Origin of the sequence: Acinetobacter sp. Res13-Abat-PEC15-P4-01 (genome assembly GCF_015676285.1) — a bacterium.
Taxonomy (GTDB): Bacteria; Pseudomonadota; Gammaproteobacteria; order Pseudomonadales; family Moraxellaceae; genus Acinetobacter; species Acinetobacter nematophilus.
The window spans coordinates 403,701-461,371 of sequence record NZ_JADAIN010000020.1 but is presented as its reverse complement, the minus strand read 5'-3'; the positions used below and the strand labels follow the sequence as shown (position 1 = coordinate 461,371).

Here is a 57,671-nt window from a genome sequence, read left to right as displayed (position 1 = left end):
CAGATTTTATTGATGTTTGGACAGGTCAACGCGTGATTGCAGCACCCAAAGCAGAACATCATGCCAAGAAGTGAGGCATTTCTAGTGCCTTAAATCACTTTTTCTCAACATCGCGATGTATTTAGGTATTGCCATTTTACCGTGTTATATTTAAGCTAAATTTACAAATAATAAAATGGAATAAGAATGGAGCAAATCGATTTAACGATTTTTAATTTGTCTCCCATTGCGATGTGGCTACAGGATTTCAGTGGCATCAAAAAAATTTTTGATGCATGGGCTGCTGAAGGTATATCTGATATCCAGCATTATTTAATCGAAGATCCTCAACGCTTAGTCCCCTGTCTGGCTGCAATTAAAACAATTGATGTCAATCAAAGTACACTGACCTTATATGAAGCACATAATTTAGAGGAAATTATAAAAAAATTCCCAGAAATGCATACTCAGGACACTGAGATGATGCATATCGAATTTTTTTCAGCGTTATGGAATAAGCAAATGAATTGTTCTGTTCCAGTCATCAACTATACATGTCAGGGCAAAAGAATCGATGTGCAGTTGAGAGCCAATATTCTGTCTGATGACAAAGAGAGTTGGGATCGAGTACTTTTAACCACAGAGGATATTTCGCAATCACAAAATGCCCGACGCTTTGCTGAATCATTATTTTTATATTCCCCTACTGCACTTTGTGTCAAAGACTATAGCAAAATCAAGACAATATTTGATCAGCTCAAAGCCAATCATCTGACAGATCTAAAAAACTATATCGAAAAGAATCCTGATTTTTTATTTTTTTGTTTTAAAAACATTCAAACTGTAGGTATTAATCAAGCTTTGCTCGATCTCTTCTGTACCTATAATAAACAACAGTTTTGTCTGCATCTACATCGTATTTTTAAACATCATCTTGAAAATTTTTCTCAACAATTATTATATTTATGGAATGGACAACATCAAATTAAACAAGAGTGTGAATATCAGTCGGTGCATGGAGATTTAATTCATGTCCAAGAACATCTCGTAATTTTCCCTGACTCTCAACATAATTGGGATACTGTGCAAATTGCATTTACAGATTTAACTGAACGAAAAAAATTAGAAGATTACTTACACTACTCCAATCAACATGATCAGCTTACCCAATTATATAACCGCACATTTTTTAGTGAAGAAATCCAGCGTTTACAATCTACACCATTTCATTCTCTTTCCTGTATTTATTTGGACATTAATGGATTAAAGAAAATCAACGATGTTCAGGGTCATCACATTGGAGACTTATTAATTCAACGTTTTGCAGAACTTTTAAGAGCATCCACCATAAAAACCAATTATTCAGTATCTCGCATAGGCGGGGATGAATTTGTGATTTTAATGCCTGAAGCGAAACAGCGAGATATTGATATTCTCTTAGCCATCATTCAACAAAAAATATTGGCTGATCAATTAGAGTTTCCACACGATCCAATCCATGTCGCATTCGGTTATGCCAGCATAAATCAGCAAGGTGATATCGCAGATTTATTAAAAAAAGCGGATCAAATGATGTATAAAGATAAACAATACTATTATCTGCATCATGGCAGCCTTCAGCATGATTTTAAATATTAAAGTATACTTTTACACTAATTGTCATTAAATAGACAAAGTGAGTCAGTTATCACTATTTTTTAGAGATAATAAATAATTTACATTTTATCTTTGCTTGTTATTTTACATCCGCAAATTTTAGGATATATTCCAGAGCAATTAAATGACTTTTATAGCAAACGAGAATCTTGTAATGGAATTTTCCGATTCTTCTATTTTTGATATATCCCCCACACCGATGTGGCTAGAAGATTATAGTGCGATAAAAGAACAATTCAACCAATGGAAAAGTCAAGGGATTACTGATCTTCAAAGCTTTTTAGAGGCGCATCCAGAACAGGTTACTCAATGCGCACATAAAATTAAAATTATTAAAGTAAATCAAAAAACTTTACAGCTTTTTCAAGCAAAGAATCAAAAACATCTCTGTCAAAATTTAGATGTTATTTTCCAAAAAGAAATGTTTGATTCACATATCAAAGAGTTGGTCGCACTTTGGGAGGGGCAAACAGAATTTTCCAGTACCACTGTAAATTATACGATTTCCGGAAAAAAGCTGGACATAAAACTACGTGGCGCGGTGATGCCAGGTTCAGAACATAATTTAAAGCAAGTTCTTATTACAACAGAAGATATTACAGATTATCAAAATGCCCGTCGTCTGGAAGAAAAAAATCGACAACTTGCAGAATCTCGCTTTATCTACTCCCCTGCTTCATTGTGGGTAGAAGATTTTAGTCGGGTCAAAACGCGGTTAGATCAGTTACGTCAAATTGGAATTGATGACTTTAGAACCTTTTTGGATGTGCATACAGACTTTGTGAATCAATGTATAGAAGACATAATTTTATTGGATGTAAATCAAGCCACGTTGGACTTGTTTAAAGCTCAAGATAAGGAAACCCTGTTTAAGAACTTAAACAAAGTATTTGCAAAAGAAATTTATCAAACATTCCGAGAGCAGTTGATTGAATTATGGAATGGTAAGATTCACCACCAACGTGAAGCGATCAATTATGCCCTAGATGGCTCAGTGCGGAATGTATTATTGCAATTTACTGTTTTTCCGGGTTATGAAGAGGACTGGAGTTTAGTTCAAGTTGCACTCACCGATATCACAGCACGTAAAAAAGCCGAAAGTTATTTGGAATACTTGGGTAAACACGATGTATTGACCAAATTGTTTAACCGTTCATTCTATACAGAAGAAATTAATCGTTTGGAACGCAATGTATTGCGTCCAACTTCAGCAATCTTCATCGATATGAATGGATTAAAAGCCATTAATGACCAATTTGGCCATGATATTGGAGATGGTTTGTTGCGTCGAATGGGCAATATTCTCAGTCGTACGATCGCCAATACCGGGTATACTGCATCGCGGATTGGTGGAGATGAGTTTGTACTGCTTATGCCTGCGGCAAATGAGCAGACCGTTGAATCAATCATTATGACCATAGAAGAATTACTGAATATTGACAATCAGTATTATTCTTCACAGCCGATCAGCATTGCAATTGGTTATGCCACAACCCAAGATGATGAAAGTATTGATAACATGTTAAAACGTGCAGATCTATTGATGTATCAAAAAAAGAAAAACTATTATGAATATGTCACTGAAATGCTCAATGAACAAAATTAAACAGATAAGAGTAATACTTTCCCTAAATCATCAAGACCCGCTTGATACATTAAAGATATGTTAAAAAAGAATGCATAAAAATAGGTGCTCAATGCACCTATTTTTTATATTCAAACTTTAACGTTTACCCATTGAACGGCGTGTACCACGTGGAGGCATCCATGTACGGTCTGCATATTGCTCGGGTTTTGGGCGCACTTGATTGTGGGCAACATCATCTATATTTTCAATAGCTGAGGGCATTGGAAAAGGTAAATTCACCAATGGCTTTTTTTTGGGAGTATTTTGGGTGCTCATGTGATTCACTCAATTTTAACTGGCTATATTGTACGTAAATTTTAGCCCTGATGCGAGTGATCTCGATTGCTGCTGTTTATTTGTATTCTCTTGATACATTAATTTTTTGTTTTTCGTGAATATTAGGTCAATTTGCATAAATATTAAACGACCAAGCCTTTAAATTTAAGCTATGATAATGTGCTTTTTATTTTTTAATCCCTATAAGAAGGAATAATGCCGTGGACGTACGTCTCTCTGATCGTGTAAATGCCATCAAACCGTCTCCAACGCTTGCTGTTACCAACAAAGCTGCTGAACTCAAGGCTGCTGGTAAAAATGTAATCGGATTGGGCGCAGGCGAACCAGATTTTGACACCCCACAACACATCAAAGATGCTGCTATTGCAGCAATTAACAACGGTTTTACCAAATATACCGCTGTTGATGGTACCCCTGGCCTTAAAAAAGCGATTATTGCTAAATTAAAACGTGATAATAATCTTGATTATGCAGCAAACCAAATTTTGGTTTCTTGTGGTGGTAAACAGTCTTTCTTTAACTTGGCACTGGCTTTGTTAAATAAAGGTGATGAAGTGATCATCCCTGCGCCATATTGGGTCAGCTATCCTGACATGGTGATTATTGCAGAAGGTGTTCCTGTTATCGTGAAATGTGGTGAAGAACAGCGTTTCAAAATCACAGCTGCTCAATTAGAAGCTGCGATTACGGACAAAACACGTTTGGTTGTTTTAAATAGCCCTTCTAACCCTACAGGCATGATCTACACTAAAGCTGAACTGGAAGCTTTGGCAGAAGTGTTACGTAAATATCCTGAAGTTTATGTTGCTTCTGATGATATGTATGAACCAATCCGTTGGGATGATGAGTTCTACAACATTGCAACTGTTGCTCCAGATCTTTACGATCGTGTGATCGTATTGAACGGTGTATCTAAAGCTTATGCAATGACTGGATGGCGTATTGGTTATGCGGCAGGACCTGCAAAATTGATCGGTGCAATGAAAAAGATCCAATCACAATCAACATCAAATCCGACATCTATTTCACAAGTGGCTGCTGAGGCTGCACTGAATGGTCCTCAAGATGTTCTTGAGCCAATGATTGAAGCATTTAAACGTCGCCATGACCTTGTTGTCAAAGGTCTTAATGATATTCATGGAATTACTTGCTTACCTGCAGATGGTGCGTTCTATGCTTATGCAAACATTCGCCCGTTGATTCGCGCCAAAGGTCTAAAATCCTGCACAGAGTTTTCTGAATGGTTACTTGAAGAAACAGGTGTTGCCGTTGTTCCTGGTGATGCTTTCGGTTTAGGTGGTTATATGCGTATTTCATATGCAACTGCTGATGAAGTTCTGGTTGATGCACTTGCACGTATTAAAAAAGCTGCTGAGTCAATTGAAGGGATAGACGCTGCAATTGCTTCTATTGAAGCCGAAAAAGCAGCACAATAAGCTGAGATTTTCAGGTAAACGATTTATTAAAATGGGTGTTGATTACACCCATTTTTTTGTCTATAGAAATATCCTGTTGATGCTTCGACTCAAATAAAAACTACTCTTTAAGCAGTAATCCTGTCGTATTGTCACCATCATTGCCTGTACCATAATGCTCGATGCGTCTTGGATCAGGTTGTGGTGCATAAGGATTAGCTGAAGCATATACTTTTTCATGGTCAATCAATAATAAACCTGAACTATTGTCGCCATCGTTACCTGTACCATAATGTTCAATACGTGGTTCTTTCATTGGTTTTTGCTTTGACGCAGGGATGAGTTTCATCGGCTGTTTCAATAAAAGACCTGAGCTATTATCACCATCATTACCTGTACCAAAGTGATCAATTTTTATGGTTTGATCATGATGTTGTGATGCAAAACTAGAACCTGCAACACCACATAGACCAATAAAAACAAATTTGATCAAAGCTTTCATGTACTTCTCCTGTGATAATCCAATTTTTATTGTAAAGACTGAAGTTATACAAAGCATGGTCATGAAAATTACATTTGAGACAGAAAGCACTGATTCTCGATGTTTTTTTGTATGAATAGACTTGTTTTTGAGTATAGCGTGTACTCTAAGGTGAATGTCTTCCCTGTACATAAAGACTTGGTGCTGCACCGAGCGAACGTTTAAAAGCTGCGGTAAATGCGCTGCTACTGCTGTATCCTAATTCTATAGCAACATGGGTGATAGATTGACCAAGCTCCATACGCATTAAGGCATTGAGTAAACATGCCTGTTGCCGCCAATGACTAAAACTCATGCCGGTTTGAAGTCTAAAGATTCTGGTAAAATTACGACGACTCATTCCCACTTGTTTTGCGATTTCATCCAAGTCCCTATCCAATGTGGGTGCTTTTAAAATCTCTAAGCACAGTGCAGCCAAACGAGGCTCCTGCGGAAGCGGTGCATTTAAAGGCAACTCAGGCATCATGGCAATTTCTTTAATCATCAGCCGCATCAAGTAATCATCTCTCCCCTCCAATTCATACTCCACGGGGATATCAACTGCAACAGATAAAAGCTCATGTAGTAATGGTGAGACATTAATCACCGTACAATAGTCCCATAATCCTGCCGCCTTCGCTGCTTCAGGAATGATATACGCACTGCGTGTTTTGGTCACTCCACGCATATGGACTTCATGGTGCACACCGTTGGGTATCCATAATGCACGACGAGGAGGAACAACCCAACTTCCAAGATCGGTATTCACAGTCAATACACCTGTAATCGCGTATAAACATTGTCCTCTTTTATGGCTATGGCTGGGCAATATTGAACCATCTGCATAATCATTGCCAGTCGCCATAACAAGTTGTGGAGCATCTTCATATTCATTGACTCGAATGTTACGCATTATCCCTCCATTTGAATTGGCCTGAATTCGATACTATATGTCCCAAATATGATTGTGGGCCGGCAGATGTTCAGTTTAGGATAAAAATATCCAGACACAAAGTCTTTACTCAATGATGCAGGCTGAAACAGCTTGTTGGAGAAATCATGCCGAGCAATAGCAATACTCTTGACGCCTCGCTTGTTCAAGAGAAATTTCCATCTGATGAACAACCCCAGAAATTTGTATTGCGTATTGTCGGTGCGATCGCAATTGCTCATTTGCTGAATGATTCTATCCAAGCAGTCGTCACCGCAAGTTATCCGATGTTGAAAGCCGAATTTTCTCTAAGCTTTGCTGAAATCGGTTGGATCGCTTTGGTTTATCAAATTACCGCCTCATTATTACAACCCTGGATTGGACTCTATACCGACAAATATCCAAAACCCTATTTATTACCTGCTGGCATGGGAGCAACATTACTTGGAATTGGATTAATGGCGATTGCCAGCAGTTTCCATGGCTTATTATTTGCTGCTGCGTTAATTGGTGTGGGTTCATCGACCTTTCATCCTGAAGCATCACGTATCGCAAGAACAGCTTCTGGCGGACGTTTTGGTACAGCACAGTCGATGTTTCAAGTTGGTGGCAATACTGGATCCGCGCTGGGACCATTAATGGCTGCCGCTGTAATTATTCCCAATGGTCAAGGGGCAATTGGGTTATTTGTTTTGGTTGCGGCTTTGGCCATCTTTGTCTTGTTAAGGGTCACCAAATGGCTCGTAGCACAAGCTCCTGTTCAGCTGAAAGCAGCTCAACATAAAATGACCACGCTGACACGCCAACAAGTTATTCAAGCTATGGCTGTGATTTGTATTTTAATGTTTGCAAAGTTTATTTACATTGCAGCGATCACCAATTATTTTACCTTCTATCTGATTGAACGATTTAATGTTTCCATTCAAACCTCTCAACTGTATTTATTTATCTTTTTGGGTGCTGTTGCGCTTGGAACATTTGTTGGTGGTCCTGTAGGTGATCGAATTGGACGTAAAGCTGTGGTTTGGGTGTCATTTCTTGGTGTTGCACCTTTCGCACTCATGCTCCCCTATGTTGGCTTAACAGGAACCGCTGTCCTCACAATTATTATTGGCTTGGTTATGTCATCTGCTTTTTCAGCTTTAGTCGTCTATGCACAAGAAGCCGTGCCAGGTCGCGTAGGCATGATTGCAGGCTTGATGTTCGGTTTGATGTTTGGTATTGGTGGAATCGGTGCTGCCGGGCTCGGACATTTGGCAGACATCCATGGGATTATTTGGGTATATAAATTATGTTCTTTTCTTCCATTGTTGGGATTTATGACGGTCTTTCTCCCAAATACTGTACAGAAATAGAATCAATTCAAAGATCAGCAAGGAATCCTTTTGCTGGTCTGTTTACCCTCGGATGTCAGTTTATTTATGCAGATGACATCGAAAAATGCTCAATTAAAAAGTCCATAAAAACTCGTGTCTTAGCCGGTAAAGAATGGGTATTTGAATAGAGCAATTGAATATTTTGCACAGGTAAATCAAATTCGGGCAATAAACGAATCAATCGTTTTTGCTGTAAATCATCTTCAACCAACCATGCCGGACAAATTGCTACGCCCATAGACGCCAAGACCATCTGATGAATCGCTTCAGCTGAATTGGACTCATATTGATTTCGAACTAAAGGCAGTGTGTATTTCTCACCACGGCGATTTTGCAAAGTGTATTGAGCATCCTGCCAATTCAATAAACTGTGTCCAATCCACGGCACATCAGCCAAATCTGAAATCTTATTGACTGTATGGCAGGCTAAAAATTCAGTTGTGGCAACTAAATAAATCGGGTATTCACCGATTTTCCGTGTTTTTAACGATGAATCTTTTAAGTTTCCAAGACGAATGACTAAATCCAATTTTTCAGTCACTAAATCATCCAGTGATGAGTTAAACGTATATTGCAGTTGCAGCTTGGGATAGTGTCGGCAAAATTTTCCCAATAACGGCAAAATATATTTTTGCCCAAACTCATTGGTTGAAGAAAATCGTAGAACACCTGTCACATTGGTTGCCAAGTTTTGGCTGCGTTCAAATGCCTCATTAATCTGTAACTGAATTTGCTTGAAATCATCGTAAAAATTTTTACCGATTTCAGTCAACGCAATATTGCGCGTATTTCGAATCAACAAACTAGCATCTAACGACTGCTCCAATTGTTTGATATCGATACTGACCATTGAACGGCTCAGCCCCAAAATTTCAGCAGCTTTGGTAAAAGATCCAGAATCAACCACCTGTAAAAAAGTGGCAATCTGTTTGAAATTTTTCTGCATGAAATCACTCATTGTTTGAGATTATTAAACAATGATTTTACTGCGCATGCATCGACAATAAAAGCACAGCAACGTACGCTCCATGACCTTGGAGGTTACAATGTCTTATCGTTATAAAATAGCAACCATGTTTTTACTTGGGTTCTTTATTGACTGCATCAATATATTTATGTCAGCGATCGCCCTACCGAATATAGCAATAATATTTTCAGTTTCTCCTTCCATGACTGCATGGGTGAGCAATGCCTATATTCTCGGTTTGGTCTTGATCATGCCGATCAGTTTATGGCTCTCAAGCCTAATGGGATACAGAAAGCTACTCTGTTTTTCAATGTTACTGTTTTCAATCAGTATCTGTTTTATTGGGTTGAGCACATCCATTTATAGTTTAATTTTTTGGCGCTTCGTTCAAGGTTTGGCAGGCGGATTATTAATTCCTGTTGGACAGGCGTTGGTATTTGGTCTATTTCCACATCATGAACGACAGCGGATCTCCACCTTGATTATGGCAATCGCCTTAATTGCTCCTGCATTTTCCCCAACATTGGGAGGAATCATAGTGGATACCCTTTCATGGCGCTGGGTTTTTTTTTCAAATCTTCCATTTTCGTTACTGACTGCATGCCTAGCGTGGTGTTGGGTCAGAGATGCGCCACGTCAGTCCGATCCACAACCTGATTTTAAAGGCATGATTCTCATCAATATCGGGCTGTTATGTCTATTGCTGTCATTTTCATTCTATACAGATCTGCATCATATTTTCTTTGCGATCACAAGCTTCTCAATTTCAGTCTTGATGCTTGTTGTTTATTTACGCCATTCAGCGCACTCTCATGCTCCCATTCTCAATCTGCAATTATTAAAGAATTCTAATTTACGGACGGCATTTATTGTTTATTATGCAGTACCTGGCATTTTTACAGGCGTGAATTTACTCAATATTTTTAATTTACAACTCAATCTTGGATTTAATGCCAAACAAACAGGGTTGTTTATGGTGCTCTATGCAGCAGGGGCATTGATCTGCATGACAAGTGGCGGGCTTCTCTACCACCGCTTTGGTAAAAAGGTATTGTTTGTGATCGGAATCACCCTGCATAGCTTAGGCATAGGGCTGTTATTTTGGGTAAGCCATGCAGATGATCTAATTCCATTATTTCTTGCATATTTGCTGATGGGCATGGGAGGCGGTCTAAGCGCCAATATCGCACAAATCAGTTCACTTGAAGGTTTTACTGGTCAAGATTTATTACAAGGAAGTGTGCTGTGGAACATCAATCGCCAAGTGGCTTTTAGCGTTGGTACGGTAGTTCTTCTTTCTATCTTTAGTGCCTTGCCCATCTCAAATCGCTTACTGCATTACCAATATACTTTTCTCATCGCAGCACTTTTGTGCGCAATCGCTTTAATTTTTGTTTGGAAGGAAAAGCCGCATGAACCACCCAATCAATGAAGCTTTAAAAAATATTGTAGACCTACATATTTGGATTGAAGATGTATTTACCAATCCCAATGCACAAGACAGCTTAAAAAAGCTTTTATCGAGTTTTGATCAAAATTTTAAAATGATCACAGTTCAGGGGCATTGTATTTCTTTGGCAGAAGTCAGCACTTTATTTCGTGAAAATATCGGCAAAAAATCTGCGTTAAACATTACTATTTCAAATGCTACTCCCTTATTTGAAGCTGAAAACCAGTATTGGATTCAATATCATGAGCATCAGCAGACTCCAGATCATACACAGTTAAGAATTTCAACTGCCTGTATCAGAGTTGAATCTGGAAAATGTTATTGGCAATATCTACATGAAACTTTGGTTCAATAAATGTGACACAATGCTTGAGCGCCATAGCGACTGGCTTTAAGTGGTGAAACAACAGACGCAATTACTGTCGTTTCACCGCAATACCAGGCAACTGCTTTGATCTAAGAATTGTTCTGACACCAGCAGAATCATGACAGCTCAAACAAATCCGTCATCACAGATGTGTGGAAACGATCAAATTAACCCGCAGCCACTTCTTCAGTGATCCATTGTTGTAATTTGCGCGGGAGGTTTTTGGTGTTTTCATCAAAACCAAAATATTCTACACCATCATAAGAACTCATTAATGCCATAATTTTACCTGTTTTGGTATTCACAGCGATTACTGCTTTACTTGCACCGGCACCTTTAGGGTCATAACCGCTTCCAACCAACCAGTCACCCTCACGTTGCATTGGACTAGATACCACGAGTGATTGTTTTACATGAGTGTATTGTTTACCGGTGATCTGTTGAAACTTTTTTTTCCAAGGTTCTGCTTGAATCACATCATAAGGCAATTTTCCATCTGGTTTTACCATACCCGCAGTAGCTACTGGACGTGTTCCACAGTGTTTTTTGATTTCAGCTTCATAACCGATATTGCCCACCTCTTGCACATTGACACTGCGACCAGCTTTATCGGCACATTGCTCCCATTGCTGCAAGGTTTTTGCCTGTGCAAGCACTGGAATACTCAACAGAGCAGCCAGTAAAAAAGTGATTTTTTTCATCCTTATTTATCCTTGTCTTCACTATGTAATTTAATAACCAGATTTCTTCACCAATCTGGGTGCTTCAGCTTTTTTAACAGAAATTAATTTTGCAGTATCAAAACCTTCACTCTCGCCCTTATACACTGCATAATCACCGACAGTCACAGTGGCATGACCTGTATAACCCTCATACCCCTCTTTAGGCTTTTTATTGATTTTAAAAGCCTTGATTGCTTGATTGGTCTGATTAAAACAGAACCAGCGTGAACGTTGATCATGGGCACTACGCGGAATTAATTGATCTGATGGCATATAAGGGTGAAAGCAGACGACATCACCTAAAACCTCATCCTCAAAATAATATGAATACTCCCCGCTGAGTGTGATTTGACCTGTATATTGATCAAATTCACCTTGACTGCTTTTTAACTTTAACCCTTCTGCATCTGCAAGCAATGGCAAGCTCAACAGTGCAGTGAGTAGAACAATTTTGATTTTCATTCTATTAATCCTTGAACTCGTTATATGTTGAAGAGAAACACTCGATCTTTAATACAGGATGACCGAATAATCTTTGATTGTGCACTGGATGCAATGCACTTGTAAGTCATTTAAGTCTGAACGCTGCACCTCACTTCAACTAACAATAGTTGATCTGTAAAGCAAAAACCTTCAGATACTCTGTAAAACACTTCAACATAAAACTTTAAAAATTAAATGCTTTTTATATAAAAAACACTCCTATACAGCCAACACAGCTTGCTTTTTATGCTGAAAGAGATATGTATATTTTATTCAAAGTTCAAACTTAGAACAAAACTTCTGCTTATTTTTCAGCAAGTCACTTTCTATTCATATCCTTTTTTTGTAAATCTTATTCAGACTTAGGTCAAAATACACAATATAGATTAACATCAATAGAATTTAATCATATGAAAAATCATTTCAAAAAATATAATGAATGATCAAAAACTTTATTTACTTATTTATTGAAATATTGTGCAATTACGTTCAGTATCAGTTCAATAATATGCACATGCTTCAATATTATTTTTGGCCAATCCTGCTGAAATAAAAACAACATTCTTATTCAATCAAAATATACGAGGTTGAAAAATTCATGCAATGGAATAAATTATCCATAAAACCAATTTTCGGCTTAGCAGTCTTGCCGTTGCTTCTATCAGCCTGCCAATCAAACAATGTAAATAAAGTGGTTAGAGATTTATCTTCACCAGAAGGTCGTTATCATGTTCAGGTACTTCAATGTCGTGAAAACGATGTGATGTTTGGTGGCGCAACTCAGGTCCAGGTGTCCGTACTTAAAAAAGGCGAAACTGAAAAATGCCGAGCTGCTTTAAATGCAATCAATCAATTTTCAGTCAATACCATCGACTTTGGCAATCAAAATAATGCCTTAGAATTGGAATGGTTGTCTGAGAATAAGCTAAGAGCATGGCATCGAAGCTTCGCAAAAAATCCAAATAAAAACTTTATTGGACCCTATTCATCGTTAAATCGTAATGATTCACCCGTACATGTTATTTTCTCACCTGTGTCTGATCAATAGCTTCGTCATTTTGAACGTCAACCTATTGCGCTATAGATAAAAACCAGCTACGACTTTTAAGCTACACAAAATGCAGGGATTGCTGCTCTAAATTTCAGATTTAAAACGCGATTTACTAAAAGTTTATCTTTGTACCCAGAGCAAAAACCCAAGCATTGTCTGTATTCTTTGTCGCACCAGGATGAACAATATATTGTAAGCTAGGACGTAACATCAGCCACTTTGCAGGATTGTAACTATAATTTAATTCAATATTGTATTCCGCATCAGCATTAAATTGTGCCTTACCTTCAGTAAAACGGTCATTGAGATGAATTCGGTTGAGACCAAAACCTAGATTATCTTCAGGGTGACTGATGAAAACTCCATAGTATTTGAGACCGATCTGCTGAGAATGATCAACCTTGTTGGTATTGCGGTTATGAAAAGTAAAATTTGCAAAGCTGTGCAAACCCTGTTTTCCAGAACCCATCGACGTGAGTTGCTGATCAAAGTTGAACCACGCGCCATACGTATGATTTTCACCCTGCCCCGTTCGAATGTTTTTTTGATTTTTAAGGTCATCCGCACTGTTGTACATTGCACCTATGCGATATGTTCCTGCCAATCCATTGATGAAAGATCTGGGTTGCCAGATCACTTCTATCGGAATCGTCACACCATCCGCTTGATCTGTATTGAGGTTCCAACCATGCCGCTCTAAAGCATTTTGTGAGTTGTATTCGTATACACCGATTTGGGCAGAAAGTTCTGGCTGAAGTTGGTATTTAATACGGCCACCCCATTGAGAAATCGGTGAATTGTACCAAATACCACTCTGCCACTTGCCCATCTGTGCGGCACAAAATGAATTATTTTGAAACTCACATGACATCACATTAAAATCAGTCCCTATTCCCAAACGTCCCAATTTGATGCTGAGTCCATAATCTTTGAAGTTCTTTTCTAGAGAAAACTCCGTCAGACGACTTTTACTGTTACCACGACCATAATTTGCTTGTACATTGGCAATTTGCGGTGCAGTTGGATCAGAAATATCTTCCGAGGACAAGCTTTGTCCTTGCCGAGCAGTGATTGTTGCTCGCAGACTTAACCCAGTCAAATTTGCCAATTTCTCCAGATCTAAAGTTGAACCGATCAAGAGTTGACTCGCATACTTTGGGGAATGCCCCGAATCGTACCCCCCATCAGCCAAATAAGCCGTATCAATCATCAGATTGGAATCAAATTTAATACCTTGATTTAAAAGCTCAGTCCGTTTCCCTTGCCAGTCACCCAATAAATATGGACTATTTTTATTAAGCATAAGCCCAGCAGCATGTAATTGTGTGATAAGCAAAGAAAACAAAGGGATAGAAGTTTTAAGTAAATTTGACATTGCTTTACCTTAAATTTTGTTATTTCGTTATAAAACAGATTGTTAATGATCACCTTGGTGATCTTTAAAATACTGTTCAATTTGTCGCTTGGATAAAAACCATAAAACCGCAATCATGCCAAGTATCAACAATGTGAGTTTGCTATCGATAAAACTCAGAAAAATGGATATCCCATATAGAATGGATGAGATCCATAATTTACGACCTGTACCCAATCATTGAGCTATCCTTGAATGTTGGTCTTATTGCTCAAACAATGTGGTTTCCAACACGCAATAAGCCACTGAATACATAAACAAAAACCGTAAGTGGAGGTCAATAAGCTGCATAATCGATATATGCAGACCAAGCTGTTGGCAGTGGAATCATGGTTGACCAGAAGATGCCAATACTGATTGTGTCCGAGCAAAACTTATCCATGACCTCCCTCCTTAGTTCGGTTGAACAAATCTCTGTTTCGCAGCAAGGTAAGACAAATACAGAACAGGTGCGACAAAGAAAGCGACACTCCAAAAATCTAAATACACGTATAAAAATGCCCCCAAAAATGCGCCGATGACAAAACCCATTACAATACTGAAACTATGTTGTAGCTTCTGCATATTGCTATCACTGCGATCTCTAAAATAGTTGGAAATATCGATACCCAACTGAGTGGTATTCCCAGTCATCATGGTGCTTGGACTGATATGTTTAATTAAGGTTTTACTCGAAGTATTTCGGATTGCCAAAGCAATCAACCCCAAGCCCCCCGTGATAGCCACAGTGACATTATTGGCATCTTTAAAGGGCTCAAAATATAGTCCCGCCAACATAAAACCTGTTAAGAAAATGGCTTCACCCAAAAACAAATAACTCAAGGTCGTATGTTTTTGTACACTCCGATCAATCCAATATTTCGTTATGGCAACAGTTAAAATAAATAAGGGAATTGCACCTAATTTAATCCAAATTCCCGGTCCACCTTTTACCCAAGCGGCTCCAGCCAATACCAAGTTGCCTGTCACATGAGCTGTAAAAAAACCAAAAAGTGCAATAAACCCAATGGTATCGACTGCACCACCGACAATCGTCAATAACAGAGGATCTCTACAGCTTTTCCAGAATCCTGGAGCTGCCGGGTTGTGTATATTTTCCATGTTCTACTCGTCATTGAATAAATAATAGGGTGAGTGTTGGCTCACAGTGCTAGGCTTTTTTATAATTTTCCCGGTTGAAATAAATGACTATCAACAACAATGGAGGAAAGACAAATAACCACAGCAATGCAAATTTATACAGGATTGCAGCCACTGCACATCCAAAAGCAAAGCTCAACATTGTTGGAAGAATCGGATCAATACGTTGCCGAATCTGATATTTTTCTTCCTCAGAGCGTTTGGAAAACAGTTCAGCAATATTTAACATTAATTGTGTGGTAGACCCCGTCATGACCGTGGTTGGAGATTCTTTAGCCCAATGGATACGATGCATAGCATTTTGAATTGCCATCGCCGCGACCAATAGCATACCAACCGTAAAGCTCATAGCCGTATCGTACTTTGGAAAAGGCAGATAAAAATAAGTGCATACTGCGACAATGCTAAAAAGTAACAACATCGTTTTAAGAAAAAAACGATAAGAACTGTTTTGGCGTGACACAAACCTTTGATCAATCACTTTGACCAGTAAAACGGTGATGCAGAACATCGGCAATGCAGCCAGTTTCGCCCATGCACCCGTTTGACTTTCGGAAACCAAAGCCGCCCCCAAAGTAACAAAGTTACCTGTAACATGTGCAGAAAACAGCCCATGCAAAGCAAGGAAGCTTGCTGTATCGACATAACCTGCATTGAAACTTAACAACTTACTGAGCTTAAATTGCATTGTTTATCATCGTCCATGGTTAGGATAATAAATTTTTAATCATCGGCATAAGCTGCTCACCAATGACCATTCCCAACAAACCACATAATGCAACGAATGGTGGCGCCGGCGATTTTACATTCAACAGGTAATACAATACGCCCACCAACAAGCCAACAGCTAAAGAGATGAAATAAATTTTCATAGCATTCTCCCCAATAAAACGCCATCTCATTTCAGTGAGATGGCGTTTTTTAGGTGGGTGTTAAAAAGCAAAACAGGAGCAGCCGAGTGCGCCCCAAAATGATTTTTTGTCTTGATCATTGATTGGAATATCAATCATCCATGCATGCGAGTGACCATGCATACCACAATTGTTGGTACATCCACACATTGCTGAATTGTTTTGCAGTGGTTGCAAAGAAGGCGCATTGCGGTTTTCAGACAGACGCCACTGCCCTCCAAAGCGTTTTACTGGCGACCATTCAGGTGATGCAGGTGGAATTGGAGGATCTTCCTGTTTAAACTCTGCTGCTGCATAAACCACCCGTCCATTCATCACCGTCATGACAGATTCAATAGATTGAATACACTCTCCCTCCACAGAGAAATAGTCATCAGACAGTACAACAAGATCTGCATGTTCACCTGTGACCAAAGCACCTTTCTGAGTCTGCTCTCCTGAAAACCAAGCCGAACCTTTGGTCCAGAGTTTCAAGGCGGTTTGACGGTCAATTAAATCTTTTTCATCATAAAGTGCAAAGCCGCCTACTGTTTTACCAGTAGTTAACCATGCCAGACATACCCATGGATTGTATGATGCCACACGCGTTGCATCTGTTCCTGCACCGACAGGAACGCCAAGTTCAAGCATTTTCTTTACCGGTGGTGTTGTTTTGGCAGCTTCGGCGCCATAACGTTTGACAAAAATTTCACCTTGATAAGCCATTCGATGTTGAATCGCAATTCCACCACCCAATGCGCCAATCCGCTCAATGTTTTGTTCTGACACCGTTTCTGCATGATCAATAATAAAACGCGTTGCAAAAGCTTGCTTGCCATTGACCCGTTCAAATACATTGAGCAAACGGCTGATACTTTCATCATAAGTGGCATGAATTCGGAATGGCCATTTTTTCTCAGATAGATGTTCAACGATTGCTTCGAGTTCAGCTTCCATTTTTTCGGGCAAATCTGGGCGCGGCTCATAGAAATCTTCAAAATCACCTGCTGACCAAGTCAGGTTTTCACCTGCACCATTCATTTGTAATAGTGCATCACCTTCGCCTGGAAAAGTCATTTCTGTCCAACGCTGATAATCTTGCAGTTCTTCACCTGCTTTCTGTGCAAAGAGGTTATAGGCAATTCTTACCGTCATCTGGTCTTTTTCATGCAACTGTTTAATCACGGCATAGTCATCAGGATAATTTTGCCCACCCCCCCCTGCATCGATCGCCGATGTCACCCCTAGACGATTTAACTCGCGCATAAAATGTCGGGTCGAATTGACTTGATCTTCAACAGGCAGTTTTGGCGCCTTACCCAATGTTGAATAGAGAATCGCGGCTGATGGTGTAGCCAGAAGCAAGCCAGTTGGTTCCCCTTTTTCATTGCGTTCTATGCGACCACCAGGTGGATCCGGCGTATCTTTATTAAATCCCAGTACATCTAAAGCTGCTCGATTGAGCATAGCACTGGCATATAGATGCAAAATAAATACCGGAGTATCTGGTGCAGCTTTATTGATTTCCGCCAAGGTAGGCAATCTTCTTTCTGCAAATTGGAATTCAGTCCAACCGCCGACGACACGTACCCACTGTGGTGCAGGTGTATTTTCAGCCTGTTCTTTCAACAGCCTCAGCGCATCAGCAATGGTGGGAACCCCTTCCCAACGCAATTCCATGTTATAATTCAGTCCACCACGAATAATGTGTAGATGGCTATCATTTAATCCAGGGATCACACGACGCCCATTTAAATCAATCACTTTGGTGGTGTCTTTTGCCAACTTCATGATCTGACTTTCATCACCTGTGGCAATCACTTTTCCATCGGCAATGGCAATCGCCGTTACTTCCGGTTGTCTAGCATCCAGCGTGGTAATTTTTCCATTCTTAAGGATCAGCGCTACATCTGTCATGATCATCTCCATATCAATGAATATGTATGTCCATAGGGCTTATCTTGCAGGTACCGCTGCAATCACTTCATGCTGAGTCGTGGTTCTCTCTGGAGCTTTATGGACCATGGTATATGCATAATCGACCCCCATACCATATGCACCTGAGTGTTCTCGAACAATATCCATCACCGCATCATAGGTTTCTCGATGTGCCCAATCCCGTTGCCATTCAAGCAAAACCTGTTGCCACGTTACTGGAACAACACCCGCTTGGATCATTCGTTGCATTGCATAGTCATGGGCTTCTTTTGATGTCCCTCCCGACGCATCTGCAACCATATAAATTTCATAGTCACCTTCCAGCATCGCACCAAATGAGAAAGTGATATTACAAACTTCAGTCCATAAACCAGATACGATGATTTTTTTTCGGTGATTTGCAGCCAATGCATCACGCACTTTTTGATCATCCCATGAATTCATTGAGGTTCTTTCAAGTAAAGGAGCATCAGGAAAAACATCTAATAATTCTGGAAAAGTGTGTCCTGAGAAACTTTCAGTTTCTACTGTTGTTATGGTGGTTGGAATATTAAAAACTTTTGCTGCTTTTGCCAGCCCTACAACATTATTCTTTAACGTTTGGCGATCTATGGACTGAACACCAAATGCCATTTGTGGTTGTTGATCGATGAAGATGATTTGACAATTTTGTGGGCTAAGTTGTTCTAAAAATGCTTTATTCATTCTGATTGGCAACATATTTATAAAGGAGTTTATATCAAAGCAAAAATACACGTAAACCACTAGATAGCAATTTAAATACAAACTGTATCCTGAAAAGATACAATGATTGCTAAGCTTCGAACGATGCGATACTTTAATGATTAAGTTGACAATTACATTAAAATTGAATGGATAAATTAGACTGTATCAACACTTTTATCAGTGTTGTTGAACATGGCAATTTTAGTAGTGCATCACGCCACTTGGGGATTACACGAGATCAAGTAGCGAAAAGGATTTGTCATTTAGAAACAATCTTTAATACAGCTTTATTCATTCGAAATACACGAAAAATGGACTTGACCCATTCAGGTGAAAAATTTTACCAGCACTCAAAAGTGATTATGAGTGAATTTGAATGGGCAACCAGTGATTTTGTACATGACCAAAAATACCCTGAAGGTAAGCTCAGAATTAATGCGCCGCATTCATTTAGACAAGCCAATCTTACCGAGATCATCTCTAAATTCATGCTGCAATACCCCAATATCAAAATAGATTTATTTCTTTCAGATAAGTTCTTAAATATCAACGAGGATAAATACGATATTGTGTTGAGAATCAGCCCAGAGATTGATGAACGCAACACACATTTGCTGAGCACTTATCATCGACATTTTTATGCAACTGGCAGTTATTTTGAAAAATACGGCAAACCCAATAGCATTGATGAATTAAAAAAGCACAGCCTGTTGTTATATTCACAAGCAGATTCCAGCGCTAAAATTGTGCTGAGCAAAAATAAAAAAGAAGAAAGCATCTACTGCACCCCCAAATTAACCTGCAATAGCGGTGATTTTCTTCTGGACTTTTGTAAACAGGATCAGGGAATTATATTTTTACCTGATTTTTTAGCTCAAAAAGATCAAGATGCAGGCAGCATCGTTCGCTGTTTGGAAGACTATGATTCAGCACAACTTTACTTTTATGCCATCACCTCTTCAACAGATAAAATGCCTAAAAAAGTCCGACTTTTTTTAGACGAACTCAAGGCATATTTTCCAAATAGCAAAAAAATGGCTTCACACTAAAACACTATTCAATCACTCAAGTGATAATAAAATCAGCACTTCACTTATAACAGCTTGATCAAGCTATCTTTTCTGTATAATGATGTGCTGATTGTATTCAACTGACATGCAATGCCTCAAAATGAGATCAAAGCATATGATTGAACACCTTTTTTGTTCAAGATTAAAAACTATAGCCAATGTTTAAATTGATCCGGTATAGCCATTGATCACTATAGGGTGAGACTGTCGAGGTAAAACCAGTGGCATTTGATGCACCGCCAATAATATTGGCATTTTTGCCCCATGTATAATCCGCCCAAACCATAAATGGTGATGCGATGAATAACATCCCTGTGGTATTCATTTGTGAATCAGACCAGTCATCACGTTTCTTGTCCATATAACTATAATCATTATAAAAGCGAATTGCCTTGAGTTTTCCCATATCCTGCACAGGCAAAGTATAGGCCAGATTTAAACTGGCAACTGTCGCTTCGGATGCAATGAAATAAGCAGGCGTAAAACCGTTATTGCCCATCAGGGTCATGTCATTGTTCACTCCCTCAGGGTTCTTTGCATCATATTGATAATGAATCACTGAGCTTTGTAAATTAAAGCGTTTGTAATTATTATCGGTGTGTACACCTAAAGCATAATATTGACCATTTTTGTCCGTGGTTTGATTGTGCAATTGAGCGATTGCACCTGATAGACCCAACTCTTGTTTACCAAACTCAGTTTCAAGCTTACGTACAATGCGTGTATTGAATTGATGTCGCTTTTCATTTTGATAGGCTTTTTGGGTGGGAAAAGCATTTTCAGCCAAATCATCATAGGTGGCACTTTCAGGAGAATAACGCAGGTTAGTCGCTAACATTTGCGGATAATACCCCAGTTTGATGTCCCAATCCTTATTGTGGAAATTCCAATTCAAACCAGGGGCAATATTGTTGCCATATCCTAGAAAGAACGGAATATGATAGGTCCAACCGTTTTGTGGATAAGGATAAATCGTAAAGGGTTTGTAGACAAAACCAGCCTCCAGGCTGTTATTTTCATCTAGGTTATAGCCCACATAAGCCTTTTCAATCGCACGTTTCTCTTGATCTTGAAATAAATAACTTGCATTGATATAGGCATTATCAAATTTACCCTTGAGATCCACCCTGAAAATATCGAAGTAAAGTTTTCCATTGTCATTGTTTGGACCCTCCCAACCTTCATAACGATAGTTTGTCCGAATCACACCACCTAAGCTTAAAGTGTCTGTTCCATCTTCGCTTTTCCATTCGAGTGCTGGGCTTTTTGCAAAAGTGTTGGATGTCATACCCAAATAAAATGCAGCAAGCATCACGACCATCGATGTCTTTTTCATACCTAGTTCCTTTATCTTTGTCCCAACGATCCTGTTGGTCTTGTTTTTGTTTTACCTGTAAAACATAGTTTTTATCATTTTACAGGCAAAAAAATTTGCCTGTAAATGTTTTAAGATCTGCGCTATTTATCCATATATGGATTAGTACAGCTTTTTCTGTGGTGGACCCGCGAAGTTAAGCGGACCGATCGCGTGCATATCCAGTTCAATGACACTTGGACCTTGAAACTTAACTGCTTCTTGAATCACTGTGTTAAATTCTTCAGCGCTCCCCACTTTCCAGCTTTTCACACCCATTGCATCACCCAGTACCTTATAGTCTGGAGTATGCAATTCATTAAAATACTGACGACCACCAAAGTAGCTATTTTGGATTCCTCGCATTACGCCATAACCACCATCATTCATGATCATCAACACCATATTGGTATTTTCCTGTGCCATGGTTGCGATTTCGCCGATTCCTAGCATCAGTCCGCCATCACCAACCAAAGCAATCACTTTTTTATCAGGATTGGCAATTGAAGCGCCTATCGCAGTTGCTAGACCAAGACCAATCGCTCCTGCCAAAGAATGAATGTTGAGATTGGGCGCCTGAACTGGAAATAAGCGGCTGCCCCAAGTACTGCCAGACATGGTGATGTCACGGACAAAAATACCATCTTGTGGTAATGCAGCACGCAAGTGATCACAAATTAGCGCATATTGATCCAGCTGAGTCCTTAAAGCATCAATCGCTGCCTGCTTCGCCTGAACAACGGCTTGATCGTAATCTGCATCGATTTTTGATATGCCTTGTAAGCCAGTCAGTACACGCTGCAATACATCTTTAGCATCGCCACAGATGAAATTTCGTACTTTATAATTACGTTGCTGTGCTACGGGATTGGCATCAATCTGGATAATATTGTCAGGGAACTGTACTGAATAGGTTTTGGTTTCATTACTGCGCAAACGAGAACCAACAACAACCAATAGATCAGCACCTTTGAGCAGTTGTTCCACTCCCGCAGAGTTATGGAATGCGCCTAAACTACGTGGATGATCATCTGCCAATACACCACGTGCATGTGTGGATGAAACCACTGGAATCCCAAGATCAGCAATGGCTTTCACTTCCGCAACACTATTGAGCGTCCCTCCGCCAATCCAAAATACAGGGCGTTTGGCTTTTTTTATTGCATTGACAATCAAATCGATTTCGACCTGTTCAGCTTGAGGAAGTTCAAGCGCTTTCACTGGTCCCAGGTTCAGGGGCAAATCAATTTCCGCTGCTTGAACGTCGATCGGCAATTCAACACTCACAGGTCCCATCGGTACAGTGGTTGCCACACGAATCGCTTCACGAATCACACCTACAGCATTGTCAGGGCTGGTAATTCTGAATGCAGCTTTGCTTGATGCCCGTAAAAAAGTCAGCTGATCTTTGGTTTCATGAATAAAACTGGCATCACGATCCAAATATTCACGTTCGACCTGTCCTGTTAAATGTAAAACGGGACTGCCTGCATTCATCGCTTCAATCAATGAACCCACCGCATTACCTGCCCCTGCACCCGTACTGGTTAAAGCGACACCTAACCCTTTAAAACGAGAATGCCCATCCGCCATAGTGACCGCACCTGCTTCGCCACGTGCAGCAACAAAACGGATTTTTTCACGGCGACCGACTGCATCAGCAATCGGTAAGTTATGAATCGAAATAACACCGTAAATACTGTCCACTTGATGTGCTTCTAGAACACGGGCAATTGCTTCACCTACATTTACACGTTCCGTCATTTTTTCTTCCTCAAAAATTATTCATTCCATGAATTTATGAATTCGCCCAAGGATTTGGCTGTTCGCTTAATCCCATATAGATGCTTTTTTGTTGCATATAAGACAAAATACCTAGACGTCCTTTTTCACGTCCGATACCACTGTCCTTAAAGCCGCCAAATGGTGCCGAAATAGAGAATTTTTTATAGGTATTGATCCACACTGTACCCACCTCCAGTGCGCGAGCAATTTGCCATGCTTTTCGATAGTTTTCAGTCCAGATGCCTGCGGCAAGACCAAAACAACTGTCATTGGCTTCTACAATCAAATCGTCGTCATCGTCATAACGCATCACCACTAAAACAGGTCCAAAAATTTCTTCCTGACATGTTTGTGCTGAATTTTTCAATCCCGTGATGATCGTAGGTAAGTAATAACTGCCTTTTGCAAATTCGCCATCTGTCAATGCTTGACCACCAATCACGACCTGTCCCCCCTCTTGCCTTGCCAGCTGGACATAAGCATCGACCGAAGCCAGATGCTTTGGATTTATCAAAGAGCCAAGGTGTACACCTGCGGTTTCAGGATGTCCAACACGCAAACCTTTGGTAATCTCAACTAGACGATTTAAGAATTGATCATAGATACTGCTGTGTACAAATAGACGTGAACCCGCAATACATGCTTGTCCAGCCGAACTGAAAATACCGTAAGCCACGCCTTTTGCTGCCAGTTCAATATCTGCATCTGGCAATACGATCGTTGGTGATTTGCCCCCTAACTCCAATGAGGTTGTAATTAATTTCTCAGCAGCAAGATGTGCAAGATGGCGACCTGTGGTGGTCCCCCCCGTAAATGAGATCTTACGGACTAGAGGATGCTTTACAATTGCATCGCCAATCACTGAACCACGCCCGACCAGTACACTTAATAAACCTTTAGGTAAGCCAGCTTCTTCAAAGATTTTAGCCAGTTCCAATGCTATTAAAGAAGTGACTTCCGCAGGTTTTAAAATAACTGCATTCCCACCCGCAAGCGCAGGTGCCAATTTTTGTACTTCACTGGCAATTGGTGAGTTCCATGGGGTAATTGCAGCCACTACACCTACAGGTTCATGTACACTCATGGTCATGAAATCTGATGCACGTTGCGTGGTGAGTTCATCATTCAATGTTTCACAGGCTGCTGCCACATAACGAGCTGTTGCAGCCGCACTCATGGTTAAAGCCCGTGTTTCAGCCAAGGGCTTTCCATTATCACGCGTTTGTAATTGAGAAAGCTCATCCACACGCGCTTCAATAATGTCTGCCACTTTGTATAAGATACGGGCACGTTCATGTGGCAGGCTGTTACGCCACTCAGACTTACGCCATGCTAAATCTGCTTTTTCAACGGCTTCATTGACATCATCTAAACTCGCTGTAGAAATTTCAGCATTCACAGATTGATCTGCCGGGAATAAACTTTGAATCGTACCGCCTTTACCTAATCGCCATTCACCTGCGATATAAATTTCCTTGATCATGCTCAAATCCTTTTAAATCTGAATTGCTTCGACGCTGTTACGACACGCACGAATCACGCTCAGTGCCGCTAGAGTTGAAGTTTTTGGGTTACTCGCCAAAGGTACGCCAATCAATTCAATGGTCATTTCACCGAAAACACCCTCTGCCACAATGGTGTGCTTGTTTTTGTTAATACTTGGATCAACGGTCAACTCCACCATGGTTTCGTCCATACCAAGACCTGCCAGTGCAATTGTTGCTGCGACATTGGCATTTGCCGGAAACTTCAAGGCTGCTTCTCTGGCTGTGCCGCGGAAAAAAACTGTTGCTTTAAGCACTTGATCTAAATCAATCAATTGTTCTGCATAGCTCCCACGCCAGCTGTTTGGACTTTTGCACCCCTTATAGGTGACCTTTTCCAGCCCCCCTTCTTTGGCTGCAGCAATGCCATCAATGCCCGCAATTGCACCTGCGAGTAGATGTAGATGCGCATCATGTTGTTCAGCTGTGGTTTTGAGTTGAACTAAAAATTCATTGTCTGCCAAAGTCCCTACTGATATCAGACCAATCGTCCAGCCTTTTTCCAAGACTTTTTGTGCATGTTCTTTCACCGCAGCCTGACCCGCCACTTCAATGACATAATCAGGTGTACCCTGACACTGTTCAATTGAACTGATGACCTGCACTTCCTCAGCAACCTGTGCCTTGACTTTTTCTATACTGCGTGCGGGCACCACAATCCATTTAAGCTGCAGGTCTTGGGGCATGTGGGCATAGACTTCTGCTGCCATCGCGCCAAAACCAATCATCATCAACTGCTTCATGTAAACACCTTATAAATGTTTATTAAATCCACCAGATACATCCAGGGTTGAACCAGTGGTATACGAGGCCAGAGGTGATGCCAAAAATACCAAGGCACGGGCTGGCTCCTCTGGCTTGCCCAGTCGCTGCATCGGAATGCCGCGTTTTTCTGCAATACTGCCTGTCCACTGTTCCCAGGAAGCACTTGTGTCCGAGCGGGCTTCAAAACGACGCTTCCATTGCGCAGATTCCACCATTCCCAACAAAATCGAATTGACCCGAATTCCGTATTGACTGAATTCATGGGCTAAAGAATGAGTCAGATTCAACAAGGCAGCACGTGCAGCTGAGGTTGCAATCATATGTGGCTCAGGTTGCAGTGCTAACAATGAGTTAACATTGGTGATCGAACCACATGGAGATTTTTTTAAATCGTTTAAAAATGCTCGAACTGGATGCAATACACTGAAATACTTCAATTCAATTTCTTTCATCCAATCTTCATCTTGGGTGTCTTCAAAATTTGACACACGCCCTTGACCTGCGTTATTGATCAACATATCGACATTTCCGAGCTGCCGGTTGACTTGCTGCGCAAAGCGTTTTACATCTTCTTTATCCAATACATTGCAACGACAGGTGAAAATATGGGCGTCTGGATATTTTTCCAAAATATAGGTTTTTGATGCGATTAAGCGCTGTTCATCTCGACCACACCATGCGACCTTGGCACCTTCTGACACCAAAATTTCCACCACTGACAAACCAATGCCTGACGAGCCGCCTGTGACAACTGCTAGTTTTCCTTCAACTTGGAAGCTCATATCCATATCTCTCGTTGATGTTTTAATTGATCGATAAAACAATGTCGTTAAACTGTTGAGGTTGATCGACATAACTCAGATGACCTGCATCTGCAATGAGATGACATCTGCTCAAATGCATTTCTACCGCAAGTTCTTTAATTGCTTTTACAGGTGTGATTTGATCCTTATCACCTGCAATCACGACACATGGAACTGTGATTTCTGTTAAATAATTTCGAATTTCGTCGTAAGCTAACAAATACGATGCACGGGTAAAGCCATTTAAAGTCAGATGGCTCATGACCTCATTGACCAAAGCCAAAGCCTGCTGCTCCTGTTTATAAATCAAATGTGGTCCACGACATGCGGCCATTCCCACATTACCTAAGCTTTTCAGCATACTTGGGCGTTTATGGTAAACCTGTGTCTTGGTTTCTTCATCTGCGCGTTGATAGCCCTGTGCTGGATTCGCCAGAATCAAGGCTACAACCCGCTCAGGATAAAGATGAGTAAAGGCACTGGCCTGTAAAGCGCCAAGGGAATGACCAATCAAAATAACCTTGGAAATATTTAAGGCCTCCATCAAACCCAATATGCGTTGTGCATAATCCGTTGCATTGGGTTGATCTGTATCTAAGTCATCGGATAGGCCATAACCTGGTGCATCCCAGGCGATGACATGAAAATGCTGATGGAGTACATCCAATTGATTGATCCAAGACCCTGAACCTGAACTAATTCCATGCAGCAAAATCAAGGCTTGACCTTGTCCTGCCTCACGATAGGCTTGTATATGACCATTCACAGTAATGGTTTTTACTGGGTATTTGGCTAAATTATCAATCAGTGTCATCAAGTCTTCCCTTTAACATTTATGAGTTCAATCGAATCAACGTTTGATTTGAGACAAAGGATGCTCAGGTGGATAATTCGGAATCGTAGGTTTACCTGCACCTAACATGACGCACATCAAGGCATCTTCCTGACCGGGATTGAACAGTCCGCGATAAATCCCCGGTGGAATTGAAATCAAATCGCGCTCTTTCAATTTGGTCTGGAATTTCTCACCGTTATGCTCAATGAATAGATCAATTTCTCCTCGCAGCATAAAAAACACTTCTTCAACATCATGATGGATATGCAAAGGTCCTTCACACTGTGCTGGGAGTACCATCGTTGAAAAAGTAAAATTTTCAGCGGGAACTGTGTTGCCATCATTTACCACGCCCGTGGCTCCTGTTCCCATATAGCGCATCTGTGCGCGGCGATATTTTGGGTCATAATCCGCTTGAAACTTCAAAGCATCAAAATCATATTTACGTGTCTCAAATCGTGCGATACGCGTATTTAACCAATCTTGTAAACTTGTGCCTTCTGGTTGTTTCCATGATTCGAATTGTTGAGTAGTCATGTTTTTAACTCCTAGATCTGTTTGATTAATAACGTTTCAATAAAGGAAGCAAGAAGAACGATCCAATCACGGCAACTGCTGCCAAGAAGGTAATTCCTAAATTAAAACTGTGTGTTTGCATGACGATGTAACCGATCAGAACAGGTGCAATTGCACTGGCAAAATTTCCCATGCCATTAAAAATTCCACCCGCAGTTGCACCGACATCGGCTGTGGTTACACGGGCAAGTAAAGCGAATACCGCTGCGACACCAAAACCCCAGGCCATTGCGCTTAAAGACATTGCTGCGATCACCAAAATCGGATCCGTCATAATAACCATGACATACATAAATATGCCTGCCACCAGTAAGCCGCTAAACACCTGAATGGCACGGCGACCCAGCTGATCAGATAGAAATGCACCCACGACTTCGCCAATTAACATGGCAATAAATGGAAAACTTGAATAAATGCCAAACTCTTTGAGATTGAAGCCTTTGTCTTGAATGAGATATGATGGCACCCAGCTATTTAAGCCCCACAAATAAGTCATCAGTGCAATATTGAAAATACACACCAACCAAAATGAACTGTTCTGCAACAACGACTTGGTATTTTGAATATGTCCCTTAAAGTTGATGCGTTTACTGGTGGATTCCAGTTCGATAGTTTTCTTCAGTTGTAAATTGCGTAAACCGAATGCAATTGCGATTAATGCAATCACGGTCAGACCCGCCATCACAAAAAAAGTGGTATGCCAGTCATGCTTTGCCAATACGGCTGCTGTAATTGGAAAACCTAAAAATGCACCTATTGGTGTGCCCAATAAAAACATGGTTGAAGCACGCGCCTGCTGGTGGTCGGTATAAGTTTGCTTCACAATGGCATAAGCCAGGGCAAATAAAGGGCCTTCTGCCAAACCCAGTAAAATTCGCAAGACCAACATACCGGTATAGTTGGTAGTAAACCCCATGCAAAACATGAGCAATCCCCATGATGCAACGCTCCAGAACAACATTTTCTTCGGATTGAATATATCTCCCAAAAAACTTAAGAACATCGACGAGAAACCGTAGGCCAATAAAAAACTGGTCATTAGCCATCCAAGCTTTGCTTTATCTTGTGCAATCCCCATCGCACCTTGAAAGTGTGGGTCAGCGAATAATACGGCGATACTGATTTTGTCGAAGAATGCCAAAACGACACATACCATCAGGACAAAAGCAGGAACCCAATGCTTTAATCCTTTCTTTTCTTCATTACTCATATTTCATTCCTTCGATTGAGTTCGAGACCTTATTTAATTTTTTATGGTTTTAATTTCATGAGATTAAATTCAGGGTCTGCTAATAATTTGGGGTCTAACACTGTATTGGACTGCATCCAACGCTTTGCCAGCTTGATCAGTTTTGAATCATTCACGGCAATCATGTTCAGCAAATGCTGTTGGTCATCCAAATACAAATAACTGCATTGGTCATCCGCACTTTTGCGGATCACGATCTGCCCGGTTCTTTCAGGTTGATAGATCCCTAGGATTTGAATATTGAAGTGATACTGATCCGACCATAACCAGGGAATATCGACATATTCCGTGGCAATTCCCAGCATTGATTTTGCTGCGGCAATCGCCTGATTTTGCGCATTCGCCCAAGACTGAATGCAATACCCCAAGCTTGGGTGAATCGCAACATCTCCAGCAGCATAAATATGCTGATCTGAAGTTTGACCGAAACCGTTCACGACAATGCCATCCTTGACCTCCAAACCTGCTTGGACACCAAGTTCCTTTGCGATCTCCGCGCCTGCACCCACTACTACACAGTCAAACAACCCAGTACCATGTGGATGATTCAACACTTCGACTTTGTTTTGCCCGGCTTCAACCAAATGGAGACTTTTACTCTCCAAATGAATTTCAGTGCCCTGTTGCTGATGTATGGTTTTCAGAAATTGCGACACTTCTGGACTTACACTACGTGCGCATAGGCGATCACCATATTCAAAAATATGCACCTCTTTTCCTTGTTGACGAGCGGTCGCTGCGATCTCTAGCCCAATCCAGCCACCTCCGATCACTGCGAGTTTTTGTGTGTGCTCTAAAATGTCTATCAAGCGCTCACAATCCTGCACATTGCGTAAAGTCACCACATTGGGAATAAATTGCCATGCATGCACAGGAACACGAGCTCGACTTCCTGTCGCAATCAATAATTTGTCATAGGGTAGAACTTCACCACTATTTAAAACCACGTTTTTCTGAAGGCGATCCACTTGTGTCGCCATCGCAGGTTTATGCCATTGAATGTCAAAATCCTGAATCTGTTCATGAGAAAATAGATGCAGGCTTTCATAACTGGCTTGTTTTGATAACACCTGTTTTGACAGGGGCGGACGTTCGTAAAACACTCGATCTTCATTTGAAACCACATGAATCTCACCTGAATATCCATTTTGGCGGAGTGTACTGACAGCCCAACCCGCGGCTTGTCCTGCTCCCACAATCACCACTCTTTGCATAGTTTGTGCTCTCAACTCAGACTTGTTTTACACGGCTTTAACTTGGCGACGAGTCTGATCGTCCAAACCACCGTCAACAGCCCATTCTGTGAACAGTTCTAAACGATGTTCTTCAATTCTCGGTTGCCATTCTTCCGTCAAATAATCATCATTGGTGTAATACTCAAATGCTCCACCCAAAGGTGAGTTGACATACCAGAAATAAGCCGAGGAAATTGGGTGGCGCCCCGGTCCAATAAAGGTTGACCACTCAGAACGGTTCATATGCAAACCACCACCGATCACCTCATGAATGTCACGGACCACAAAGGCAACATGGTTAAGCCCAGCAGGTTTATTTGGCACTGAGAGCAAGAACAAATCATGGTGATAGCCTTGTCCGCGACAACGTAAAAATGCGCCACGATTGCGGTAGGCATCGGATAAGAAGAAACCTAATTTTTCAATGTAGAATTGTTCAGTACGTTCTAAATCTGGAGTGAAAAACACCACATGACCAATCGCAACAGGCTGTCCTTTTTCATAAACAGGGCTTGCTGCATTTACACGATTGATGCTGCCATATTGGTTGATTCCCTCAGTTTTGAGCGCTGGTAAATGATGGGTAAAACTGAGCTGAAAACGAATGGTCATTCCATTGGGATCAATACATTGCACTGTATCAGCTGTCTTTTGATAGCCCTCTACATCTTTCAACCGCAGCGCTAAATCAGTTAAATCCTCTACCTTATCTACACCCCAAGTCACTTCACGCAGGGTCGAACCTGTTTCAATTGCATGCGGCAAACGTGAATCATCACAGTCAAACAAATAAATCCTGCTACCATTCTGTGTCTGGTAAAGATCAGCACCTTCGATGTCTGATGCTGTATGCGCCAAACCAAAATCCGCCAAAAATTTATTCGAAACGACTCTGTCCTCAACACCAAATTTTAAAATCTCAATCCCTGTAATCATTAGATATCTCCTTAGTTAAAGACAAAACCACCATTCACTGGAATATTTTGTCCAGTTACAAATGAAGACAAATCAGACAGTAAATATAAGGCAGTTCCATTTAAATCCTGTGGTAACTGTTGACGTTGAATCGCTCGACCGTTGATATAGAGATCATGACGTTCTTGCGGCACATATTCCGTAGCTTCAACCAGAGTCAGCCCTGGAGACAAAGTATTAATACAGATATTGAACTGCCCGAGTTCCCTTGCCATGGAACGTGTCATGGCAATTAAGGCGCCTTTACTTGCCACATAAGCCATCAAATTGGGTGCACCCCACAAAGCCGTGTCTGAAGCAACATTGATCACTTTGCCACAGGTCGACTGTTTGAGATGAGGTACACAAGCCTTTGTAACTAGCCACGTCCCTTTTACATTGATGTTCATGACCCGATCCCAAAGATCAGGTGCATAATCCATCATGGTCTTACCACCGACATTGGTTGCAAGTGCAGCACAATTGACCAAACCATCTAGTCCGGATAATTTGGCAACGGTTTGCTCGACAGCCTGTTGAATCGAGCTGTGATCTACTAGGTCAATCGTAACCGCATCAACAGCAAGACCTTTGGTTTGCAATGCATTTGCTTCTTTATTGACAAGGTCCGTCAAAATATCAGCCATGATCACTTGTGCGCCTGCTTCCGCGATGGCTTGGGCAAAATCTCGCCCCAATCCTCTCGCCGCACCAGTAACAAGGACTTTTTTTCCTTGCAACAATGCCATGTTAACCATGTGCTTCTTCCTGCAGCTCAATACGATTTGCATGCTTTAAACTGACCATTTTCTTTAATTGCTTTTCTGCTTCTTTTTTCATTAATCGGCGCAGACGAGATAGCCCAACATCATGTTGATAAAGGAATTCCTGCTGACGTGCTTGCGGTGCAAGATTTTCTAAAATGATTCGATCCTGTTCGAGAACATCCCAATGCAATTTCTCTAAATGGTTACGGTACAAGAAACGCCAAACATTGCGCTGCCAACCACTCACTTTACGACAACGCCAGAAAAATACACGGGTATTGTTTGCATCGATTGGTGTGGCATAACCGACAATCCAAAACTCACCGCCCGGACCAAAGTCTTTACGATAGGGAATCGAAAGGCGTAACCAACTTGCACCTGTATTGGCATACTCAACCCAATCAAAATTAACACCTGTCTGTCCTTCTTTTTCAAAGACAAATCCATGTTCTGTAGTCCGGTGTTTCATTTCAGCAGTACGTTCGCCTTCTGCCATCGAGTGTGAAGTACAATGCAAATACGTCCCATGCATAGGATCCATAACGTTATCAATGGCATATTGATGGTTGACTTTCCAATCTGCCTGGCACAGGAATGAACTCCACGCCTCACTTGCCAACTGTTCAGGGAAATCCAGCGACTTCGGTGCTTCATTACTGTCGATACCAAACCACAGGAAAATCGCACCGTGCTGTTCGATTACAGGATAGCTTTTCACACAGCTTGTCCCTTTCATCGGACATTCATGCACTGCGGGAACATCCTCAACCACACCATCGTGACGAACTTCGACACCGTGATACCAACAAGCCACGCGATTGCCCAGATTCCATCCTAAAGAAAGACGGGCGCCACGATGTGGACAACGATCTTCTAAAGCATGTACCTGACCTTGATCATCACGCCATACCACTATGTTTTCACCTAAGCGCGTAATTCCAACAGGATTTGCTGCAACTTCCCAACTGGCTAAAACTGGATGCCACAGATCCCGCAAGCCTAAATCCAAGTATTCTTCTACGCTCGGCGTTACTGATATTGCTGCGTTCATTGTCGTTCTTCCTTGAATTAATATCCTAAACGTTGCATCTCATGTGAAAAATTTTCCAATGTCCAAAGTTCACCAGATTCACAACGAAATCCCTGTAGATTTAAAGATTCAACCAACGCATCCAACTCGGTAATCCCTGTAGAGAAAGCATGAATTAAATATTCAACAAAATCCTGTTCATAGCGTGTCGGTGCTTTATATCGGGTTTGCCACACCAGTAATTCAGGCTGCCCCGGGATTTGAATGTTGTTGATTCCTGCTTCTTTTGCTGGCGTGGCATGAATCCAGTTTGCGAGCTTCTCATTAAATGTTTTCATGAGATTCCATCCTTCTTAATGAAACTTATAGTTGAATTTGGACATCCAGCCCTTCAACACGTACTGGATAAGTACATAGGTCGCGACATCCAGGACCGCTGACCAACTCACCCGTTTGAATATTGAAAATTGCTTCATGTAATGGACATTCCACGGTCTGCTCTTCAATAAAGCCTTCTGTCAATAAGGCAAAAGCATGTGGGCACACATTTTCAATTGCAAAATACTGATCATCGATGAAAAAAACACCAATTTTTTTACCATTGACTTCAATCGCTTTAGGCTCGTCCTGGCTAATGTCGTCTGGTTGACAAACTGAGATCCAACTCATTTTTGCGTCCTTAATAGTTTTATATATAAAACATAATTTAGCATTTAAAACATTATCAATAGAATAAACTTGGATCAAATTAATTGTCAATTTTTATATTTTTATTAATTTCAAATATTTAGTTAAAATTCAAATTTTTTTCAGTTTTTTAATAAAAAATATGTTTTATATATAAACATTGAGATAAAAAATTTGATGACTAAAATATACGGGTTCCCTTTAGGGGAAGCTTATGATGAATACAGGCATACTTAACAATGAATTCAACAACGACAGATGTACTTTTAGAGCAAAATGCTGAATCCAATACCGATGAACGCTACTTAGTACCCGGTTTGGTACGTGGCTTAGCCATATTAAAATTGTTTGATCAACATCATCAGGAAATGACGATTTCTGAGATTGCGGAGAAATTGGATGTCAATCGTTCGAGTGCATTCCGACTCATCCACACTTTAGAATTTTGTGGCTATTTAAGAAAAATGTCGCAGAAAACCTACGCGCTGAATAGCAATGTGATGGAGTTGGGTTTTAACAGCCTGTCAAAGTCTTCACTGACAGATATTGCAATACCCATCATGCGTGAACTGCGTGATAAAATTAAAATTGCCGTACATCTTTCAATTTTAGAAGGAACCGACATCGTTTTTACCAGTAATGCGCAGTCAATTGGTTCATTTACCAGTAACGTACATATTGGAACACGTTGGCATGCCCATGCTACAGTGATTGGTCAATTATTACTCTCTCGTCTACCTGAGTCTGAAGTCATCAAACGGTATGAACATTTCAATGATTGGAAAGTCTATTCTGATCGAACGCCGCAGCATCTTCCTGCATTGTTGGAACGTCTAAAATATGTACGCAGTCAAAGTTTTATGATCAGTTGGGGACACTTTAATACTGATATGGCAGCAAGCGCAGCACCGATTTATAACCAAGCAACACAAGAAATCACTGCTGTGCTTTCGGTAAGTTGCCCTCTCAGTACCTATTCAGAAGACGTGTTTAAAAATGAAATATCCCGAGATGTGGTGGACTATGCAGATAAAATTTCAAAGTTCATTTATTTGCAATAAGCGTAATGTGTAATCCGCCAATATCCGTTTTACCCTGCGTTATGCTGTTGAATGAAAGGTTAAATCAGCTGTCAATGTGAACAGACATCATCGTTCCATGCTGCCAGAGCGGGCATTCTATCGCATGAAAATATGAATGCCCGAGCCACAGGATAACAGTTGTCAGACTGCTTAGAGTCTTATCTTGGGGGCTTTGAGTCTGGATGCATATGAATTATCTTTAAAATGGATGCGCCATCAAGGACTATTCAAGTTCAGTCACTTTTATAAAAATGCAATGAATACCTAAATTCTATGGTCAATCGCGCGGTATGCTGAGCCGTTTTCAGAAAATGACCGGGGTTGTCATAATCAGCACCAGCATTTCAATATTCCCAGCTTGCAACAACAAAGATAATTTTTTATTGATGTATTTTTAACAGGATTGATCAACGGTTATACCCCAAATTCACTTGCCTACACCAGCAGGGAATCCTTTTAAAAACTCTAGATTTATACTTCAAAATATTGAGATATCCCCCTTATCAGGTCTCGGGTTTCGATAAAAATAAAGAATAAAGTGGGATTTAAAGCGATAGAAAATCTGCTGACATATTTCAATTAAGCATTGCGCGTTTCATTGTAATTTTCGAGCATTTCAGCAGCATATTTTAAACTCAGTTTTTTCAAACATATTCATTTGCTTGACCATGTCAATGAGTCGTCACAAAGATGACACTCAGTTGTCACAAGCTGTGTTTATGGTGTGGGCATCTTTAATTATGGATGAACCCGATGTTAAAAAACTTGAAACAATGGCGTGCATATTTTTATATTTTCCCCATTTTACTGCTACTTACTGCCTGTAATGATTCAAATGATGATCAAACAACAGCCCAACCTGATGGTTCAAAAAAACCAGTCATGCGTTGCGCACCCTAAGTAAAAAATTGAACCAGGAAAAATAACATGATTGATCGTCGTCAGTTTTTAGCAAATACTCTTAAAACAGGTTTTGGAGCAGCAACTTTATCTGCCTTTCCAGCCAGCATTCAAAAAGCCCTCGCTATACCTGCAAACAATAAAACAGGGACCATTCAAGACGTGGAGCATGTGGTGATCCTGATGCAGGAAAACCGTTCATTTGATCATTATTTCGGCACACTCAAAGGTGTACGCGGTTTTGCAGATCGTTTAACGATTCCATTGTCAAACGATCGAACTGTTTGGCAACAACAACGCAGCAATGGTGCTCTACTGACCCCCTTTCATTTGGATGGCTCTAGTAATAATGCGCAACGTGCGCCAGGCACAAATCACACTTGGGTCGACAGCCAAAAAGCATGGGACAATGGGCGTATGTCGAACTGGCCAACCTATAAAACAGATTATGCAATGGGCTATTTTAAAGAACAAGAAATCCCATACCAATTTGCCTTGGCAAATGCTTTTACCATTTGCGATGCTTATCACTGTTCCATGCATACAGGTACCGATGCCAATCGCTCCTTTCATCTTACTGGAACCAATGGTGCCGTACCGACCAGTACTGCTTTCGTAAATAACGAATGGGATTGGATCGATGGTGATCCGAAAAATGTTGATATTGGCTATACCTGGAAAACTTATGCTGAACGCTTAGAAGAGGCTGGAGTCAATTGGATCTGTTATCAAAACATGCCGGATGAATGGGGTGATAACATGTTAGGTGCATTCCGTACTTTTAAAAAAGCCAATATCGATTCGGGTTACCCTGTTTCCAGTGGCGGTGCACCGAATAGCCCATACAATGCCGCAGCACAGAAATTACCGTATAAAGCTTATGATGCAAGTACCGACAATGCCAAAAACCCACTCTATAAAGGTATCGCAAATACGTTACCTGGCAATAAACCTGAAGAGTTTTTAGATGCATTTAAAAACGACATCAAAACAGGAAAACTGCCTCAAGTCTCATGGATCAATGCACCCTCAATCTATTGTGAACATCCCGGTCCTTCTAGCCCAGTACAAGGTTCATGGTTTATTCAGGAAATTTTAGATGCATTAACCGCTGTTCCTGAAGTCTGGAGTAAAACTGTTTTCCTGATCAATTTTGATGAAAATGATGGTTATTTTGACCATGTTCCATCGCCATCTGCACCAACATTACTCGCTGATAATACTTATGCAGGTAAATCTACACTGAGCCAAACTGATATGCAGTATGAGTATTATGTTCATGAGGCACCTATCGGAAGCCGTAGCCAGCCCAAAAAAGACAATGGCGTATATGGACCGGGACCCCGTGTACCTTTATTCGTGATTTCTCCATGGAGCCGTGGTGGTATTGTCAACTCTCAAGTTTTTGATCATACTTCGGTGCTGATGTTTTTAGAAAAACGTTTTGGTGTGAAAGAAACCAATATCAGCCCTTATCGACGTGCCATTTGTGGGGACTTAACTTCTGCATTTAACTTTAAAACGCCTAATGAAGATGTATTGCCTGAATTAAATGGCAAACAGACCCGTGAACAAGCAGATCAACTGCGGGCAGCACAGCAAAAATTACCCAATGTGCCAATCCCGACCAACTTACAACTTCCGATTCAAACCAGTGGTATTCGACGCTCTAAGGCATTGCCTTATGAGTTGCATACCAGTGCGCGCTGTCAAAGTGATGGAACAGTTAAACTCTTATTTTCAAATACTGGCACTCAAGGTGCAGTCTTTCATGTTTATGATAAATTAAATCTAAGCAGAGTTCCTCGACGATACATTGTAGAAGCAGGCAAAACCTTGGATGATGTCTGGAATGTTAAAAAGGACAATCAAGGTTTATATGATCTTTGGGTTATGGGACCAAATGGTTTTCATCGTCATTTCAAAGGCGATTTGAATCGTAACCAGGACTTACAGATCAATCCTGAAATTCGCGTTTGTTATGATATTGCCAACGGAAATGTGTATGTAGATCTCAACAATACTGGTGCAAAAGACCTTGAATTGGTGATTACGCCAGTCGTATATCGAACCGATGCGCCATTAAAAATCACTGTCAAGGCTGGGCAAACTTCAACTCAGCATTGGGAATTGAAAAATACCTGGCAATGGTATGATTTTGCTGTGACCTGTAGTCAGGAAGCTAAGTTTTATCGACGTTTTGCAGGTCGAGTTGAAACAGGCGAAGATTCTGTCAGCGACCCAGCAATGGTTTAATGCTCTAGAGTTGCAACAGATTCAGTTCTACCTTAAGCCTCTTGATTTCATTCAAATCAAGAGGCTTTTGAATGAGGGATACCTTACTGGTCTGCATATGGGCTGCAATGTGATGATCCCACCTTAAAATTATTCAATCCTTTTTTCTTGTATTTCAGATCGGATCTTAAAAACCCAGGGTCAATGATTTTTCTAACCATTTCCTTGTTGAGGATGAACCTTGCAATTTGATTCAACATTTGATTTCAGACATCGCTCAGGATAATCTGTGTCCTATAAGATTTATATAAATACTATTCAGACCTTTTCCGGATAGGTTGTGCTGAATTAAAAATTATGATTAAGAAAGCATTAACAGCAGAATTTATTTGTAGAATGCAGTGATCTACCGAGGAAACCTGATGTTTGTTGTATTAGTTGAAGATGATCCCTATATCGCGCAGAGTATATTGGCTGCACTTGATTATTTAAACATCTCCGTTGAACATGCAAGTACTGCACGTGAAGCCGATTATTTCATTCGTCAAAGTTCGGTAGACCTCTGTTTACTTGATTTAGGACTGCCAGATCAAGATGGTCTAGAGTTACTCTCTTCTTGGCGTAAAGATCAAATTCACGTTCCAGTATTGGTATTAACTGCCCGTAACCGTACTCAGCAATGCATTGAAACATTGAATGCGGGTGCCGATGATTATCTTACCAAGCCTTTTGATTTAAATGAGCTGATTGCCCGCATACTGGCATTATCACGTCGTTATGCTGGCTATTCTTCCAACATTTTGCAGTTAGGGGAACTTAAAATTAACTGTGAAACCCAAGAAGTATTCTATCAAAATCAATTACTCAATTTGTCACGGCGTGAATATAGTTTGCTTGAAATATTTATGCTCTATCCAAATCAAATTCTAAAAAATGAACAACTCATTGATAAAATCTATGGCTTTCAAGACTCCATAGAAAGTAATGCAATCTCTGTTCATATCCATCACCTAAGACAGAAAATTCATAGCAATATTATTCAAACCGTTCGAGGGGTCGGCTATATCTTAAAAAATCCGGAGCAAAGCAAGTGAAAGGATATAGTCTGAAATGGAGGCTCGTGATCAGCATTACTGTTATCTTTGTTTTGCTGTGGTCATTCGTTTTTTGCTGGCTTTATTTTGATTTAGCCAAACGCTTACAAAACACCTTAGATGAACGTCTCTCCGCGTCTGCACACATGGTGATTCGTCTAGTACAGCAACTTCCACTTCAAGACATCCATTCCACACTTCAACATGAAACTCCGGATATTAATCATCCCAATTTAATTGCATGTGAAGTTTCGGTTTTTAGTTCAAATATCGCTGTTGAACAAAAAATTATCGCACGTACACGAGGCGCTCCAGAAAATCTACAAACGCAAAAGACAGGATTTAGTACATGGCGTTATCAGAATACGGAGTGGCGGAGTTATGTCATTCAAAAAGGCAATATTCAGGTGGTGACTGCAGAAAAACTCCAGTTACGCTATTCATTACTCAAACAAATCTTACAGTCCGTTTTAATTCCGCTCATTTTAACTCTTTTATTGTGTATCATTTTAATTTTATGGGTGGTCCGTGTTGAATTTATGCCACTTCAGAATATTTCCAACACGTTGATTCAAAAGAAACACAACCTATCAGAATCTGCACGCTACCTTATTGAATTAAAATCAAAAAATATTCCAAAAGAAATTCAACCATTTGTCGACAACTTATTTGATTTAATCCAGCAACTGCATAAAAGTCTTGAAAATGAAAAGAGTTTTACCGCCTTTGCTGCACATGAGTTACGTAGTCCTTTGACTGCGATCAAGACCCATGTACAACTGAGTAAACTGATGCTGTCTCAAGCTCAAATGACCGACCACCCAGCATTTAAAAATATAGAACAAGCAGAACACAGTATTAATCGCTATGAACAACTCTTAAAACAGCTCTTGTTACTCAGTCAGATGGAAGCAACACCATTACAACACTATGCTCTGGTATATACAGATATTGCTCACAGTCTAAATCATGTCATTCATGAACTCGAACAACTTTATCCTGAAATCAGCCACCACCTCAAACTCAGCAAAGAAAGTGATGAAAAGATTGACATTCCAGAAACTGAACTTGAAATCATTTTAAAAAACTTGATTGAAAATGCCTATCTTCATGCCTATTCTCCTCACCCTATCGAGATTCAATTATTAAAAGGTAAACTGTTGATTATTGACCATGGTGTTGGACTTGCCGATGACGAATTTAACTTACTAACACAAAGATTTTGGCGAAAATCCTCACAAAATAAAGGACATGGATTAGGTTTATCTTTGGTTAAACTCATTCTTGAGCGCTATAGCTATTCGATTCAATTTAGTCACAACCAACCACAAGGTTTAAAAGTTACGATTTATACTGATCGGCAAAAATGATTTTTATTATTTTAAAATTGCTCATTCAATCTATTTTAATTTCATTAAAACCAGTATTTAAAACTATCAATTGAAATTTAATCTCTTGACAGTATTGAATTGATTAATTGAAAATAAATCAACCAACTAGTAGATAATTAATAAATTATCATCATTCATAAAATGAGGATAAAACTTTAAAGAACCTTATAAACATAGACAAAGGACATGATTCGCTATTGTATTAAATTTTGAACTGGAGTTAGCGATTGTTGAAAAATATCGCTTTTATGTAGGACTCTCCCAACAATACAGATCTCCCAAAAAGTTTTAAAAATGGTTAAAGCTAAATCATCCATATGGATCTGGGGCTTTATTTCAGCATTGTCTTGAGTAGATTGGAGATTTCTTTCAACCCATTAATTTGCATCTCAAAATATGCCTGATTTCGTAGCTGCATAAGGATGTGATGCAGTCATCACCCTTTGGATAAATGCTCTAACACATACATACGTTTACCTAGTATCGGTCAATAAAAGGAATTTACACCAATGCTCAAATATTTGAGGACATATTGCATTGTAACGATTAGTCTGGCTCAGCTATTCGGTACTTCATTATGGTTTAGTGCCAACAGTGCGGCATTTGATTTGATGCATGAATGGAACATCAATATTTCAGATATTGGATTACTGACCAATGCGGTTCAAACCGGTTTTATCCTCGGCACACTGCTTATTGCATTACTCGGCATCGCAGATCGTTACAAAGCCAGTGTAATTTTTTCATATTCGGCACTGTTCGGAGGTTTATTCAACTTATGTTTTGCATGGCTTGCCAGTAATATTTATGAAGCATTGATTTTTAGATTTTTTGTGGGTGTCAGTTTGGCTGGAATTTATCCTATTGGAATGAAATTAATGATTGAATGGGCTCCTGAAAAGGCAGGTCAGGCACTTTCTGTTTTGGTTGCGATGCTGACTCTTGGTACAGCTTTACCCTATGCCTTCACTGCCATTTCGACAGATCTACCGTGGAGGTATATCATTTCTACCTCTACATTCCTGGCATTTTTTGCCGGCATTCTAATTTTTTCCCTGGGAGACAGACCTCGCCTTCAAGGGGAGCGGAAGTTAAAGAAAGCCAGCCCATTTGTTCACTTTTCAGCATTTAAAATCCCCCGCTTTCAAGCTGCTGCAATTGGGTATTTCGGTCATATGTGGGAGCTATATACCTTTTGGACATTAGTTCCCTTAATTATTGTTCAAACCCAAATAAATGAACATTTTAAAAATTTTAATCTTGCTATATTAGCATTTATGGTTATTTCGGTCGGGGCGCTAGGTTGTATATTCGGTGGAATAGTTACTAAATATGTTCATAGCAGGATGATTGCTCTAAGTGCTTTAGCACTCTCAGGTTTTAGTTGCTTGATGTTTGCGTTAGGATGGAAAATCCTTCCAACATGGGTACTCTTCAGTATATTGATTGTTTGGGGTACAAGTGTTGTTGCAGACTCACCTCAATTTTCAGCATTGTCAGCACAGGCTTGCCGACCTGAACAACTTGGAAGTGCCTTGGCTTTACAAAATTCCATCGGCTTTTTACTTACTATTGTGTCTATTGGAATCTCAACTTATGCTTTTGACCACATCGGGGTAAATGCCGTTTGGATCATGCTGATTGGTCCAATCATCGGTATTATGGGCTATCTAAAATTTGATCAAAAAACTTTAAATACTTCAAGAAAGCTTTAATGTATGACGATAAATTCAAAGATCGTTGAATTCTGAATAAAGTTCAAGATATTCAATAAATTGGATCCTATCCATCAAAATGCTCCATCTATGCAATATGTTTACTTGATTTGATACATCAAAATGCGTGAAGAAGTTTTCATTTGTGGAATAACTGACATTAAAGCGGTTAAAATAATCCCCATTCGACGCCAACCTTTAAACTCATTAAATAAAAAAGTCTGCACATGCTTCAGTTTAGGATGCCAAGCTTCAATCGCCTTATCATCATCCATACCAAATTTAAAGGTCGCTTTGCTTTTACGTACGGTATCATGCAAGGCTGATTTGGTGCTCATCCATTGATTCAACATATCAAAATGTATTTCTGCTCCTGAAAATCGTTCTGCCAACCCAATGAATACTTGTTGATTTTGTGCCTCAGTAAAATACATCAACACGCCTTCTATGACGAACATAAAGTTGCCTTGAGGATGATTCTGTCTCAATTGCTCCATCCATGTTGTAGACAGCATCGAACTGGCAATCAAATGTTCATTTTCTTGGGGTGATAACAGTTTCTTGCGTTGCTCAATCACTTCATCGAGATCTAATTGATAAAATTGAGCCTGCTGCGCACTTTCACCCATACGTTGAAGACGTGTATCTAAACCGCATCCGACAAAAACAATAATTGGGTTCTGATGCTGTTGAATAAACCGTTTCACTTTCTGGTCAAAATGTGTAGAGCGGATGGCTATGCCTACAGAGCTTGCCGTTTTATTTTTATATTTTGAAAAATCATAATCTATTTTTTCAACCAATTCACAAGCCGTTGGATCATTGATCAGTGGCTCTTTTTTTCGGGTTTCTACCGACTTCGCATAGAGTGTAATCAATAAAGTATCAGCAATTTCATCCTGTAAATTCAAGGCAATCTTATTCATTGTAGTTTCCTTAAAAATTAAATAACTTTTTTGAACTGATCGATGCTCACGTTCAAAAGGGGAAATTTCTCAAAAACCAAGCCTTATCCCCCAACACACTGTTTTAGTTCATTTATCAACATCTTAAAAAAATCTAAACATCATGCTAAGCCTAATGCGTCATAAATGCAAATAATTATCATTTAATATTTTTTTGAATGAGAAAACCATGCATGCTTTTAACATGAAAAAATTAAAATTGAATCGGGATGATTATTTCATCCCGATTCAATCAATGATGAGTTTTTATCATTGAAAAGCCCAATGAATAATATTGAGTGCTTGCTCAAATCAAAATTTGAATGTGTATGTCCCCAAAATACGGTTTTCTACGAAATCTGTACCCGGAGTATTTACTGCCCCATATTTAATATCCGCACGGATATGCCGCCACTCAGCACCAAGACCTTTAAGTTTCCCTTCTGGAACTGTGTAATTAACAATCAGATTTTTTTCAGTTTCTTTATTGTCCTTAAATCCTGCTCGATAAATACCACTTCCATTTAAATAACGTAATGTCAGTTTCAAACCCGGAATTCCGTTATCTTTAAAATCATAACTATATAAAGCATGCCAAGTGAATTCTTTGGCTTTATAGAAAGCAACTGATGACCATGTCTGTAAATAGCCTTGCGGGACAAAACCATTTAACAAAGGAATATTATTTTCTCCTGAATTTTTCTGTATGCCTAAAGACAGTGTATTTGCACCATTTTGCATGGTACTTTGTAAACTCGTGGATTGAGCATCAATCTTTCCAAAATAAGCATCACCATCCTCTTTGTAATTGAAATAGCGCGTTTCTACTTTAAATTTTGTTGCGTCTATTTGATTTGAATATGCTGCGCTGACATAGTGTTGCTGATAAATATCTTCAAGTTGTCCAAACCAATAAGCACCATTCCAATGCGGTGTCAGCTTGTAGTCCAAACCAATGAAATTCAATCCATCACTGCGTTTATCAGGATCTGTCGATGCTCCCAAAGTAAATTTTCTAAACTCGTCATCATCCCGTGCATTGACATGCGTAAATCTACCCGCGGACAGCTTTAAATTTTCAATGTCTTTACTTTCCAGCATCACTCCTGCAAATGTGGTGATCAGTTGTCTAGAGTCATCCATGAACAATACCGGTGTTTTTGGAAAAAGTTCACCGATTTTGAGTTCGGTATCCTGATATTTTAATTTTAAGGTCGCGCCCAGTTTTAAATAATCTCGTGCCTGACGTCCCTCGGACTGATCATATTTAAAAATGGTATCTGATCGTTCATCATAACGATCACTTAAACGCAATGCATACTGCACGCCAAAATCCAATCCAAACTGTACAGGTGTATCTGTATACCCAGACTCAAAACGTCCCATTACAGCTTGTGACCAACTGCCAATATCTTTATTTGTACCTTCAATGTCCCGTTCCATATAGAAATTTCGTAAATAAATACTTTTTTCACTGTTTTCTAAAAAGTCTGCATGAGCAGCAGGAACATTTAAGTAAGCCAGAGCGGTATAAAGTGCGATTCTTTGCACTTTATAAAATACATTTAATCTCAACATAGGAAATCCTTTCCTGAAAGCTTAAGTTTTTGTTTATTGCAACGATGGGGTATTAACCCCGTTGTTATCTCAATCCAGCTCACTTTTAAATTAAATAAAAATCAGTAGCATATAATCTTTAAGTGTCTAGGTTTAAACTCAAGTATTGGAATTATTAATGTAATTTTCTATATCATTAAAAGTATATTGTCATACCTTTTGCAAAATCCCTGTCTCATCATCCATTTTTGGCAGGCACAACATGCATAACACCAGTGATTGAAGCCGTAATTCAATTATGCTGTATTTCCCCCTGGTATCCTTCAAATTGAAATGCAATTCCCTCTTCTTCAAATACCTGTTTAACGCACTCTAGCACTTTGGATAAATAAGGACTTTGATCCATATTTCTCACAGCTAAAGAAATCGGACTGTAGGCTTCCATATCCAATATTGGAATATAAACCAGATTTTTCATTCCAATATCACTGGCACTTTCAGGAATGATACAGACTCCTTCACCCGATGAAACCAGACCTAATGCCATATGGATTTCACGAACTTCAATCATGTTTTTTGGCACCAAACCTAATTCAGTAAATATCGATTGAATCAACGTAGAAAAATTAGGCTTTTGTGTAGCCGGATAAGAAAATATCGACTCATCAATAATTTGAGATAAATAAATGCCTGTATAGACATACTCCGTCAAATGATGATTTTTATGGATGGCTAATTTTAGCTTTTCTTTGCGCAGCAAAATCCGTTTGATTGCTGGATCACTGATTCTCAATCGTCCAAAGCCCAAATCGATTTTTCCAAGTTTTAAAGCTTCAATTTGATCCTTGGTCCCATATTCGATTAACTCAACCTGAATATCAGGATTATTATGACGAAATAAATAAATAATTTGTGGCAGCAACGCATACAGTAAAGAGCTGACATAGCCGATACGTATGATCATATTGATGGAACTGATACGCTTAGCCATAGATGTTGCTTGTGCAGTATGGGTCAGAATTTGCACAGCATGCTGATAAAAAAATTGACCCGCATCTGTTGTTCTTACGGGTCGGGAACCCCGTTCAAATAACAAAATACCCAGTTCTTCTTCTAACTTCTGAATCTGTCTACTTAACGGCGGCTGAGCTATACATAATTTTTCCGCAGCTTTGGTGATGCTCTGCTCTTCAACGACCGTGACAAAATAACGAAGATGTCTTAATTCCATTTAATCGACCCACCGTATTGAATTTCTTTAAATTGTTAAATTTGTACATGACAAGTTTAACTGCGTAATATCTTTATCCTTTAACCTCTTCCTCAATTAAATATATTGAAAAAAATAAAATATAAAACAATAGCTTGAAAATTATTCATATTTAGATACCGACTTAAAAATTTGATAAAAATACAGCAACAAAAACTCCAGCTTAAATCAAATTCAAAGTCAAATTTCCAATAATAAATATCTCAGCGCTATCAATCATCACCTTCTAAAATTAATGTGAGAAAGCATATGTCCAATAACTTGAGCTTAGCTTGCCGTAGACACATATCCTCGTTCAGCAAAAGTATAAAAATATACCTCTCAAATACTAGAAAATTACATATAAAAATAACAATAATTTTACAAACAATGCAAGCCTGTGCATCTTTAATTTCGCTGCTTTTGGATCAATGCTTCTGAAAGTGCTGTTTTCTCAATAATAATGAAAAGGATATTTCAATTGAAACAAAGTATATCTACTCCTCAATCAAACAGTTTAGCTCATTTGCTCAAAGCAAGTGCCTTGATGAGTTGTTTCTTTCTCGCCAGCTGTAGTTCCTCTTCACATCTAGAATCGAATCACCCGCAAAATCAAGTCACCATCAAGCGAGACAACTTTGGAACACCACACATCTATGCAGATGATACCTATGGGCTTTTTTATGGCTATGGTTATGCAGTCGCAACTGATCGTCTATTTCAGATGGAAATGTCCAAGCGCACTGGTCTAGGGACAGTCGCTGAAGTACTGGGTTCAGAATACCTTCAATATGATATCGCTACCCACAGCCGCTTTGATCCAGAGGATATTAAAAGACAAATTGCACAACTTTCCCCTGAAGATCGTGCCATTTTTGATGGCTATGCCGCGGGTTTCAATAAACGTATTCAAGAAGTCTTGGCGAATCCTGAATTGATGCCAAAAGAATTTATCGACTATGATTTTCAACCATCGCTATGGACATCAGAAGATATTGCAATGGTTTGGGTAGGCTTGATTCTCAATCGTTTTTTTTCTGCCAGTTCAGAGGTCTCAAATTTGGATTTACTGACACAACTCCAGAACGAAAAAGGTCAGGCTGCAGGTTTAAAACTCTATCAACAATTGCGTTGGCTAGATGATCCTAGCGCACCGACGATTATTGAAGGTGATCAAAAAGCCCCCTCTTCAGCGCATCAATATGCCCAAGCGAAGAATGTTTCACCGATCTCAGACCAAGCTGCCAAACAATATCTCGCCCAAGCGCGAATCGCCATGGGGAAGAGTGTGGTGGATGGCGTTCCAACTGCAAGTAATGCATGGGTTGTTAAAGCGGATAAAACGATTGAAGGTCAAACGGTTTTATACAATGGTCCGCAGCAAGGCTGGTACACCCCTGCAATAACTTATTCCATCGGATTACATGGTGCGGGTTACAATCTGACTGGGATTACACCTGTTGGATTACCTGCTATTTTATTTGGGACCAATGGTAAAATTGCTTGGGGGTCGACAGTCGGTTCTCTTGATACCAACGATATTTATCAACTCAAATTAAATCCGAATAATTCAAAGCAATATCTGTATCAAGGACAATATATTCCTTTAGATCATCGACAAATCAGTATCAAAGTACGTAATCAGACAGATCATGTTTTAGATGTTTATAAAAGTAAACAGGGCTTTGTCGGTACATGGGATGAAAAAAACCATACAGCCTATGCGCAAAAACGAAGTTGGGAAGGTGCAGAAATTGAAACCTTGCTCGGATGGGCAAATGCAGCCAAAGCAACCAACTGGAATGAATTTCTTGCTCAAGCCAAACGTGTTGCTGCATCCATTACTTGGTTTTATGCAGATACTCAAAATAATATCGGGGTCGCAGCATTGGGACGTTTGCCTATCCGCCCTGAAAATCAGCATATTCAATTGCCTGCTCAAGGTGATGGTGCGATGGAATGGCAGGGTTTTTATGACTTTTCGCATAACCCCAAAGCCTATAATCCGGAGAAAGGCTATATCAGCAGTTGGAACAACAAGGCATATGCAGGCTTACGTTCAGATTCATCCAACTTTTCGCATGTCGATCGCGTCAATGAACTGATTGAACCATTAACCAACAAACAAAAATTGACCCAACAGGATATCTGGGATATCAATAAATCAGGTGCTTGGGCAGACCTGAATGCACGCTATTTTATTGCTGATATGGTCAAAGCCGCGCAAAGTCCTAAAGCTTCAGCTTTAGCACATCAAGTCGCGCCATTACTCGCAAGTTGGGATTATAAATTACGTCCAGACAGTGAGGGTAAATTCTATCAAGGTGCGGCGCCTGCAATTATGCGAATCTGGCTCAATCAAATGATAGAAATTGTGCTTAAACCTCATTTATCTGAAAATATTTATCAGCGTTATACGGATACGCTTTATCCAGTCAACAATGATCCGAGAAGCACTCAACCCGCCAGTGCGTCTAAACTTATTTGGAATGCACTGCAAGGCAAACAATCCACTGTACCTCAAACTGTTGATTTCTTAGATGGTCGATCACCAGATGATGTGGTTTTAATGGCACTTGAAATAGCCCTGCTAGAATTAAGTCGCCAATATAATTCCAAGGAACCGAATGACTGGAAAATCCCGGTGGCGACAATGGGCTTCTCCAGTAAAAATTCGGTCGGTATCCCTTGGGCTGATCAGGCAAACCAACAACAGCTCAGCACCTATGGCAATACGGGTAGTGCAACCTTCCGTGTGGTATTGGATCCGAGTCAAGTGACGATGTGCTCTATTCTTGCCCCAGGTCAAAGTGGCTTTATTGATCGAAATGGCAAACCTGATCCACACTTTGCGGATCAACTTCCGTTATTTGAAAATTACACCTGTAAAAATGATGCGGTCAGTCAAAAGCAAATTGATCAAAATACGCAGCATAGTATCACGTTAAATTATTAATTTTGACCTCAGAAAACCTGAGTATATTCACTCAGGTTTTCTGTTTTGATTTTCACTCAACTATTTCGCTGAATTAAAATCTGCATTCAATAGCAGCGTACTTTTCAATACGGTCAAGACATAAATGGACTTTCTCCAGTATTGTAAGCTTGAAGTTCACTTCATGATTTCTTTAAGTGATGGCTAAGACTTCATGCTTGATAAAGCATAACCATTTAAAAGATCTTTCCAGAGTTTTATTTTCAGGAAAACGATTAAAGCCATTATTTTTGAAAATGATGGATATATCTAAAAATTACACTGCTTCCCTGGGGGCGGTTTTCAGCATTTTGCTCAAAATAAGCATTTGCAACCAAATGATCATGTGGAGAAAAGCTATACATTGCTCCTGGTCCAATTGCCCAAACCTGTTCACGTCTTCCTTTGATCTTTTCTCCATCCACGCGTGTATCGGTAATTTGATTCAACCAATACCCATTTATTCCTAGACGAAACTTTGGCGTAACAGCATGACTGCTTTCAAAATTGGCATGTAAAGCTTGCCCTGCCTGCATATCCTCAACTTCACCGAAACTATAAACTGGATCATCATTTTTAAAGTTATAAAGATAATGTAAGCGTGTTGAAATCGTCCATTTCTGATTCATCCAATATGTTGCAGCCCAATACGGGTTTAGCGATAGCGCATTGGCACCCGGATTGATATCCCGATGACGATCATAATCACCTGTAGGCAGGTTGATTTGAAATTCAAACCGTTGCGAAAACTGAGGTCCATCTTTTCCCATTACAGGTTCAAATTGGATAAAAGGACCAATCACAATGTCTCCCAATCCTCGATTGGTTTTAATAGCTTGATTATGCAAACCATCATCAACATCAATATGGGCCAAGACTGGAATCACCATATTCAAACCAATATTGCCACTTCCTAATTTGAGATCTGAGACATAGCTGATCTGCTGAACAACTGATTGGAAACTAATCTCGGACTTCGGCAAGGAAAGCTTATTGCCATGCGGATCACGAATACTGTCTGCATGATAATTCTGAAAATAGCTTTGTGCATACCAACCATTCCCTGCCGGAACGGCACCATCCACAAAACTCGACAAACCTAAATTGACTGTGGGCAAATCACTGGCAAAACTTGGCTGTGTAACCAGAAACAGTCCTAAACCCAATATATTCTTATTCATCGACAATATCCTTATTGTTGTGACAAAACGCTCCTGAAGGTCTTGCGGAATAACCCTATCTTGTGATGCGCTTTGTCTGCTTTAAATATTTTTGTGTGTTTTAATAACGGATCATGACTGACTTTAATTCAGTATAATCTTCGATAAATGCATCAGAAAATTCACGCCCGAGACCTGAAGCTTTTACACCGCCGAAAGGAACAGCCGGGTCTAAAAAAGTATGCATATTGACCCAAACCGAACCCGCTTCAATTTGAGGGATTAGGCGCAATGCTTTTGAAAGGTCATTACTCCAAATACTCGCGGTTAAACCGAAACGAGAATGATTCATCATCGAAATTAATTCTTCATCACTTTCAAATGGAATCACATCCACCACAGGTCCAAATGTTTCTTCAATAAAAAGCGGATCGTCTACATCTGTTACTTTTAAAAGCGTGGGTTCGACAAAATAACCTGTCCCCTGGATTACTCGACCACCACAAATAATTTGATCATTTTGCTGAGCAATATCAAAATAATGTTTGATCTTTTCAAAATGGGCTTTATTGGAAAGTGGTCCAAATATGGTGGATTCATCCAATGGTGAACCAATTTTGAAATGCTGAAGTGCTGCGGTTATTTTTTGAGTAAATTCATCATATTTAGACTGGTGAACAAAGAAACGTTCTGGAGCAGCACATACCTGACCTTGATGTACGAATGTCGCTTGCAACAAGGTGGGTAAAATTTCATCAAGATTGGCATCTGCTAAAATTGCTGCGGCATTTTTTCCACCCAACTCAAGACTGACGCGGGTTAGATCATTCATCATCGCTTGCTTGGCAATCTCGATACCAGTCGGTACTGAACCTGTAAATGAAACTTTTTTAACCTGTTTGGAATTTATTAAATATTGCCCTGTTTCGCCTGTTCCAGTCACTACATTAATCACACCTTGGGGAATACCGGCTTCGATCGCAAGTTCTGCAACACGTAATAAAGATAAAGTGGTAAATTCACTCGGTTTAAGCACAATGGTACATCCCGTTGTTAATGCTGAACCGATTTTCCAGCACCCAATCATCAACGAAAAATTCCAGGGTACAATGCCAGCCACCACTCCAACAGGTTGACGTATGGTATACGCCGTATATTTTTCACCATTCATGGATGGAAGAGAAGGCTGCATGGTCTGACCATGAATTTTAGTTGCCCACCCTGCAAAATACCTTAAAAATACAGCGGATTGAGCAACTTCCAAATGTCGAGCCAAATGAATCAACTTCCCCGTAGTCAAGGTTTCCAGTTGAGCCAGTTCTTCTGCATATAACTCAATCATATCTGCTAATTTGTTCAGCTTTTGCCCGCGTTCGTAGGGTGAGGTATTGGCCCATGCATTGATAAAAGCATCCTGAGCACTATGTACTGCTTTATCCACATCTTGTTGGTTGCCAATTGCAATATGGGCAAGCGTCTGTTCAGTTGCCGGATTAATCAAGGCTAAGCGCTGACGGTCTACCTCAAAATGTCGACCATGAATAAAATGACCATGTTGTCGTTGTAAAAAAGTTTCAACACTCTTTAAGATTTTTACTTCACTCATTTTATTGTCCTTTGTATTCTACAAAAAAGATTGGTGATCAAGTGACATGCTTGATCGATATTCAATTCAGTGATTGAGAATAAAATCAGCGCCCCGCTCACCAATCATGATTGCAATTGCATTGGTATTCCCGCTTGGAACTTGTGGACATATGGAGCAATCGATTACACGTAAATTTTGAAAACCATGTACTTTCAAAGTTTGGTCTGTCACTGAGTCTTTTGGCTGATTGCCCATTCTGCAACTGCCTGCTGGGTGATAGACCGTTTTTATATTCTGACGCATCCATTGATTAATCGCGTCGACATTTTCAGGGTCAATATTTGCAGGTTCAATAACTTCTTTGACAACGGCTTTGAGTGCAGGCTGTTGTAATAAACGTAGCCCGGCCTGTACAGCACGGATGTTGGCGTCAATATCATCCTGATGTCCTAAATAATTTGGATCAATGATCGGTAATGCGTTCGGATCTTTGCTGCTTAAACGTATGTATCCACGTGCTTTCGGTTGTACATGCCCCACTTTAATCGTCAGTCCATGTGCTTGTGCCGCAGATTTTTCTCCTGGGGTATTATCAAAGTTGTCCAATACGGGTAAAAAATGGAACTGCACATCTGGTCGACCATTACTGTTGGTGTCAATAAAACCCCCACCTTCCAGAATATTGGAAGTGAGTAAGCCTGAACGGGTAAAACGCCATTGTAAAAAATGTCGTACAGCTTTTAAGCCTTGATCTTCTCCAAGTAAACTGTTCTGTGTCGTCACCGTCGCATTTACTGACATATGCAGATGATCATGAAAATTTTCACCAACAGGCAGATCCTGAATACAATGAATACCAAGTTTATCTAGATGCTGTTTTGGACCAATCCCTGAAAGTAATAACACTTTTGGACTGCCAATTGCGCCTGCACTCACAATTACTTCTTTACGTACATTGGCAGTTGTGGTTGCTTGACCTGCCGTACTATATGTTACGCCTGTGGCTTGATGATTTTGGATTTCAATTTTATGAACCAAAGCATCAGTCACGATTGTGATATTTGGATGATGTTCAACTGATTTTAAATAGGTTTTTGAAGTACTGGCTCGTTCACCATTTTGTGTAGTCGTCTGATAAAAGCCAACACCTGCCTGATCCCAACCATTGATATCGTTGACATAGTTCATTCCCATTTGTTGACCGGCGCGGATGCAAGCCAGAGTCAGCGGATGACGGTAGCGATTTTCACTGACAGGTAAAATACCGCTTTGACCATGATATTGATCTGCAAGACTTTCATTCTTTTCTGCTTTTTTAAAAAATGGCAATACGTCTTGATAAGACCATTGATCACAGCCCCAGTCAGATGCCCATAAGTCATAATCCTGTCGTTGTCCACGACAGTACACCATACCATTGACTGAACTTCCCCCACCAAGGACTTTACCTTGTGCAAGAATCATTTCACGATGATTACAGTGCTGCTGCGGAACCGTCATATACGGCCATGATTTTTGTTGAAAAACTTTGATCACTGTTGCCGGAATCGTATGGAATAGACTACTGTCTCTGGTTCCGGCCTCTAAGACCAACACACGTCCCGCTTTTGCTTGTAATAATCGTGTGGCTACTACACAGCCCGCTGAGCCTGCCCCGATAATGATATAGTCATAGTCGTTGTTCATCATGCATCCCTACGCATTCATTTCCATGACTAAGATTTGATCACGACTGGCTGGCTGATTCTTGTTCAAACGTGACAAATAGGGTGCAAAATTGTGACATGCACAGCTGCGGTTAAATTTTGAGGCGATATGCTTTGGGTGTTATCCCGACGATCTTACGGAATAGCTTAGAAAAATGGGCACTGTCACCAAAACCGCACTTCAAAGCAATTTCAGTGATTGACAAGCTTTTATTTTTATTATCTTTTAACTCATATTGAATTTTTTCAATGCGATGCATTTGAATAAATTTATGAACTGATTGTTGGTGATGTTCAAACAAACGATGCAAATGTCGCAGAGAAATGCCTAAATGATCAGCGATCATTTGTGCGTTTAAGTTCTGTTGGTCAAGGTGTTCAAAAATAAATCGTTCTGCTTTTAATTTAAGATGATCTGAAATTTCAATATTTCTATAATTGATGGTGGGTTTAATCAAAGCGATCAAGGCATCTTCAAAAGCATTCTCATCTTCTTTTGCATACCAGAGTTCGATCTTTTCAGGCGAAAGATTCTGCAACATGCACTTCAGTAAATGTCCACTCATGTTTGAAGTAATTAACTTACCAAAGTGATCCACAGTAATGCCTTGTCTAAACAATTTTTCACGCGATAAATGCACTGATACATGGCTAAACAAACCTTGTGGGTACATATCTATGGTTTCATCTGGATCAAGTAATGCAATATCACCCTCATTTAATTGAATACTCTGATCCTTATAGGCAATCCGCATTCTGCCTGTATACTGGATCACCAAAAAACAGAGACGGTCTTTCACTCGATCTGGTATGCCGCTTTTGCGGGAAATATGACTGGCATTACTTTTAATAAATGCAACCTCTGTTTCTCCCAGTAAAAAAAACTTAACCTCACCAATGAATAAACTACAGTGTTTATCAAAAGTCGTCTCAAAATCACCGCAGACTTTTTGGATGCATTCAGTCCACTGCACCATTTCATTTTTTTGAACTTGATTCATATCCATTTCCCTCGGATAGAACGATTGAATAGGGTGAACAATTATGCTTGACTGAGTTTAGCCCACAAAAACTATAGGATTAGATTCAATATTCAAACTGCCGACAAGCTCATTGACAAGTTTGTCGGCTCCTAAAGTCTCATGCTATTCCTGCAATATCCTTTAAGATTTTTATAAATACTTCCTTCTCTTGTTCAGGATATTTCTCAAAAACCTCATTTTGATGACTGTCCGCAATATCAAATAAATAATGTGCTGTTTTCTTGCCCTTTTCTGTCAGCTTGAAAAAACCATCACTTTCAATCATTAAACCATCTTTTTTAAGAATTGTTGCAGCCTGTTCAACTTCACGCATAGGCATGGCAATATCGCGTGGTAAATCTGCTTTATTCGAAGCGGTTCCACTTCCCAATACCAACAATAAACGGGCTTCACTGGTCCGGAACCCTGTCACGAGCTGCTTAGGAATATAATCTGTTTGATAAAATTTAAACGCCCGACTCATCAGATAACACACGTTACTGTATAAATGTCCTTGATGAAGTTGCCCTAAATCCTCTGGTTCTGCTTGAACAGTGTCTTTCAACTGAAGCAAAGGGTGTGGAATGACTCCAGAATAAGCACCTTGGTGATAAACCAAAGGGCTGCGCCCCTGATCATGAAACTTCACCACCTTTCCGATAATAATCCAATGATCCCCCCCTTCAATAATTGCATGTCGCTCACATTCAAACACAGCTGAACAGTGGTCTAAAACCGGCGCCTTTCCTGCACCTGTCTGATAACTTGTTCCCTCGTATTTATCAATATTACGGCGTGAAAATTTGTTGGATAACTCAATTTGAGAACCTGATAAAATATTCACAGCAAAATGAGTCGCTTGTTCAAATACAGAAAAACTGGATGATTTCTTATCGATACTCCATAAAATTAAAGGCGGGTCCAAGGACACGGAGTTAAAGCTATTTGCAGTGACGCCCACTTTCTCGCCTTGATCGTTTTGTGCGGTAACGATGGTCACACCAGTTGCAAAGTTTCCCAATGCACGTCTAAACTGCATCGGATCTATGCTGATTTCATCCATTGATTGTCGTGAATTCATTATTCTCTCCTGAATCTTTTATCCTATTTGATGTCCTATCTTTGTCATCTCTATATCGTGGTTTAATCCAACTGATTAAATATCCAGGACCAACCTTGCTGACTTAGAACGAGAACAACACACCAGTATCTGTTCATTGCTGGCCTTTTCTTCATCTGTAAAATACACATCACGATGGTCAGGTTCGCCTTCAATCACATCGCACATACAGGTACCACATACCCCCTGTTCGCATGACATTTCGATATCTATGCCTTCTCGTGCCAAAGCCTGCAGAATCGTTTCTTCAGCATTGACCATAATAATTTTACCACTGCGTTCAGCCACAACCTCAAAAGCATCTCCGCCTGTTTCGACTTCAACCTGAAAATACTCTTTATGAATGTGCTGTTCAGGAAAATTTTGGCTGAGGGCTAAGTTGATCACCCAATCCATAAAGCCGTGAGGTCCACACGTATAGATATGGCTGTTTTTTTCAATGTCTTGAATGGCTGATTGGAAAAATTCACGATGATTGGCGCCTTCAGATTTAAAATGGAAAGTGCTGAACGGTGCCAATACCCCATTTTTAATTTCATCAACGAAAGCGCAGTGCTCTGGACTTGCTCCACAATAATGCAATTCAAATGAAGCACCTTCTTGTTCCAGTTGATAAGCCATTGTAATTAACGGCGTGATTCCAATACCACCACCGATCAATACAGCATGTTTGGCTTTAACCAATGGAAATAGATTTTTGGGCTGACTGACCTGAATCTGCATGCCATCTTTTAAATCATCAAACGCAGAGATTGATCCCCCACGGGATTCCGGATCCCGTAAAATTCCTAATCGAAACTTACCCACCTCATTTGGATTTTGGCAAAGTGAGTATTGACGTACCATGCCATTCGGCAAGTGCACATCAATATGCGCACCTGCTTCAATTTTTGGTAAAGCCATTGAATCTGCTGACTCAAATTCCATTACTGCAACATTTCCACCCTCAACATGACGGTTTCTGACCACCACGTTATACAGCATCGTCATGATTTATCTCCCTATTATGTGCTGAGCGCTAGGCTTAACGCATAAATAATCCACCGTTAATATCCCATGTTGCGCCAGTCACAAATGCAGCACTTGGGCTTGCCAGCAAAGCGCAGGTTTCAGCAATAAATGTCATACTCCCCAGTGCTCTAACAGGGATGTTTTGAATAAATTGCGCCATTTTTTCCTCAGATACCACGCTATGTACAATCGGTGATTCCATAGGACCCGGGGCGATAGCATTCACCGTTACCCCTTTGGCAGCAAATTCCTTAGCAAAAATTTTGGTTAAGGTCACGATTGCACCTTTGGTCGCTGCATAGTGTGCGCCTGTGGCAGTTCCACCATTTTGTCCAGCCAAAGAAGCCATATTTACGATACGGCCATAACCCTGATCTGCCATATATTTGCCAATGATCTGACAAGATTGGAAAGTGCCGCGTTGGTTCACCTGTGTCACCCAGTCAAAATCTGCAGCAGTAATTTCTAAAACAGGCGTTGCCTTGGTTACAGTTGCATTGTTAATCAATACATCCAGTTTTGAGAACTTTTCTTGAATCCACTGTACTGCTGCATGGAAATCGGCCTCTACTGAAATATCCAGTTTTAAGGCAAACATATTTTCCGCATAGGCACTGCGTGCTTTGGCATTCTCAGCCTTTTCCAAGCTACTTGCTGAAACAATGACCTGATGTCCTTGAGCCGCAAAATATTCGGCAATCACATTCCCCAGTCCAGAAGCAGCACCTGTCACTAAAACAACCTGTTTCATTTTCATGCTCCTAGAGGATATAACTGATACCCGCCAAGGTATCGGTCGAGTTGACTAAGTTAATAATTTTTCTGTTGATTTTAAACCCATGCTCAGAGTCACGAACCAAATGGAATGTCACATCGGCGGTATAATGTTTTAGGCTCTCTTTACGAAACTCACGTAAGTTTTGTGCGCAACGTAAAATTATTTCGCCGTCTTGATCTTGTACAATGCGAATGCGTGAAACACTGCGTACCGTATTGGCTTTAGGTGTAGTTGAAATCGCCTCACCATTTTGCAAGCGCTGCACACGTAACTTACGCATATGATGATCGTCATAAGCATAGTTCAAGTTATTTTCGTAATCTGTCAGTTTTGGATCAATTGGAATGATATAGACCCCCTCCTCATTCCATAAATCCAACCAATTATCATGCTCAGAATGATCCAACATATCAGCCTCAGCCCAGATAAACGCTGTAATTTCATTGAGTAAATCTAGATCAATTTTCATGGCACTCTCCTTAAGCCGTCATCAACTTTTTCCACTGCTGATAAGCAGCACGCATGCCTGTTTCAGCACTGAC

54 protein-coding genes (2 of these 54 cut by a window edge) are annotated in these 57,671 nt (G+C 40.1%); 16 read left to right on the top strand and 38 right to left on the bottom strand.

What is annotated here, in order from left to right:
- The 3 genes from IMO47_RS09095 to IMO47_RS09085 form a co-directional block, all read left to right on the top strand.
- A protein-coding gene (locus IMO47_RS09095) for a hypothetical protein (RefSeq protein WP_196075804.1) crosses the window boundary here: on the top strand, positions 1–74 show its 3' portion. Its footprint begins 706 nt before the window's first position; the window shows 74 of its 780 coding nt (coding positions 707–780); the start codon falls outside the window, past its left edge; it ends in the stop codon at positions 72–74.
- A gap of 112 nt (positions 75–186) precedes the next feature.
- On the top strand, positions 187–1,617 hold the full coding sequence (locus IMO47_RS09090) for a GGDEF domain-containing protein (RefSeq protein ID WP_196075803.1): 1,431 nt from the start codon (positions 187–189) through the stop codon (positions 1,615–1,617).
- 172 nt (positions 1,618–1,789) lie between these two features.
- Entirely contained in the window at positions 1,790–3,241 is a 1,452-nt protein-coding gene (locus IMO47_RS09085) for a sensor domain-containing diguanylate cyclase (protein ID WP_196075802.1), read from the top strand.
- A gap of 117 nt (positions 3,242–3,358) precedes the next feature.
- Here the strand turns inward: IMO47_RS09085 and IMO47_RS09080 are convergent, their stop codons facing one another.
- Complete coding sequence (locus IMO47_RS09080; protein WP_196075801.1) at positions 3,359–3,538, bottom strand: hypothetical protein; 180 nt, start codon at positions 3,536–3,538, stop codon at positions 3,359–3,361.
- Positions 3,539–3,759: 221 nt separating this feature from the next.
- Between IMO47_RS09080 and IMO47_RS09075 the strand changes: the two genes are divergently transcribed.
- Positions 3,760–4,995, top strand: a complete 1,236-nt coding sequence (locus IMO47_RS09075) for a pyridoxal phosphate-dependent aminotransferase (protein ID WP_196075800.1) — start codon at positions 3,760–3,762, stop codon at positions 4,993–4,995.
- 100 nt (positions 4,996–5,095) lie between these two features.
- On the opposite strand, the gene IMO47_RS09070 is transcribed toward IMO47_RS09075, so the two are convergent.
- Both IMO47_RS09070 and IMO47_RS09065 read right to left on the bottom strand, forming a co-directional pair.
- Positions 5,096–5,476, bottom strand: coding sequence for a hypothetical protein (locus IMO47_RS09070; RefSeq protein ID WP_196075799.1), 381 nt, complete (start codon positions 5,474–5,476; stop codon positions 5,096–5,098).
- A 145-nt stretch (positions 5,477–5,621) separates the two neighbouring features.
- Positions 5,622–6,407 carry a helix-turn-helix transcriptional regulator gene (locus IMO47_RS09065; protein ID WP_196075798.1) on the bottom strand — a complete coding sequence of 262 codons (786 nt, stop codon included), beginning with the start codon at positions 6,405–6,407 and terminating at the stop codon, positions 5,622–5,624.
- 146 nt (positions 6,408–6,553) lie between these two features.
- Between IMO47_RS09065 and IMO47_RS09060 the strand changes: the two genes are divergently transcribed.
- Positions 6,554–7,780 carry an MFS transporter gene (locus tag IMO47_RS09060; protein ID WP_196075797.1) on the top strand — a complete coding sequence of 409 codons (1,227 nt, stop codon included), beginning with the start codon at positions 6,554–6,556 and terminating at the stop codon, positions 7,778–7,780.
- Between the two features lie 64 nt (positions 7,781–7,844).
- Here IMO47_RS09060 and IMO47_RS09055 read toward each other — a convergent pair whose 3' ends face one another.
- Complete coding sequence (locus IMO47_RS09055) at positions 7,845–8,747, bottom strand: LysR family transcriptional regulator (protein ID WP_196075796.1); 903 nt, start codon at positions 8,745–8,747, stop codon at positions 7,845–7,847.
- 100 nt (positions 8,748–8,847) lie between these two features.
- On the opposite strand from IMO47_RS09055, the gene IMO47_RS09050 reads away from it, so the two are divergent.
- Together IMO47_RS09050 and IMO47_RS09045 are read left to right on the top strand one after the other, a co-directional pair.
- Positions 8,848–10,200: an MFS transporter gene (locus IMO47_RS09050; protein WP_196075795.1), complete on the top strand. Its 1,353-nt coding sequence runs from the start codon at positions 8,848–8,850 to the stop codon at positions 10,198–10,200.
- Entirely contained in the window at positions 10,181–10,573 is a 393-nt protein-coding gene (locus tag IMO47_RS09045) for a hypothetical protein (RefSeq protein WP_196075794.1), read from the top strand. The genes IMO47_RS09050 and IMO47_RS09045 overlap by 20 nt, the downstream gene beginning before the upstream one ends.
- Before the next feature lie 179 nt (positions 10,574–10,752).
- Here IMO47_RS09045 and IMO47_RS09040 read toward each other — a convergent pair whose 3' ends face one another.
- A complete protein-coding gene (locus IMO47_RS09040) occupies positions 10,753–11,286 on the bottom strand; it encodes a hypothetical protein (RefSeq protein ID WP_196075793.1) in 534 nt (177 codons plus the stop codon).
- A gap of 30 nt (positions 11,287–11,316) precedes the next feature.
- Positions 11,317–11,769, bottom strand: a complete 453-nt coding sequence (locus IMO47_RS09035; protein ID WP_196075792.1) for a hypothetical protein — start codon at positions 11,767–11,769, stop codon at positions 11,317–11,319.
- Positions 11,770–12,388: 619 nt separating this feature from the next.
- Between IMO47_RS09035 and IMO47_RS09030 the strand changes: the two genes are divergently transcribed.
- Entirely contained in the window at positions 12,389–12,838 is a 450-nt protein-coding gene (locus IMO47_RS09030) for a hypothetical protein (RefSeq protein ID WP_196074375.1), read from the top strand.
- Between the two features lie 115 nt (positions 12,839–12,953).
- Here IMO47_RS09030 and IMO47_RS09025 read toward each other — a convergent pair whose 3' ends face one another.
- The 6 genes from IMO47_RS09025 to IMO47_RS09000 all read right to left on the bottom strand — a co-directional run bounded on the left by IMO47_RS09025 (position 12,954) and on the right by IMO47_RS09000 (position 18,928).
- On the bottom strand, positions 12,954–14,216 hold the full coding sequence (locus IMO47_RS09025; RefSeq protein WP_196074374.1) for a carbohydrate porin: 1,263 nt from the start codon (positions 14,214–14,216) through the stop codon (positions 12,954–12,956).
- Positions 14,217–14,648: 432 nt separating this feature from the next.
- On the bottom strand, positions 14,649–15,356 hold the full coding sequence (locus IMO47_RS09020) for a YoaK family protein (RefSeq protein ID WP_196074373.1): 708 nt from the start codon (positions 15,354–15,356) through the stop codon (positions 14,649–14,651).
- Between the two features lie 49 nt (positions 15,357–15,405).
- Positions 15,406–16,083 (bottom strand): YoaK family protein, encoded by a 678-nt coding sequence (locus IMO47_RS09015; protein WP_196074372.1) that lies wholly within the window; start codon positions 16,081–16,083, stop codon positions 15,406–15,408.
- 19 nt (positions 16,084–16,102) lie between these two features.
- Positions 16,103–16,267 (bottom strand): DUF1427 family protein, encoded by a 165-nt coding sequence (locus IMO47_RS09010; protein ID WP_196074371.1) that lies wholly within the window; start codon positions 16,265–16,267, stop codon positions 16,103–16,105.
- A gap of 60 nt (positions 16,268–16,327) precedes the next feature.
- Positions 16,328–18,202, bottom strand: a complete 1,875-nt coding sequence (locus tag IMO47_RS09005) for an amidohydrolase (protein ID WP_196074370.1) — start codon at positions 18,200–18,202, stop codon at positions 16,328–16,330.
- 39 nt (positions 18,203–18,241) lie between these two features.
- The gene (locus IMO47_RS09000) at positions 18,242–18,928 is read right to left on the bottom strand and encodes a hydrolase (RefSeq protein ID WP_196074369.1); all 687 of its coding nucleotides are present in this window, start codon (positions 18,926–18,928) and stop codon (positions 18,242–18,244) included.
- A 167-nt stretch (positions 18,929–19,095) separates the two neighbouring features.
- Between IMO47_RS09000 and IMO47_RS08995 the strand changes: the two genes are divergently transcribed.
- Complete coding sequence (locus IMO47_RS08995; protein WP_196074368.1) at positions 19,096–19,998, top strand: LysR family transcriptional regulator; 903 nt, start codon at positions 19,096–19,098, stop codon at positions 19,996–19,998.
- 163 nt (positions 19,999–20,161) lie between these two features.
- Here IMO47_RS08995 and IMO47_RS08990 read toward each other — a convergent pair whose 3' ends face one another.
- The 14 genes from IMO47_RS08990 to IMO47_RS08925 form a co-directional block, all read right to left on the bottom strand.
- The gene (locus IMO47_RS08990; RefSeq protein WP_196074367.1) at positions 20,162–21,355 is read right to left on the bottom strand and encodes a hypothetical protein; all 1,194 of its coding nucleotides are present in this window, start codon (positions 21,353–21,355) and stop codon (positions 20,162–20,164) included.
- Positions 21,356–21,496: 141 nt separating this feature from the next.
- Positions 21,497–23,137 (bottom strand): thiamine pyrophosphate-binding protein, encoded by a 1,641-nt coding sequence (locus IMO47_RS08985; protein WP_196074366.1) that lies wholly within the window; start codon positions 23,135–23,137, stop codon positions 21,497–21,499.
- Between the two features lie 34 nt (positions 23,138–23,171).
- A complete protein-coding gene (locus IMO47_RS08980) occupies positions 23,172–24,641 on the bottom strand; it encodes an aldehyde dehydrogenase (protein ID WP_196074365.1) in 1,470 nt (489 codons plus the stop codon).
- A gap of 12 nt (positions 24,642–24,653) precedes the next feature.
- A complete protein-coding gene (locus IMO47_RS08975) occupies positions 24,654–25,445 on the bottom strand; it encodes an aspartate dehydrogenase (protein ID WP_196074364.1) in 792 nt (263 codons plus the stop codon).
- Between the two features lie 9 nt (positions 25,446–25,454).
- The gene (locus IMO47_RS08970) at positions 25,455–26,249 is read right to left on the bottom strand and encodes an SDR family oxidoreductase (protein WP_196074363.1); all 795 of its coding nucleotides are present in this window, start codon (positions 26,247–26,249) and stop codon (positions 25,455–25,457) included.
- Between the two features lie 22 nt (positions 26,250–26,271).
- Positions 26,272–27,087 carry an alpha/beta hydrolase gene (locus IMO47_RS08965; protein WP_227552255.1) on the bottom strand — a complete coding sequence of 272 codons (816 nt, stop codon included), beginning with the start codon at positions 27,085–27,087 and terminating at the stop codon, positions 26,272–26,274.
- A 33-nt stretch (positions 27,088–27,120) separates the two neighbouring features.
- Positions 27,121–27,642 carry a cupin domain-containing protein gene (locus IMO47_RS08960; protein ID WP_196074361.1) on the bottom strand — a complete coding sequence of 174 codons (522 nt, stop codon included), beginning with the start codon at positions 27,640–27,642 and terminating at the stop codon, positions 27,121–27,123.
- A 25-nt stretch (positions 27,643–27,667) separates the two neighbouring features.
- Positions 27,668–28,891 carry an MFS transporter gene (locus IMO47_RS08955; RefSeq protein ID WP_196074360.1) on the bottom strand — a complete coding sequence of 408 codons (1,224 nt, stop codon included), beginning with the start codon at positions 28,889–28,891 and terminating at the stop codon, positions 27,668–27,670.
- A 41-nt stretch (positions 28,892–28,932) separates the two neighbouring features.
- Positions 28,933–30,144, bottom strand: a complete 1,212-nt coding sequence (locus tag IMO47_RS08950) for an FAD-dependent oxidoreductase (protein WP_196074359.1) — start codon at positions 30,142–30,144, stop codon at positions 28,933–28,935.
- A gap of 27 nt (positions 30,145–30,171) precedes the next feature.
- A complete protein-coding gene (locus tag IMO47_RS08945; protein WP_196074358.1) occupies positions 30,172–31,101 on the bottom strand; it encodes a VOC family protein in 930 nt (309 codons plus the stop codon).
- Between the two features lie 11 nt (positions 31,102–31,112).
- Entirely contained in the window at positions 31,113–31,877 is a 765-nt protein-coding gene (locus tag IMO47_RS08940; RefSeq protein ID WP_196074357.1) for an SDR family oxidoreductase, read from the bottom strand.
- A complete protein-coding gene (locus tag IMO47_RS08935) occupies positions 31,870–32,937 on the bottom strand; it encodes an aromatic ring-hydroxylating dioxygenase subunit alpha (protein ID WP_196074356.1) in 1,068 nt (355 codons plus the stop codon). The genes IMO47_RS08940 and IMO47_RS08935 overlap by 8 nt, the downstream gene beginning before the upstream one ends.
- Before the next feature lie 17 nt (positions 32,938–32,954).
- Positions 32,955–33,254 (bottom strand): recombinase-like helix-turn-helix domain-containing protein, encoded by a 300-nt coding sequence (locus tag IMO47_RS08930; protein WP_196074355.1) that lies wholly within the window; start codon positions 33,252–33,254, stop codon positions 32,955–32,957.
- Between the two features lie 25 nt (positions 33,255–33,279).
- Positions 33,280–33,585 (bottom strand): non-heme iron oxygenase ferredoxin subunit, encoded by a 306-nt coding sequence (locus tag IMO47_RS08925; RefSeq protein ID WP_196074376.1) that lies wholly within the window; start codon positions 33,583–33,585, stop codon positions 33,280–33,282.
- Positions 33,586–33,842: 257 nt separating this feature from the next.
- Here IMO47_RS08925 and IMO47_RS08920 point away from each other — a divergent pair, with 257 nt between their 5' ends.
- The 6 genes from IMO47_RS08920 (at position 33,843) to IMO47_RS08895 (ending at position 42,020) form a co-directional block, all read left to right on the top strand.
- The gene (locus IMO47_RS08920; RefSeq protein ID WP_196077423.1) at positions 33,843–34,664 is read left to right on the top strand and encodes an IclR family transcriptional regulator; all 822 of its coding nucleotides are present in this window, start codon (positions 33,843–33,845) and stop codon (positions 34,662–34,664) included.
- Positions 34,665–35,438: 774 nt separating this feature from the next.
- Positions 35,439–35,585, top strand: coding sequence for a hypothetical protein (locus IMO47_RS08915; RefSeq protein WP_196077424.1), 147 nt, complete (start codon positions 35,439–35,441; stop codon positions 35,583–35,585).
- Positions 35,586–35,612: 27 nt separating this feature from the next.
- On the top strand, positions 35,613–37,841 hold the full coding sequence (locus tag IMO47_RS08910; protein ID WP_196077425.1) for a phospholipase C, phosphocholine-specific: 2,229 nt from the start codon (positions 35,613–35,615) through the stop codon (positions 37,839–37,841).
- A gap of 401 nt (positions 37,842–38,242) precedes the next feature.
- Positions 38,243–38,914, top strand: a complete 672-nt coding sequence (locus IMO47_RS08905; protein WP_196077426.1) for a response regulator — start codon at positions 38,243–38,245, stop codon at positions 38,912–38,914.
- Positions 38,911–40,284 (top strand): HAMP domain-containing sensor histidine kinase, encoded by a 1,374-nt coding sequence (locus IMO47_RS08900; RefSeq protein ID WP_196077427.1) that lies wholly within the window; start codon positions 38,911–38,913, stop codon positions 40,282–40,284. The genes IMO47_RS08905 and IMO47_RS08900 overlap by 4 nt, the downstream gene beginning before the upstream one ends.
- A 530-nt stretch (positions 40,285–40,814) precedes the next feature.
- The gene (locus IMO47_RS08895; RefSeq protein WP_196077428.1) at positions 40,815–42,020 is read left to right on the top strand and encodes an MFS transporter; all 1,206 of its coding nucleotides are present in this window, start codon (positions 40,815–40,817) and stop codon (positions 42,018–42,020) included.
- A gap of 101 nt (positions 42,021–42,121) precedes the next feature.
- Here IMO47_RS08895 and IMO47_RS08890 read toward each other — a convergent pair whose 3' ends face one another.
- From IMO47_RS08890 to catM, 3 genes are all read right to left on the bottom strand, one after another.
- On the bottom strand, positions 42,122–42,946 hold the full coding sequence (locus IMO47_RS08890; protein ID WP_196077429.1) for a class I SAM-dependent methyltransferase: 825 nt from the start codon (positions 42,944–42,946) through the stop codon (positions 42,122–42,124).
- 330 nt (positions 42,947–43,276) lie between these two features.
- Positions 43,277–44,542, bottom strand: coding sequence for an OprD family outer membrane porin (locus IMO47_RS08885; protein WP_196077430.1), 1,266 nt, complete (start codon positions 44,540–44,542; stop codon positions 43,277–43,279).
- 271 nt (positions 44,543–44,813) lie between these two features.
- Positions 44,814–45,752 carry a cis,cis-muconate-binding transcription regulator CatM gene (gene catM, locus IMO47_RS08880; protein WP_196077431.1) on the bottom strand — a complete coding sequence of 313 codons (939 nt, stop codon included), beginning with the start codon at positions 45,750–45,752 and terminating at the stop codon, positions 44,814–44,816.
- A gap of 565 nt (positions 45,753–46,317) precedes the next feature.
- Between catM and IMO47_RS08875 the strand changes: the two genes are divergently transcribed.
- Positions 46,318–48,726 carry a penicillin acylase family protein gene (locus IMO47_RS08875; RefSeq protein ID WP_227552248.1) on the top strand — a complete coding sequence of 803 codons (2,409 nt, stop codon included), beginning with the start codon at positions 46,318–46,320 and terminating at the stop codon, positions 48,724–48,726.
- Between the two features lie 263 nt (positions 48,727–48,989).
- Here the strand turns inward: IMO47_RS08875 and IMO47_RS08870 are convergent, their stop codons facing one another.
- From IMO47_RS08870 to IMO47_RS08830, 9 genes are all read right to left on the bottom strand, one after another.
- On the bottom strand, positions 48,990–49,925 hold the full coding sequence (locus tag IMO47_RS08870; protein ID WP_196075844.1) for a transporter: 936 nt from the start codon (positions 49,923–49,925) through the stop codon (positions 48,990–48,992).
- A 100-nt stretch (positions 49,926–50,025) separates the two neighbouring features.
- On the bottom strand, positions 50,026–51,510 hold the full coding sequence (locus IMO47_RS08865) for an aldehyde dehydrogenase family protein (protein ID WP_196075845.1): 1,485 nt from the start codon (positions 51,508–51,510) through the stop codon (positions 50,026–50,028).
- Between the two features lie 66 nt (positions 51,511–51,576).
- Positions 51,577–53,178 (bottom strand): GMC family oxidoreductase N-terminal domain-containing protein, encoded by a 1,602-nt coding sequence (locus IMO47_RS08860; protein ID WP_196075846.1) that lies wholly within the window; start codon positions 53,176–53,178, stop codon positions 51,577–51,579.
- A gap of 112 nt (positions 53,179–53,290) precedes the next feature.
- The gene (gene feaR / locus IMO47_RS08855) at positions 53,291–54,199 is read right to left on the bottom strand and encodes a transcriptional regulator FeaR (protein WP_196075847.1); all 909 of its coding nucleotides are present in this window, start codon (positions 54,197–54,199) and stop codon (positions 53,291–53,293) included.
- A 139-nt stretch (positions 54,200–54,338) separates the two neighbouring features.
- Complete coding sequence (locus IMO47_RS08850; RefSeq protein WP_196075858.1) at positions 54,339–55,304, bottom strand: p-hydroxyphenylacetate 3-hydroxylase reductase component; 966 nt, start codon at positions 55,302–55,304, stop codon at positions 54,339–54,341.
- Positions 55,305–55,376: 72 nt separating this feature from the next.
- Positions 55,377–56,330 (bottom strand): PDR/VanB family oxidoreductase, encoded by a 954-nt coding sequence (locus tag IMO47_RS08845; protein ID WP_196075848.1) that lies wholly within the window; start codon positions 56,328–56,330, stop codon positions 55,377–55,379.
- A 34-nt stretch (positions 56,331–56,364) separates the two neighbouring features.
- Positions 56,365–57,102 carry an SDR family NAD(P)-dependent oxidoreductase gene (locus tag IMO47_RS08840; protein WP_196075849.1) on the bottom strand — a complete coding sequence of 246 codons (738 nt, stop codon included), beginning with the start codon at positions 57,100–57,102 and terminating at the stop codon, positions 56,365–56,367.
- A 10-nt stretch (positions 57,103–57,112) separates the two neighbouring features.
- Complete coding sequence (locus tag IMO47_RS08835) at positions 57,113–57,598, bottom strand: aromatic-ring-hydroxylating dioxygenase subunit beta (RefSeq protein ID WP_196075850.1); 486 nt, start codon at positions 57,596–57,598, stop codon at positions 57,113–57,115.
- Between the two features lie 10 nt (positions 57,599–57,608).
- Positions 57,609–57,671, bottom strand: the final stretch of a protein-coding gene (locus IMO47_RS08830; RefSeq protein ID WP_196075851.1) for an aromatic ring-hydroxylating dioxygenase subunit alpha. 1,215 nt of this gene lie beyond the right edge of the window; only the last 63 of its 1,278 coding nucleotides appear in the window; its start codon lies beyond the right edge, outside the window — the gene reads right to left on this strand; the stop codon is at positions 57,609–57,611.

Excerpts from the sequence above, each read along its gene's own strand:
- IMO47_RS09090 (WP_196075803.1), top strand. The coding sequence starts at position 187 with ATGGAGCAAATCGATTTAACGATTTTTAATTTGTCTCCCATTGCGATG.
- IMO47_RS09085 (WP_196075802.1), top strand. The coding sequence starts at position 1,790 with ATGGAATTTTCCGATTCTTCTATTTTTGATATATCCCCCACACCGATG.
- IMO47_RS09080 (WP_196075801.1), bottom strand. The coding sequence starts at position 3,538 with ATGAGCACCCAAAATACTCCCAAAAAAAAGCCATTGGTGAATTTACCT.
- IMO47_RS09070 (WP_196075799.1), bottom strand. The coding sequence starts at position 5,476 with ATGAAAGCTTTGATCAAATTTGTTTTTATTGGTCTATGTGGTGTTGCA.
- IMO47_RS09065 (WP_196075798.1), bottom strand. The coding sequence starts at position 6,407 with ATGCGTAACATTCGAGTCAATGAATATGAAGATGCTCCACAACTTGTT.
- IMO47_RS09060 (WP_196075797.1), top strand. The coding sequence starts at position 6,554 with ATGCCGAGCAATAGCAATACTCTTGACGCCTCGCTTGTTCAAGAGAAA.
- IMO47_RS09055 (WP_196075796.1), bottom strand. The coding sequence starts at position 8,747 with ATGCAGAAAAATTTCAAACAGATTGCCACTTTTTTACAGGTGGTTGAT.
- IMO47_RS09050 (WP_196075795.1), top strand. The coding sequence starts at position 8,848 with ATGTCTTATCGTTATAAAATAGCAACCATGTTTTTACTTGGGTTCTTT.
- IMO47_RS09045 (WP_196075794.1), top strand. The coding sequence starts at position 10,181 with ATGAACCACCCAATCAATGAAGCTTTAAAAAATATTGTAGACCTACAT.
- IMO47_RS09040 (WP_196075793.1), bottom strand. The coding sequence starts at position 11,286 with ATGAAAAAAATCACTTTTTTACTGGCTGCTCTGTTGAGTATTCCAGTG.
- IMO47_RS09035 (WP_196075792.1), bottom strand. The coding sequence starts at position 11,769 with ATGAAAATCAAAATTGTTCTACTCACTGCACTGTTGAGCTTGCCATTG.
- IMO47_RS09030 (WP_196074375.1), top strand. The coding sequence starts at position 12,389 with ATGCAATGGAATAAATTATCCATAAAACCAATTTTCGGCTTAGCAGTC.
- IMO47_RS09025 (WP_196074374.1), bottom strand. The coding sequence starts at position 14,216 with ATGTCAAATTTACTTAAAACTTCTATCCCTTTGTTTTCTTTGCTTATC.
- IMO47_RS09020 (WP_196074373.1), bottom strand. The coding sequence starts at position 15,356 with ATGGAAAATATACACAACCCGGCAGCTCCAGGATTCTGGAAAAGCTGT.
- IMO47_RS09015 (WP_196074372.1), bottom strand. The coding sequence starts at position 16,083 with ATGCAATTTAAGCTCAGTAAGTTGTTAAGTTTCAATGCAGGTTATGTC.
- IMO47_RS09010 (WP_196074371.1), bottom strand. The coding sequence starts at position 16,267 with ATGAAAATTTATTTCATCTCTTTAGCTGTTGGCTTGTTGGTGGGCGTA.
- IMO47_RS09005 (WP_196074370.1), bottom strand. The coding sequence starts at position 18,202 with ATGACAGATGTAGCGCTGATCCTTAAGAATGGAAAAATTACCACGCTG.
- IMO47_RS09000 (WP_196074369.1), bottom strand. The coding sequence starts at position 18,928 with ATGAATAAAGCATTTTTAGAACAACTTAGCCCACAAAATTGTCAAATC.
- IMO47_RS08995 (WP_196074368.1), top strand. The coding sequence starts at position 19,096 with ATGGATAAATTAGACTGTATCAACACTTTTATCAGTGTTGTTGAACAT.
- IMO47_RS08990 (WP_196074367.1), bottom strand. The coding sequence starts at position 21,355 with ATGAAAAAGACATCGATGGTCGTGATGCTTGCTGCATTTTATTTGGGT.
- IMO47_RS08985 (WP_196074366.1), bottom strand. The coding sequence starts at position 23,137 with ATGACGGAACGTGTAAATGTAGGTGAAGCAATTGCCCGTGTTCTAGAA.
- IMO47_RS08980 (WP_196074365.1), bottom strand. The coding sequence starts at position 24,641 with ATGATCAAGGAAATTTATATCGCAGGTGAATGGCGATTAGGTAAAGGC.
- IMO47_RS08975 (WP_196074364.1), bottom strand. The coding sequence starts at position 25,445 with ATGAAGCAGTTGATGATGATTGGTTTTGGCGCGATGGCAGCAGAAGTC.
- IMO47_RS08970 (WP_196074363.1), bottom strand. The coding sequence starts at position 26,249 with ATGAGCTTCCAAGTTGAAGGAAAACTAGCAGTTGTCACAGGCGGCTCG.
- IMO47_RS08960 (WP_196074361.1), bottom strand. The coding sequence starts at position 27,642 with ATGACTACTCAACAATTCGAATCATGGAAACAACCAGAAGGCACAAGT.
- IMO47_RS08955 (WP_196074360.1), bottom strand. The coding sequence starts at position 28,891 with ATGAGTAATGAAGAAAAGAAAGGATTAAAGCATTGGGTTCCTGCTTTT.
- IMO47_RS08950 (WP_196074359.1), bottom strand. The coding sequence starts at position 30,144 with ATGCAAAGAGTGGTGATTGTGGGAGCAGGACAAGCCGCGGGTTGGGCT.
- IMO47_RS08945 (WP_196074358.1), bottom strand. The coding sequence starts at position 31,101 with ATGATTACAGGGATTGAGATTTTAAAATTTGGTGTTGAGGACAGAGTC.
- IMO47_RS08940 (WP_196074357.1), bottom strand. The coding sequence starts at position 31,877 with ATGGTTAACATGGCATTGTTGCAAGGAAAAAAAGTCCTTGTTACTGGT.
- IMO47_RS08935 (WP_196074356.1), bottom strand. The coding sequence starts at position 32,937 with ATGAACGCAGCAATATCAGTAACGCCGAGCGTAGAAGAATACTTGGAT.
- IMO47_RS08930 (WP_196074355.1), bottom strand. The coding sequence starts at position 33,254 with ATGAAAACATTTAATGAGAAGCTCGCAAACTGGATTCATGCCACGCCA.
- IMO47_RS08925 (WP_196074376.1), bottom strand. The coding sequence starts at position 33,585 with ATGAGTTGGATCTCAGTTTGTCAACCAGACGACATTAGCCAGGACGAG.
- IMO47_RS08920 (WP_196077423.1), top strand. The coding sequence starts at position 33,843 with ATGAATTCAACAACGACAGATGTACTTTTAGAGCAAAATGCTGAATCC.
- IMO47_RS08915 (WP_196077424.1), top strand. The coding sequence starts at position 35,439 with ATGTTAAAAAACTTGAAACAATGGCGTGCATATTTTTATATTTTCCCC.
- IMO47_RS08910 (WP_196077425.1), top strand. The coding sequence starts at position 35,613 with ATGATTGATCGTCGTCAGTTTTTAGCAAATACTCTTAAAACAGGTTTT.
- IMO47_RS08905 (WP_196077426.1), top strand. The coding sequence starts at position 38,243 with ATGTTTGTTGTATTAGTTGAAGATGATCCCTATATCGCGCAGAGTATA.
- IMO47_RS08895 (WP_196077428.1), top strand. The coding sequence starts at position 40,815 with ATGCTCAAATATTTGAGGACATATTGCATTGTAACGATTAGTCTGGCT.
- IMO47_RS08890 (WP_196077429.1), bottom strand. The coding sequence starts at position 42,946 with ATGAATAAGATTGCCTTGAATTTACAGGATGAAATTGCTGATACTTTA.
- IMO47_RS08885 (WP_196077430.1), bottom strand. The coding sequence starts at position 44,542 with ATGTTGAGATTAAATGTATTTTATAAAGTGCAAAGAATCGCACTTTAT.
- catM (WP_196077431.1), bottom strand. The coding sequence starts at position 45,752 with ATGGAATTAAGACATCTTCGTTATTTTGTCACGGTCGTTGAAGAGCAG.
- IMO47_RS08875 (WP_227552248.1), top strand. The coding sequence starts at position 46,318 with ATGAGTTGTTTCTTTCTCGCCAGCTGTAGTTCCTCTTCACATCTAGAA.
- IMO47_RS08870 (WP_196075844.1), bottom strand. The coding sequence starts at position 49,925 with ATGAATAAGAATATATTGGGTTTAGGACTGTTTCTGGTTACACAGCCA.
- IMO47_RS08865 (WP_196075845.1), bottom strand. The coding sequence starts at position 51,510 with ATGAGTGAAGTAAAAATCTTAAAGAGTGTTGAAACTTTTTTACAACGA.
- IMO47_RS08860 (WP_196075846.1), bottom strand. The coding sequence starts at position 53,178 with ATGAACAACGACTATGACTATATCATTATCGGGGCAGGCTCAGCGGGC.
- feaR (WP_196075847.1), bottom strand. The coding sequence starts at position 54,199 with ATGAATCAAGTTCAAAAAAATGAAATGGTGCAGTGGACTGAATGCATC.
- IMO47_RS08845 (WP_196075848.1), bottom strand. The coding sequence starts at position 56,330 with ATGACGATGCTGTATAACGTGGTGGTCAGAAACCGTCATGTTGAGGGT.
- IMO47_RS08840 (WP_196075849.1), bottom strand. The coding sequence starts at position 57,102 with ATGAAACAGGTTGTTTTAGTGACAGGTGCTGCTTCTGGACTGGGGAAT.
- IMO47_RS08835 (WP_196075850.1), bottom strand. The coding sequence starts at position 57,598 with ATGAAAATTGATCTAGATTTACTCAATGAAATTACAGCGTTTATCTGG.